Here is a 55,682-nt window from a genome sequence, read left to right as displayed (position 1 = left end):
CAGCGAGCGGGTCATGTGGTGCACGGCGGCCTTGGAGGCGTTGTAGTGAGCCTGGCCCTGGGGGCGGTTGACGATGAAGCCGCTCATCGAGCCGACGTTGACGATGCTGCCCTTGCCTTGCGCAAGCATGTGCCGGCCGAAGGCGCGGGCGCACCAGAAGCTGCCGTTCAGATTGACGTCGAGGACCTTGAGCCAGCGCTCGTCCTCCATGTCCTCGGCCGCGATCTCGCTCAGCGCGATGCCGGCGTTGTTGACGAGGATGTCGATGCGGCCGTGGCGGGCGACGAGGTCGTCGGCGACGCGGGTGACGGCGGCGGAGTCGGTGACGTCGAGGACCATGCCTTCGACGTTGTAGCCCTTCTCGGCCATGGCGTCGGTGGCGACGTCGACGGCTTCGCGGGTCAGGTCGCCGATGACGACGCGGGCGCCGGCCTCGGCCATCGCCTCGACGCAGGACAGGCCGATGCCGCTGGCCCCGCCGGTCACGAAGGCGACGCGGTCGGTCAGTTTCAAACGCTCGAGATACATGGGCTTCCTCAGGCCAGGACGGCGGCGCAGGGCATGGGGGGCTCGCGCTCGGCCTTGCCGGCCTCCAGCGCGAAGACCTGCGGATCGGCGGTGGTGTATTCACCCCACGGCAGGGCGCCGGTGCGGGCGTATTCGACCCAGATGGCGTGGATGCGATCCGCCAGAGCCTGGGGCGGGTTCTCGCCGGCCAACCCTTGCGGCCCCGTCACCGAGGCCAGGGTGTTGAAGACGAAGGGCAGCTCGATGCCGTGGCAGGCGCCCAGCTCGCCGCCGGTCTGGGGCGAGCGCCATTCCAGTTCGTAGACGTGGGTGCGGCCCTTGTGCGCGGCCGCGAACTGACGGGCGGGATAGCGGAAGACCAGGTCGCTGAGGCAGCGGGTGAAGACCCAGCCGGCCTTCTGACCGCGCTGGCCGAGACCGTAGGCCTTGAGCGCGGGAACGGCGCGCGGCTCGACCTTCTTGAGGATCAGCTTCGAGAGCCAGCCGCTGAGTTTCGGGCGCACGCCGGTGGGGACGAAGTAGAGGTTCATCTCCTCGCGATTGGTGCCGATCAGCATGTCGACGTCGGCGCCCTCGCCGGCCTTGAGCGCATCGAGCGGATGCTGCGGCAGGACCTCGTCACGGAAGACGGGCACGAATTTGCTGAGGCCGTAGACCGGCTCGCGGCCCTCGTCGTTGCGCAGGTCGACGCGGACGTTGGGCTGGGAAATACGTTCGGTCACGGCGACCGTCTCATCGAGACCGCGGCTGCGGAAGCCGTCGAGGGTCGGCTTGATGCGCAGCATCTGCGCCAGCTTGCGGACGAGGCGCTGGCCGGCCTCGGGCGTGCGGACCATGGAGCCGTGACCGCTCTGGATGATGGCGCGGCGGAACAGGCCTTTCGCCAGCGGCGAGGCGACGAGATTGGCGATGGACATGGCCCCGGCGGATTCGCCGAAGACGGTGACGTTGGCGGCGTCGCCGCCGAAGGCCGCGGCGTTCCGCTGGACCCACTGCAGGGCGAAGATCTGGTCGCGCAGGCCGAGGTTTGTGGGCACGCCCGGAATGGGGGCGAAGCCGTCGACGCCCATGCGGTAGGTGATCGACATGCAGATCACGCCCGAGCGCGCGAAGGCGGAACCGTCCTGCACGGCGGCGCTGTTGCCACCGAGCACGAAGGCGCCGCCGTGGATGAAGACCATGACCGGCAGCCCCTGCCCGCCCCCGGCCGGCGCCCAGACGTTGACGTTCAGATAGTCGTCGCCCCGCTGCCAGCCTTCGCCGACGAGGGGCGTGACATCCAGACCGGGAAACTCCTTGATCTTCTGCGGCGCACTGGCGCCTGGCCGGGTGGCGTCGCGGACGTCGTCCCAGGCCGGACAGGGCTGGGGCAACAGGAAGCGCCGCTCGCCGACCGGGGCCGCGGCATAGGGGACGCCCAGATACCGGACCACGGCTGCATCCCGCACGCCGCGGATGCGGCCGGTGTCGAGGGTGACGATCGGGTCGGTCATAGGCGCTCCATCGGTACTGATCCCTGTATAGGCAGTCGGCGGCGCGGCGCGCGCCCCGGGCGATATGCCGGTCGGCAGAAATCCCCTGCGCCAGCGCCGCCGAAGCGCTGTACGGGGCGGTCCCGGGACAGGTTTTGTGCCGCCCGGCACATCGCGACGCCTCAAAACCTCTTAACGGACCCGCCCGCGACCTGTCTGATAGGCGGCATAACAACAGGCGTCGTCAGTACGCTACGGGAGGATGAAAGCGATGCGTTTCGGTAAAGCCCTGCTTCTATGCGCGACCGCGCTGACGGCCCTGTCCGCCGCCGGAACCGTCTCGGCCCAGTCCGTGGATCCGCAGGCGGAAGACGCCACGACCATCGACGAAGTCATCGTCACCGCCCGCAAGCGCTCCGAGCGTCTGGCCGACGTGCCGGTCGCCGTGACCGCCGTGACCAGCGAAACCCTCGAGGAGCGCCAGTTCACCTCCATCCGCGACATCGCCGCCGTGACGCCGGGCCTGAACATCAACTCGGACGCCGCCGGTCGCGCCTTCATCTCGATCCGCGGCATCGGCACGACGCTGCTGGACAATGTGCAGCCGGGCGTCGGCATCTTCGTGGACGGCGTCTATCAGGCCAACACGTCCTACCTGAACAGCCCGACCCTGGCGGTGGAGCAGATCGAAGTGCTGCGCGGGCCGCAGTCGACCCTGTTCGGCCAGAACACCCTGGGCGGCGCGATCAACGTCACCACCAAACAACCGACCGACGACATCGAAGGCCGCGTCACCGCGACCTATGCCGATCCGGACGACTTCTACATCGTGGGCGGCACCGTTTCCGGCCCGATCATCCCGGGCGTGCTGCAGGGCCGCATCTCGGCCGGCACGCAGAGCCGCGACGGCTTCATCGTCAACAGCCTGCTGGGCTATGACGACGCCAACCGTCTGAAGCAGGACACGGTGCGCGGCTCGCTGCGCTGGATCGCGCCGGGCGATGCGATCGTGACGCTGAACGCCTATGCCGACAGCGTCGACGGCACCGGGCCGCTGTACGCCCTGACCACCGGCCCGCGCGATTACCGCAACGACGCCCAGACGAACTTCCGCAGCGAGGCCGAGTACGACTACACCGGCGTCAATGTGAAGCTGGACATGCCGGTCAGCACAAACACCGACATGACCGCGCTGCTGTCCTACGACAAGCGCGAGAACGTCGGATCGAGCGACGGCGACTTCCAGCCGATCAATCTGTTCTTCAGCACCAACTCCGGCGAGCTGGAGACGAAGAGCGCGGAGCTGCGCTTCGACACCGAGTGGAGCGACACCTTCTCGACCCTGATCGGCTTCTTCGGGTCCAACCAGACCAATGATCAGGTCTCGTCCAACACCCTGATGTTCGTGCCCGGCAACCCGACCGTTTCGGCCTTCGCCAACTCGGACGCCGACATCTGGGCCGTATTCGGCACCGCCTTCTGGGACATCCAGCCCGACCTCGAGCTGACGGTCGGCCTGCGCTACGACAGCCAGAAGGTCGACTTCCAGAGCGCCGTGAACTCGCAGTACGAGGCCGAGGAGTGGCAGCCGCGCGTCGCCCTGCGCAAGCGGATCGACGACAACACCATGATCTACGGCTCGATCGCCCGCGGCTTCCGCGGCGGCGGCACCAACGGGCCGGGCGCGCCGAACCCGACCTATGACGGCGACTCTGTCTGGACCTATGAGGTCGGCACCAAGCTGAGCTCGGGGGATCGCCGCTTCACCCTGCAGGCGGCGGCCTTCTACAACGACTATCGGGACTTCATCGGCCAGAACAGCCTGGCGCCGTCCACCGTCCCCGGCGGCGGCTTCGTCGGCATCAACCTGAACACCGGCGACGTCGAGACCTACGGCGTCGAGGCCGAGTTCAACCTCGAGATCACGGACGCCTGGTCGGTCCACGGCGGCGGCATGCTGCAACGGGCCCGCATCACCGACGACAGCCGCTATGTCGACGTCACCGGCCGCCAGCTGCCCAGCGACCGGATCCCGTTCCTGCCCGACTGGACCTTCAATCTCCAGACCGACTACGTCGTGCCGGTTGGCGACGGCGACCTGACCTTCAGCGGCGGCTTCGTCGGCAAGGGCAACCGTGTGGGATCAAGCCTGAGCGAGACCTTCTCGCCGCTGCTGGACGCCTACATCCTGACCAACGCCTCGATCACCTACCGCATCGACCAGGTCGAACTGGCGGTGTTCGCGAACAATCTGCTCGAGGAAGAATACTACGAATCCTACATCGACAGCTCGGTGCTGACGGTCGCCGGCCTGCCCGCCCTGGGCAGCCTGGGCCAGATCGGCGACGGGCGTCGCGTCGGGGTGCGGCTGGGCTACAGCTTCTGATCTGAAGCCCGATCCGATGGGGCCCGCCGTTCTCCGGAGCGGCGGGCTTTTTCGTGTCTGCATACGACCTATCAGATAGGTCTTGCATGACCTGTAATACAGGTTATGAATCCTCCCCGGGAGCCGAGGCGCGAAGAGTCGAACGACCGCCGCCTCGCCATGAAACGACGGGAGCCGGTCCATGCAGACCACCCACGACATGATCGACGACGCCGGCGTGCAGCTGGACCTCGAACCGGGCCTGCGGGTGCTGATCGGGCGCGACGGCAAGCCGCCGCTCATCGACGCCGCCGACGCCCGCGCCGTGCGCTGCGCCATCGAGTGGCAGGCGACCGGCCGGCGGGGGACAAACGCGACCCTGACGCTGGGCTCCGTCGCCGAACTGACGGCGCGTCCCCTGCCCTGTTCCGGAGACGGACCGGGCGTGCTGACCGTGACCTTCGTCGCCACCGGCGAGTTCCAGCACTTCTTCGCCGATCTGGGCGCGGGCGACTTCTATCTGCCGGACGCCCTGTCGGCGCTGGTGATGGCCGCCGCGACGCCCTCGATCACCGGCTTCGCCCGCACCCTGTACCAGCGCGCCAAATGCCAGGAGCTGATCTGCGAGGTCATCGACCGCGCCGGACGCGCCGACCTGGTGCCGCAGTCGTCGACCGCCAGCCTGAGCCTGCAGGAGATGGAGCGTCTGATGGCGGCGCGTCAGGTGATCGCCACCCGCTTCGACGAGAAGCTGACCCTGAGCACGATCGGCCGCATCGCCGGCCTGAACCGCGCCAAGCTGACCCAGGGCTTCCGCGAGGTGTTCGGCCAGACCGTCGCCGACTGCCTGGCCGAGCATCGCCTGTCGAAGGCCGCCGCCGATCTGACCGCGACCAGCCGTCCGGTGTCGGTGGTGGGATACGGCGCCGGCTATCTGAACAACGCCAGCTTCGCCCGCGCCTTCACCAAGCGATTCGGCCTGTGCCCGACGGAATTCCGCCGCGCCGGCGGCCGTGTGGCGGCGGCTGCGGCCTGAGTATCCATCCGCGAGAGCCGTGCTAGGCTCGACCTGTAACGCCTGACCGATACGACGTCCCCATGCCCAGCGACCTCCATCACGAAGAGACCCGCGTCCAGTACGTGATGCGTCAGGTGGCCGAGCATATCGGCCGCGAACGGCTGCGCGTGGGCGACGAACTGCCCAGCGAGAACAGCTTCACCGAACGGCTGGGCGTCAGCCGGCCGGTGGTGCGCGAGGCCTTCGGGGCGCTGGCCGCGCTGAACATCATCGACACGGCCAACGGCCGCCGCCCGCGCGTCAGCGCGCTGAGCAGCCAGACCCTGTCGATCTCGCTGGACCATGCGGTGCGCACGGAACAGATCAGCGTGCTGCAGATCTGGGAGACCCGGCGCTGCCTTGAGACCGAGACCATCGCCCTGGCCGCCGTCCGCCGCACCGATGAGGAGGCGGAGCGCATCCGCGCCATCGCCGAGGGCATGGCCCGGGCCGAGCGCGGCTCGCCGGAGCTGATCGGCCTGGACATCGCGCTGCACAAGAGCATCGCCGAGGCCAGCCGCAACACGCTGATGGCCAAGATCATCGCCTCGTTCGAGCCGCTGCTGGAGTCGGCTGTGCCCGCCGCCTGGCGCACGCGCCGGACCGGCGAGGAGCATGCGGCGATCATCCAGAAGCACCTGGAGCTCGCCGACACCATCATGCGCCGCGACGCCGATGCGGCGCGTCAGGCGATGGACGAGCATTTCGACCGCGCCGTCGGCGCCATGCTGGCCGAGGCCGCCCGCAACTGAGCGCCTCGCGGGGCAAAGGGCCCGTGCCGCCAGGCATACGCCCCGCCCCCGCGCCGCTCGCGCAACGCGATAGTGTCGGGCGTGCGAGGACCTGGAGCCTCGCCAGTTTTTCCGGGACGGCTGCGTTGCGAGACCTGATCCTCACCGTTCACAAGGCCATCGAGCTGGGCGACCACGACACGCTCGACAGCTGCCTGCACGACGACGTCACCTACCGGCGCCCCGGCACGGCGGTGATCGCCGGGCGTGAGGCGGTGGTCGACTGGTACCGCAAGCACCGCAAGGCGCTGACCTCGACCATCCACATCGACGAGATCGTCGTCGAGGGCGACCGGGCCGTGGCCATGGGCATGGTCGAGGGACGCTGCCGCGACGGCTCGCCGATCCACGAGCGCTTCGCCGACGCCTACCGCTTCGAGGCCGGGCTGGTCCGGGACCGCACCACCTATTTCTTCCGACACGGGTTCTGACGATGAACGCCCTCAAGACTTCCAACCCGGGCGCGCTCGAGGAGCTGGCGGAACGCTTCGGCGCGCAGCTGTCGACGGCCGAGGCGGTGCGCCGCAACCACGCGACGGTCGAGGGCTTCCACCCGGATCTGCCGCCGGACGCGGTGCTGATGGCGCGCTCGACCGACGAGGTTTCGGATGCGGTGCGCATCTGCGCGCGCCACGGCCTGCCGATCATTCCCTACGGCGCGGGGTCATCGGTCGAGGGGCATGTGCTGGCGCCGCAGGGCGGCCTGACCATCGACCTGTCCGAGATGAACGCCATCCTCGCCATCAACGCGCCCGATCTGGACGCGCGGGTGCAGGCGGGGGTGACGCGCAAGCAGCTGAACACGGCGCTGCGCGACCAGGGCCTGTTCTTCCCGGTCGATCCGGGCGCTGACGCCACCATCGGCGGGATGGTCTCCACCCGGGCGTCGGGCACCACCACCGTCCGCTACGGCGGCATGCGGGCCAATGTCATGGGCCTGACCGTGGTGCTGCCCAGCGGCGAGGTGATCACCACCGGCGGGCGGGCGCGGAAGTCGTCGGCCGGCTACGACCTGACCGGCCTGTTCACCGGCGCCGAGGGCACGCTGGGCGTCATCACCGAAATCCAGGTCCGGCTGCACGGCATTCCGGAAGAGGTCGCCTCGGCGGTCTGCACCTTCGAAACGCTGGAAGGCGCCGTGAACACGGTCATCGACGCGGTCCAGTACGGCCTGCCGATGGCGCGGATGGAGGTGCTGGACGCGCTGCAGATGAAGGCCGTCAACGCGTACAGCCACACCGACTATCCGGAGCAGCCGACCCTGTTCCTGGAGTTCCACGGCACGCCTGCAGGCGTGAAGGAGCAGGCTGAGATCTTCGGCGAGCTGGCCTCGGGCCACGGCGGCGGCGACTTCCAGTGGTCGACCGCGCAGGAGGATCGCGACCGGCTGTGGGACGCGCGGCACAAGGCCTATTTCGCGGCCCTGGCGCTGGCGCCGGGCAAGGTGGCCCTGACCACCGACGTGTGCGTGCCGGTGTCCCGTCTGGCGGAGTGCATCCTGGAGACGCGGGCGGACATCGACGCCTCGGGCCTGACCGGGCCGATCCTGGGCCACGTCGGCGACGGGAATTTCCACGCCATCCTGCTGGTCGATCCCAGCGATGCGGATGAGAGCGCGCGGGTGAAGGCAGCGGCGGACCGGCTGATCGAGCGCGCCCTGTCGGTCGGCGGCACATGTACCGGCGAACACGGCGTGGGCCTGGGCAAGAAGAAGCATCTGCTGGCCGAACAGGGCGCGGCGGTGGCGGTCATGGCGGCGGTCAAACGGGCCATGGACCCGCAAAACCTGATGAACCCCGGCAAGATCTTCTGAGGCGACGCCTCAGGGAATGACGGCGGTGGTCTCGATCTCGACCCGCGCCGCGTCCTCGACCAGGCCCTTCACCTCGACCACGGCCATGGCCGGATAGTTGCGGCCGATCAGTTCGCGCCACACCGCACCGATCTCGGCCAGGTTGGCGAGGTACTCGGCCTTGTCGACGACGTACCAGGTCATGCGCACGATGTGCTCGGGGCCGGCGCCCGCCTCTTTCAGCACGGCCAGGGTGTTCTCGATGGTCTGCCGGAACTGGGGCGCGAAGCCGCCTTCCGGGAAGACGCCGTCCGGACTCCAGCCGATCTGGCCGGCGACGAAGACCATGCGGCCCTCGGCGGCGACGCCGTTCGAATAGCCCTTGGGCCGGGGCCAGCCTTCCGGCAGCAGGACGCGGTTCATCGGGGGGACTCCACAAACGGCGCGATACGCTCGCGCAGGGGCTGCGGCCAGGGTTCGGGCTTGAGCGAGGCGCCGACGTGAACGATCGTCTGGGTCGCCTCGAAGCGCAGTTCGTCGCCGCATTCGATGCGGTGGCGCAGGCCGCAGGACGCGCCGCCCAGTTTCGTAACGGTCAGGGAGAAACGCAGGTCGTCCTCCAGCCGCGACGGCGCGGCGAAGCGGGCCTCGATCGCGGCGGTCGGCACGCTGGAATGGCGCTGCAGATGCAGTTCGCCGAAGGAGACGCCCAGCGCGTCGGCGAACCAGTCCTCGACCACGCCATTCAGCATCTCGAAATAGCGCGGGAAAAAGACGATCCCGGCCGCGTCGACGTCGGCGAAACGGACGCGGCGTTCGACGGTGAAGACCTGGCCGCTCATGCGTCCGCCTTCAGCCGGAAGCGTTGGAGCTTGCCGGTCTGGGTCTTGGGCAGGGCGTCCACGAAATCGAGCGCGCGAGGATATTTGTACGGGGCGATGGCGCCCTTCACGTGATCCTGCAGGGCGGTGCGGAGCGTGTCGGACGCGTCGTGGCCGGCGTTGAGGACCACGAAGGCCTTGACGATCTGGCCGCGCTCCTCGTCCGGCGCGCCGATGACCGCGGCCTCGGCGACGGCGGGGTGGCGCAGCAGGGCGTTCTCCACCTCGGGCGCGCCGATGTTGTAGCCGGAGGAGACGATCATGTCGTCGGCGCGGGCGACGAACCAGAAATAGCCGTCCTCATCGAGGCGGTAGACATCGCCGGTCAGGTTCCAGCCGTCGCGGACGTAGGCGGTCTGGCGGGGATCGTCGAGGTAGCGGCAGCCGGTCGGACCGCGCACCGCCAGGCGTCCGGTGCGACCCCGGGGCAGCGGATTGCCGACGTCATCGACGATGCGCGCCTCATAGCCCGGCACGGCCTTGCCGGTGGCGCCGGGGCGGATGTCGTCGCCGCGCGCCGAGATGAAGATGTGGATCATCTCCGTCGAGCCGATGCCGTCGATGATACGGACGCCGGTGGCCTCGCGCCAGGCGTCCGAGGTCGCGGCAGGAAGGGCCTCGCCCGCCGAGACGCAGGTAGCCAGGCTGGACAGGTCGTGCTGGCCGGCCAGCTTCAGCAGGGCGCGGTAGCCGGTCGGGGCGGTGAACAGGGCGGTGGCGTGGTGGCGCTCGATCGTCTCGGCGAGAGCGTCGAAACCGGGCCGGTCGGCGAAGGCGGTGGCGGCGCCGACCGCGGCCGGGAAGACGATCAGGCCGCCGAGGCCGAAGGTGAAGGCGATCGGCGGGGTGCCGACGACGACGTCGTTGCTTCCCAGTTGAACGATGTGCCGGGCGAAGGTGTCAGCCATGGCCAGCACGTCGCGATGGAAGTGGACGCAGCCCTTGGGCTGGCCTGTGGTGCCGGAGGTGAAGGCGATCAGCGCCGGGTCCTCGGCAGCCGTGGCGACGGCTTCGAACTGCGCGTCCTTGCCGTCGGCGGCCGAGCGCAGGGCGTCGGCGTCCAGCAGGGTCGTCAGCGCCGGCGCTTCGGCCTGGGCCTCGACGACGGCGGCCTTCAGGGCCGGATCGAACAGGGCGTGGCTGACCTGGGCCTTGTTGCAGACGACAGCCAATTCGCCCGCGCGCAGCATGGGCATGGTGGCGACGACGACGCCGCCGGCCTTGAGGATGGCGAACCAGGCGATGGTGACCCAGGCGCAGTTGGGTCCGTGCAGCAGCACGCGGGCGCCGGGGACCAGGCCCATGTCCTCGACCAGCACCCGGGCCATGCGGTTCGAGGCGGCGTCGACCTGACCCCAGGTCCATGCGGCGTCGGCCTGCAGCAGGGCGCGGGCGTCGGGACCGGCGGCGGCGATGGCGCGCTCGACCAGTTCGGCGCCGGCGTTCAGCTGGTCCGGATATTCCAGCTCGGGCAGGTCGAAGATGAGATCCGGCCGCTGATCCTGCGGCGGCAGGTGGTCGATGACGAACCGGTCGAGATGCCCGCTGACCCCCATCAGCGCCCTCCCTGGAACGCGCCCAGCGCCTGGCGGGCGATGACGATCTTCTGCACCTCGGAGGCGCCCTCATAGATGCGCAGGGCGCGGATCTCGCGGTACAGGCGCTCGACCGGGTTGCCCGAAACGACGCCGAGCCCGCCGAAGATCTGCACCGCCGCGTCGATGACGGCCTGGGCCTCGTCGGTGGCGTAGAGCTTGGCCATGGCGGCTTCGCGGGTGACCCGCGGCGCGCCCTGATCCTTCAGCCAGGCGGCGCGGTAGATCAGCAGGGCCGAGGCGTCGATCTTCAGCGCCATGTCGGCCAGCGAGGCCTGGACCAGCTGCAGGTCGGCCATCGGCGCGCCGAACAGTTTGCGGTTCACGGACCGGTTGGCGGCCTCGTCGAAGGCGCGACGCGAGAAGCCGAGGGCCGCGGCGGCCACGGTCGAGCGGAACACGTCCAGCGTCGCCATGGCGATGCGGAAGCCTTCGCCGGGCTGGCCGAGGATGCGGTCGCCGTCGATGCGGCAGTTGCTGAACTTCAGGGTGGCCAGCGGGTGGGCTGCCATCAGGGGGATGCGCTCGACGACCTCGAACCCGGGCGTGTCGGCATCGACGACGAAGCAGCTGATGCCCTTGGCCCCCTCCCCTTCGCCCGTGCGGGCGAAGACGGTGTAGCGGTCGGCGAGGCCGCCGTTGGAGATGAAGGTCTTCACGCCGTCCAGCACCCAGCCCCCGTCCTTGGCGTCCCCGTCGCGGCGGGCGGTCATGGCCATGGCGGCGACATCCGATCCGGCCTCGGGCTCAGACAGGGCGAAGGCGGCGATGGTCTCGCCGGCGGCGACGCCGGGCAGCCAGCGGCCCTTCTGGTCGGGCGTGCCGAACAGGCTGATGGGACCGGAGCCCAACCCCTGCATGGCGAAGACGAAGTCGGCCAGGCCCGAGCGGCGGGCCAGGGTCTCGCGCGTCAGGCACAGGGTGCGGACGTCGAGTTTGCCGTCCGCGTCGGGCACGGCGTTCTTCAGCCAGCCGCCGCCGGCCAGCGCCTTCAGGATCGTGCGGCAGTCGCCGTCCAGATCATGGTCGCCGTGCAGGTGCAGGGCGTGGTGGTTCGCCTCGGCCCAGGCCTCGATATCGGCGGCGAAGGCGCGGTGGCGATCGTCGAAGAAGGGCCAGTCGAGGAAGCTGCGGTCAGCCATGGCTCAGTTCCCCTCGAACACCGGCTCGCGCTTGGCCGCGAAGGCCTCGTAGGCGCGGCGGAAGTCATGCGTCTTCATGCAGATGGCCTGGGCCTGGGCCTCGGATTCGATGGCGGCGTCCAGGCTCATGTCCCACTCGATGTTGAGCTGGTTCTTGGTCATGCCGTGGGCGAAGGTCGGTCCCTTCGCCAGGGCGCGGGCCATCTCCAGCGCCGTGTCCATCAGGGCGTCCGTCTCGACGAGCCGGTTGTGGAAGCCCCAGCGCTCGCCCTCGTCGGCGGTCATGACGCGGCCGGTGAACAGCAGTTCCGAGGCGCGGCCCTGGCCGATCTGGCGGGGCAGGATGGCGCAGGCGCCCATGTCGCAGCCGGCCAGGCCGACGCGGGTGAACAGGAAGGCGGTCTTCGTCTTCGGCGTGGCGATGCGAATGTCCGAGGCCATGGCCATGATGGCTCCGGCGCCGACGCAGACGCCGTCCAGCGCCGCGATGACCGGCTGGGGACAGCCGCGCATGGCCTTGACCAGATCGCCCGTCATGCGCGTAAAGCGCAGCAGGGCCGGCATCTCCATTTCGGTCAGCGGGCCGATGATCTCATGCACGTCGCCGCCCGAGGAGAAGTTGCCGCCGGCGCCGGTGACGACCACGACCTTGCAGTCGTCGGCGTGTACCAGGTCGCGGAACAGGTCGCGCATCTCGGCGTAGGACTCGAAGGTCAGCGGGTTTTTCCGCTCGGGCCGGTTCAGCGTCAGGGTGGCGACTCCGTCGTCGTCCACCGACCACAGGAAATGCTCAGCCCGGTATTCGCGCGCCTTCATCGGTTGCTCTCCTCGTGAGCGGCGGAGTGGATCGAGCGCTTGGCGCCGTCCAGCAGTGTCGTGAGTTCCTCGGCGTCGCCGTCGGTCAGACCGGCGAACAGCCCCTCGATCCAGTGTTCGTGCGCCCGCGCCATGGCGGTGAAGCGGGTCTGGCCTTCAGCGGTCAGGCGGACGCGCTGCACGCGGCGGTCGGCGCCGGGCAGGTGTTCGATCAGGCCGTCGGCCTTCAGCCGCTGGGCCAGGCCCGTGACGTTGCCGTTGGAGACCATCAGCATACGCGAGACCTCGCCCATGGTCAGACCGGCCTCGCCCGCGCGGTCCAGCGCCGACAGCATGTCGAAGCGCGGCAGGGTGGAGCCGAACTCGTCGCGCAGACGCGCGGAGATGCGCTGCTCGATGGCGGTGGAGCAGGTCAGCAGACGCAGCCAAAGGCGCAGCGAACGCTTGCCGTCCGGGGCGCCCCCGAGCCGGTCCGGCATCGCCGCGCCGGGGGTCACAGCTCGCCCCCGGCGACGGTGATGGCGGCGCCGTTGACGCCCGAGGCGCCGTCGCCGCACAGCCAGACGATGGTCTCGGCGACCTCGTCGGCGGTGATCAGCCGGCCCTGTGGATTGCCGCTGGCCAGGGCCGCGCGGGCCTCGTCCTCGCTGCGGCCGGTCTTGCCGACGATGGTCTCGACCGAGCGGGCGACCATGTCGGTGTCGGTGAAGCCGGGGCAGACGGCGTTGACGGTGACGCCCTTCGACGCGACCTCCAGCGCCAGGGCCCGGGTCAGGCCGACGAGGCCATGCTTGGCCGCGACATAGCTGGAGACATAGCCGTAGCCCTTGAGGCCGGCGGTCGAGGCGACGTTGACGATACGGCCCTGTCGGCGGGTGATCATGCCGTCCAGCACCAGCCGGATGGCCTCGGCGGGGGCTTCGAGGTTGAGCGCCAGCATGGCGCGCAGGTCGCCGGCGCCGGCCTTCAGGAAGGGCGCGGAGCTGGCGCCGCCGGCGTTGTTGACCAGGATGTCGATCGGCCCGAACCGGTCGCGCCCGGCATCGATGGCAGCGGCGAGGGAGTCGGGATCGGTGACATCGCCGGGGGCGGCGAAGGCGTCGTCGCCGATGCGGTCGGCCGTTTCGGACAGGCGACCGACGTGACGGCCGATCAAGGTCACCCGCGCACCCGACAGGGCCAGCAGCTCGGCGGTTGCGCGGCCGATGCCGGACCCGGCGCCGGTGACCACGGCATGGCGTCCGTCGAGCGTCTTCATACCGGTCCCGCCTGCTGCTGCTTTTCGAGATTGCGCGCCAGCTGGGCGAAGCCGGCGCGGTACTGGACCGGCGGCTGGATGCCGCGCCAGCCGAGCTCGGCCGCGGCGCGCAGGCTCCAGTTCGGATCCGCGAGGTGCGGGCGGGCCAGGGCGCACAGATCGGCGCGGCCGGCGGCCAGGATGCTGTTGACGTGGTCGGTCTCGTAGATGTTGCCGACCGCCATGGTCACCACGCCCGCCTCGTTGCGGATGCGGTCGCTGAGCGGGGTCTGGAACATGCGGCCGTAGACCGGCGTGCCGTTGGGCGTGGTCTGGCCGGCGGAGACGTCGATCAGATCGCAGCCGGCGTCGGCGAAGGCGCGGGCGATGACGACGGACTCGTCGGGGCTCAGCCCTTCGTCGACCCAGTCGGTCGCCGACAGGCGCACGGACATGGGTTTGTCGTCGGGCCAGACGGCCCGCATGGCGCGGAAGACCTCAAGCGGGAAGCGCAGGCGGTTCTCGATCGGGCCGCCGTACTCGTCCATGCGGTGGTTGGAGACCGGGGTCAGGAAGGACGACAGCAGATAGCCGTGGGCGCAGTGCAGTTCGACCATGTCGAAGCCCGCCTCGTCGGCCCAGCGGGTCGCCTGGACGAAGTCGGCGGTGACGCGGTCCATATCGGCGCGGGTCATCTCGCGCGGGACCTGATCGCCCTCGTCCCAGGCGATGGCGGAGGGGGCGATGAGCTCCCAGCCGCCCTGAATCAATGATTGATCGGCGCGCTCGCCCCACGGACGTTCGACCGATCCCTTGCGGCCGGCGTGGGCCAACTGCATGGCGATCCGCGAGCCCTGGGCGTGGACGAAGTCGACGATGCGCGCCCAGGCGTCGCGGTGCTCCGGCCGGTACATGCCGGCGCAGCCGTGGGTGATGCGGCCGTCGGCCGAGACGTCGGTCATCTCGGTGAAGACCAGACCGGCTCCACCCATGGCGCGGCCGCCCAGGTGGACCAGATGGAAGTCGCCGACCGTGCCGTCCTCGGCCGAATACATGCACATGGGCGAGACGACGACGCGGTTCGGAATGGTCAAACCACGCAGGCGAAGCGGGGCGAACATCGGCGGCGGCGGGGTCTTCGACGGCGGCGCGCCGGCGGCCTCGGCGAACCATTTCTCGACGCCCGTGAGGAAGGCGTTGTCGCGCAGACGCAGGTTCTCGTGGCTGACGCGCTGGCTGCGGGTCAGCAGGCTGTAGGCGAACTGGCGCGGGTCCAGGTCGACGTAACGTTCAAGATTTTCAAACCACTCGGTCGAATTTCTCGCAGCGCTTTGCAGCTTCAGAACCTCGACGCGGCGCTCTGTTTCGTAGGTTTCAAGATCGCCGTCGCCGGTCAGGGCCTCGGCCAGGCGAATGGCGTCCTCGAAGGCCAGCTTGGTGCCGGAGCCGATGGAGAAGTGGGCGGTGTGGGCGGCGTCGCCCAACAACACGACCTTGCCGTCACGCCAGTTGGCGCAGGCGACGCGTGGGAAGTTCAGCCAGGCCGAGCCGCGCAGGTGGCGCGCATTGCTCATCAGCGCATGGCCGCCCAGCCAGTCGGCGAACAGGGCCTCGGCCGTGCGGCAGGTCTGGTCGGTGTCCATCGTATCGAAGCCGAGGCCGCGCCAGGTGGCCTCGGTGCATTCGACGATGAAGGTCGAGGCGCCCGGTTCGAACTGGTAGGCGTGGGCCCAGATCCAGCCGTGCGGGGTCTCGACGAAGGCGAAGGTGAAGGCGCCGAACGACTGCGCCGTGCCCAGCCAGATGTATTTGTTCGAGCGCACGTCGACGTCGACGCCGAAGGTTTCCGGATCGGCGTTGCGGACGCGGCTGTTCAGGCCGTCGGCGGCGACGATGACATCGGCCGGCAGGGCGTGGATGTCCTCGACCTCATGCTCGAACACCAGTTCGACACCGAGAGAGCGGGCGCGCTCCTGCAGGATGTTCAGCAGCCGCTTGCGGCCGATGCCGGCGAAGCCGTGGCCGCCGGAGCGGATGGTCTGGCCGTGGATGTGGACGTCGATGTCGTCCCAGTGGACGAAGGCGGCCTCGATGATCGCCGCCGTCTCCGGGTCGTTGGCCTTCAGATTGGCCAGGGTCTGATCGGAGAAGACCACGCCCCAGCCGAAGGTGTCGTCCGGCTTGTTGCGCTCGTACACCGTCACCGACAGGGACGGATCGCGCAGCTTCAGGGAAATGGCGAGGTAGAGGCCGCCGGGTCCGGCGCCTGTGACGGCGATGCTCTGAACGGCTTTTCGCGACGACATATTTCAAGCCTAAAATATATTCGGGCGGTCGTCCAGCGGGCATGGACGACCCGCACGGGCGGGACTAGCGTCGCCGCCATGACGCCGATGACGATCACCGGGTTCGGGAGCTATTCGCCGGTCGAACAGCGCCCCTCCTCCGCCCTCGATGCGATCTTCGGACAGGCCGAAGGCTGGACGGAATCGCAGTTCGGCATCGCCATCCGCGGCGTCGCCGGCCCGGACGAAACCACGTCGATGATGGGCGCCGAGGCCGCCCGGCGCGCGTTGGAGTCGGCCGGATGGGGGCCCGGCGACTTCGACGTGCTGATCGGTGCCTGCGGGGTGATGGAGCAGCCGATCCCGGGAACCTCGGTGTTGATCCAGGAGGCGCTGGGGCTGGGCCGGTCGGGCATCTGGGCGTTCGACGTGAACCAGACCTGCCTGTCGTTCGTCACCGCCCTGGACGTCGCGGCCATGGGGTTCGAGACCGGCCGCTTCCGAAGGGCGCTGATCGTGTCGAGCGACATCGCCTCGGCGGGGCTGGACTGGGACACGCCCGCGTCGGCGGCGATCTTCGGCGACGGGGCCGCCGCCGTTTGCGTCGAGGCCGGAACCGATCCGTCGGGGCCCGGGCTGCTGGCGCGAGGGTTCGAGACCTATGGCGAGGGCAAGGATCTGGCGACGCTGCGGTCCGGCGGCACGCGCATTCGCGTCGAACAGGGCCTGAAGGCGCTGTCGGAAGGCGCGCGCTTCCACATGGACGCGTTCGGCATCTTCAAGGCCGCGGCCCGCTGCCTGCCGGCGCTGATCGACCGGGTGCTGGGCGAGGCCGGGCTGACGCGCGAGAGCGTCGATGTGATCGTCGGTCATCAGGCCAGCAGTCCGGGCCTCGAGCATGTGCGGCGACTGATGGGCGGCGACCCTGCGCGGGTGATCGACATCTTCCCCACCCACGGCAACCAGATCGCCGCCTCCCTGCCCACGGCGCTGGTCGAGGCGCAGGCGCGAGGTCTGCTGACGCCCGGACGGACCGTGCTGCTGCTCGGCACGGCGGCGGGGATCAGCGCCGCGGCGATGGTGCTGCGCACATGACCCGCCGGGCCCTCGTCACCGGTGCGACGGGCGGACTGGGCCTGGCGGTGACCGCCGGACTGCTGGAGGCCGGCTACAAGGTGCGCGCCTCGGGGCGGCGGCCGGAGGCGCTGGAGCGGCTGCGGTCCATGGGCGCCGAGGTGTTCGCCGGCGACCTGCTGGACGGCAGCCTGGGCGCGGCATGCGAGGGCATGGACGTCATCTTCCACGCCGCCGCCCTGTCCAGCCCATGGGGCTCCGACGAGGCCTTCCAGCGCGCCAATGTGGACCTGACGCGAAAGCTGCTGCGCGCATCGCAGGGAGCCGGCGCCGACAGCTTCGTCTTCGTCTCATCCCCGTCGGTCTATGCCCGATGGCGCGACCAGACCGGCATCACCGAGGCGACGCCCCTGCCCGCCCGGCCGCTGAACGCCTATGCGCGGACCAAGCGCGAGGCGGAGTTGCTGGTGCTGGCCGCCGATGAGGCGGGCTTCCGGACCGTGGCCGTCCGCCCCCGGGCGATCGTGGGGCCGGACGACGCCGTGCTGCTGCCGCGCATCCTGCGGCTGGTGAAGAGCGGCCGGTTCCCGCTGTTCCGCGAAGGCAAGGCGCTGGTCGAACTGACCGACGCCCGCGATGCGGCGCGGGCGCTGATGCTGGCGGACTCTCACCGCGAACGGGCGGGCGGTCATGCGGTCAACGTCACCTCGGGGCGTCCGCTGCCGGTGGCGGAATTGGTCCAAAGGCTGGGTGAGGCGTTGGGCGTGGATGTGCGCGCCGTTCCCGTCCCCCTGCCGCTGGGCCAGGCCCTGTCGGTGGCGTCCGAAGCCATCAGCCGCGCCCTGCCCGGAAAGCCCGAACCCGTGCTGACGCCCTACACCCTGTCGACGTTGGCCTGGTCGCAGACGTTCGACCTGACCGGCGCCCGCGCCCTGCTGGACTACCAGCCGGCCCATGATGCGGTGGAGACCGCGATGGCGGTGGCGCCGGGGCTGGCGAACGGATGAAGCGCTGCCGCGTCCACATTCTGCGGGCCGGAAGCTGTTCCCACCCGGAAATCATGACGCGACGGGACGGCCGCCTGGGTTCGGCGGTGTTTCCGGCGCTGGTCGCGCTGATCATCCATCCGGATGAGGGGGCGATCCTGTTCGACACAGGGTATGATCCGGCTTTCTTCGAGGCCACGCGGACCTGGCCCGAAATCCTCTACCGCTGGATGACGCCGGTGGATCTGCCGCCTGGAGAGACGATCGTCGAGCAGTTGCCCCGGTTCGGGGTCGCGCCGGATGACGTGCGGGCAGTCGTCATTTCGCATTTCCACGGAGACCACGTCGCGGGCCTCGGACGCTTTCCCGGCGCGCGCATCTTCTGCGCCCGGGCGGGGCTGGCGCAGGTGCGCCGGCCGGGGCGGTTCACCCGCGTACGGAACGGGGTGCTGGCCGATCTGGCCCCGGCCGATATCGATGCGCGCGCGCTGTTCTTCGAGGACCTGCCGCAGCTTCCGCTCGGCCCGGAGCTGACGCCGTTCGAGAGCGGGGCCGATCTGCTCGGCGACGGGTCGCTGCTGGCGGTGCATCTGCCCGGCCATTGCCCTGGGCACTGGGGGCTGGTGGTGCGCGAGGCGGACGACCGGATGCGCTTCCTGATCGCCGACGCCGCCTGGTCCAGCGGGGCGGTGCGCGACAACGCCCCGCCGCCGCGGCTGACCACCGCCCTGCTGGGCGAGACCGGGCCGTGGCGCGACACGCTGACGGCCTTGCATCGGCTGTGGGACCGCAATCCCGAACTGCTTCTGACCCCATCGCACTGCGGCGAGATCGCCGTGGAGACGCCCCGTGCCGACGGTTGATCGCCCCGCCGTGGTGCGCGCCTGGCTGGCGGCGCGCTGGAACGGCTCGCGCCTCAAGTCGACGGCCGACGTCCAGGCGCGGCAGGCGCGGCTGTGGCGGGCGATGGCGCCGGTGGTGGCGCGCACGCCGGCGATCGCTCATCTGGCCGGCCATCCGCTGGCGGACTTCCCCGTCGTGTCGCCGCAGCAGGTTCGCGCCGATTTCCAGCAGTGGAACACCCTCGGCCTGGACCGCGCCACCGCCGAGGCGGCCGCACGGGACGCCGAGACCGGCGGCCCCGGCAAGGTGGCGCTGGGCGTCGCGGCGGGCTTCTCGTCCGGTTCGTCGGGTCCGCCGGGGATATTCCTCAACAACCGGGCCGAACGCGCCGCCTATCTGGGGCACCTCATCGCGCGTCTGCTGCCCAAGTCGGCGATGGTGCGGCGCAAGCGGGTGGCTCTGTGCCTGCGCGCGCGCGCCAGCCTGTATAGCGACGTGACCGGCGCGGGGCGGTTCCGGTTCCTGTTCATCGACCTGGCTTCGCCGGGGGAGGACAAGCTGGCGAAACTGGAGGCCTTCCGCCCCCATGTGTTCATCGCCCCACCGCATGTGCTGGCCGACATGGCGCGGCGGGTCGAGGACGGCGCGGCCTGGCCGCCCGCGCGCCTGTTCTGGGGCGCCGAGCCGATGGGAGAGCTGGAGCGCGACTGGATCGACGCGGTGCTCGAATCCCGACCGGCCCCGATCTACCAGGCGACGGAGGGGTTCATCGGCGCGCCGTGCCGGGACGGCACGCTGCACCTTAACGAGGACGTTCTGATCGTTGAGCGCGAGCCGGTGCCCGGCACGAACCGCTTCGTGCCGATCATCACCGACCTGCGCCGCACGACCCAGCCGATGATCCGGATGCGTCTGCCCGATCTTCTGGAGATCCTGCCGAACCAGTGCTCGTGCGGATCGCCTCTGACGGCGATCTGGCCGGTTGAGGGGCGGCTGGAGGATCTGTGGCGCTGGGGCGATGTCGCCATCCCGCCGCGCGCCGTCGACGAAGCCGTCAGCGGGGCCCTGGGTCCGGAGGAAGAGTGGCGCGCCGTCGCCAGTCCGTCCGGGGTCGTCGTGGAGGCGGCGGCGGACCTGATGGACGAGGCGGTGCTGGCGGTGAAGGACCTGCTGCGCGAACGCGGCGTGACGGTCCCCGTCACAGCCGGAGGCCGCCCGCCGCCGATCGTCGTCAAGCGCCGCCGCGTGCGCTGGATCGATGGCTGAGCGGGTCCTGGTCACCGGCGCCCGCGCGGCCGCCGCGCTGGACATCGCCCGCAGCCTGAGGGCGGCCGGCTACGAACCGCATCTGGCCGACTGCAGCCCTGCCCGGCTGGCGCGGTGGTCGAACAGCGCCGGACCGGTGCATCGCCATGCATCTCCGGTCGACCGACCCGCCGACTTCGCCGCCGACATGCGCGGCCTGGTCGATCGGCTGGAGCCGGTGGCGATCGTGCCGACCTGCGAGGAGATCTTCCACGTCGCGGCCCTGGCGGAGGCCGACGGCTTCGCCTCGCGGATCATGGCGCCGAGGACCGCGGTCCTGGCGGAGCTGCATGCCAAGGATTCCTTCGCCGCCCTATGCGGACGCCTGGGCCTGCCCGCCCCTCCGACCCGCACGGCCGACGACAACGACACGCTGATGGAGGCGGCGGCGGAGCTCGGCGAGGTGGTGTTGAAGCCGGTGTGGTCGCGCTTTGGCGTGCAGACCCTGACGACGCCCGGAGCCGCGGCGTTCGCCGCCCTGCGGCCGACGCGTGACAATCCATGGATCGTCCAGAAGCGGGTGCGGGGCCGCGACGCCAGCTTCCACGCCCTGTGCCACGAGGGCCGAGTCGTCGCCTTCGCCGCCTATGGCTCGGCCTGGCGGGCGCCCGGCGGGGCGGCCTGCGCCTTCCGCGCGCTCGAACCAGCGACGGCCGCAGAGCTGCGCGCCATGGCCGACGCCCTCGCCGCCCATGTCGGACGGGGTCAGTTCGCCTGTGATGTGATCCTCGACGAGGCGAACCGGCCGTGGCTGATCGAGTGCAATCCGCGCGCAACCAGCGGGATCCACCTGTTCGGCCGCACGGCGGCGTTCGGACGAGCCCTGATGGGACAGGGCGTGGCAGAGCCGGTCGTCGACGGCTGCCATCTGGCGCCGGCCCTGTGGCGCTATGGCCTGCCCGACGCCGTGGGCGGGGGGCGGCTGATGGAATGGTGGCGGCAGCGGCGCGACGGCAATGACGTGCTGTCGGCGCCGGGCGACCCATGGCCCGCGCTCGGCGCCCTGGTCGACGCCGCCGTGTTCGGCATGCGCGCCCGCCGCGAGGGTCTGACCCTGGCCCAGGCCATGACCGCGGACATCGAATGGAACGGCACGCCGCTGGAGCCCGAACGCTGGGCGCGCGCGTGACTCCGCTACCCGACAGCCTGCAGCGCAGCTGGCAGATGGCTGCCCTGTCGCGGGACCTGCGCGACAAGCCGCTGGCGCGGACGGTGGCGGGGACGCCGCTGGTGCTGTTCCGGGATGCGACGGGCACGGCGGCGGCCCTGACCGACCGTTGCCCGCATCGCAACTATCCGCTGTCGGAGGGCCGGGTCAGCGAGGGCGTGCTCCAGTGCGCGTACCACGGCTGGCGGTTCAGGGCGGACGGAGCCTGCGTCGAGGTTCCGGGCTGCGAGCTGGAGCCCGGCGAGGATCGGCGACTGGCCGCGTCGCCGGTCGCCGTGCGCGAACTGAACGGTGCGGTGCTGGTGCGGTTGTCGCCCGACGAGGTCGACCTGCCTGACCTGGGCCCGTGGGGCGCCGATGACCACGATCATTTCTGGTGGTCGCAAGGGGTCTGGCGCGGGCGCGTGCTGGACGCGCTGGAGAATGTGCTGGACCCGTTCCACACCAACTTCATCCACGACGGCATCATCCGCCGCAGCGGCCGGCGCATGCCGGTGGGGCTGTCGGTGCTGGCGGGCGAGGACTGGATCGAGTCGATCATTGACCAGCCGCAGCCGGACCTGGGCTGGATGTCGCGCCTGCTGGAGCCGCCGCGCGAGCGCAGCCGGACGCGGCTGTATGCGCCGACCCTGGTGCAGGCGCGGTGGGAGGGGCCGAACGGGCTGACGCTGTGCGTGACGGTCTTCTTCACGCCGGTGACGGAGACGACGCTGGCGCCCTACGCCTGTTTCACCACGCCGAAGGGGCGCGGGCCCGGCTGGCTGAAGGAGGCGGCGATCCGGATGTTCCTCGAACCCGTGGTGGCGCAGGACCGGCGCGCGCTGGCGGCGCAGCTGGACAATATCGAACGCTTCGGCGCGCCGCGCTTCCTGCAGGGGCCGGGCGACCTGCTGGGCGCGCGGGTGGCGCAGCTTTACCAGGGGCAGCGGATCGAACCGGCCAGCGAAGGGCCGTTCGAACACCGGCTCTAGGTCAGACGCCGGCCTTGGCCGCCGGACGGGCGCGGCTGGCCTCGAGCCAGCGGGCCAGGTGGGTGAACTCCTCGGGCGGCCGGTATTTGATCAGGCGCGCGAAGTCGAGACCGACCACCGCCACGACGTCGGCGATGGTGAAGCGGTCCGAGGCGATGAACTCATGCTCGGCCAGACGGCGGTCGAGCGTCCGCATGAATTTCTCGGCGCCCAGCTTGTTGTACTGGGCCACCTGCGGAACCTGGGTCGCCTCCAGCGCCGCCAGCGCCGGGTGCGAGTGGCGCACGTTCAGCATGATCGGATTGGCCAGGTAGAACTCGCAGCGGCGGGTCCACATCTCGATCACCGCCTGCTCGCGCGCGTCGTGGCCGAACAGGTTGGGCTCCGGATAGATCGACTCGAGGAACCGGCAGATGGCGATCGACTCGGAGAAGGTCGTGCCTTCATCGAGCTCCAGCGCCGGCACGTGCGGGACGCCGACGCGGGCGCGGTACTCCGGCGTGCGGTGCTCGCCGGCCATGATGTCGACCTCGATCAGCTCGACGTCCTCGACGCCCTTCTCGGCCATGACCCAGCGGACGCGGCGCGGATTGGGAGCGCGGTACGAGGTGTAGAGCTTCATGTCCGGCCTCCGGTTCAGCTGAATATGGTCGCCGGCATCGCGCCGACAACGCAGGCGGTCATCAGGGTGGCCAGGAAGCCGGCGAACAGCCCCTTCCAGACCAGGCCCAGCACCTCTTCACGGCGCTCGGGCATCAGCACGCTGAGACCGGTGACGGTGATGCCGACCGAACCGATGTTGGCGAAGCCGCACAGGGCGTAGGTCATCAGCATCCGGGTGCGCTCGCTCATTTCGCCGGCTGGCACCTTGCCCAGCTCGATGAAGGCGACGAACTCGGTCAGGGTCAGCTTCACGCCCAGCAGCCAGCCGGCCTTGCCGGCCTCGGACCATTCGACACCCGTCAGCCAGGCGACCGGCATGAACGCCCAGCCCAGCAGGCGCTCGACGGTGACGTGATCACCGAACAGCCAGAAGCCGCCCAGCATGACGTTGACCAGGGCGACCAGGGCCACGAATACGATCAACACGGCCGAGATGTTGAGCACGACCATCAGACCGTCCGAGGTGCCCTTCACGATGGCGTCGATGGCGCTGTCGTATTTGAGGGCCGAGTTGTAGTCGGCGACCGCGCCGCCCTCGCCCGGCTTCTCGGGAATGATGATGCGGGCCAGCAGGACGCCGGCGGGCGCCGAGACGATCGAGGCCACCAGCACGTGGCCGGCGGCGTTGGCCAGCACGGGCGACAGGATGGCGGCGTAGGCGACCATGGTCGACCCGGCGACGGTGGCCAGGCCCACGACCATCATCAGGAACAGCTCGGACCGGGTCAGCTTGTCGAGATAGGCGCGGATCACGATCGGACTTTCGATCATGCCGAGGAAGATGTTGGCCGCCACGGCCAGGGCCGAGGCGCCGCCCAGGCCCATGGTGCGCTGGAACAGCAGGCCGAAACCGTAGGTGATCCACTTCAGCACCTTCCAGTGCCACAGCAGGGCCGACAGGGCCGAGATCACCAGGATCAGCGGCAGAACCTGGAAGGCGAAGGTGAACAGGGCGCGCTCATTGCCGACGACATAGGGCTGGTCGCCGCCGGCGAGGTAGCCGAACACGAACTGCGTGCCGCGGTTGGTCGCCGCCGCCAGGCCGTCGACCGCGCCGGTGATCGCCGCCAGCACGCCCTGCGAGCCGGGGATGGCGAACAGGGCCAGCACCAGACCGGCCTGAACCGCGATCGCGCCCAGCGTCAGCCGCCACGGGAAGGCGCGCTTGTTCTCGGACAGCCCCCAGCAAGCCGCGACGATGACGACGAGCCCCAGCAGGCTCTGCAGATTCAGCAGGCTGAACATCAATGCTTCCCCATCCGGCTCCCCGCCGGACCTGTCCCGTTGAACGCCACGCCGCCGCGTCTGGCAAGCCGCGAATACGACCTCATAAGGCCACGCTTCGGCTTTCTCCCGGTCCGGAATTCGCCCCGATCCGGGCGCGCCATCACGAAACCGTGATCGGCACGGGACAGGGAGAATAGACCATGCGCAAGGCTCTGATGCTGGCTGCCGCCAGCGCGATCGTGTTGTCCGCCTGCCAACCGGCGAGCGAGGAAAAGGCCGCCGACGCCGCCGCCACCGATGCGGCCGCGGCTGCAGATGCCGCAACGGATGCATCCGCAGCGGCGGATGCGGCCCCGGCCCATCCGGGAGAGGCTTCGTCGCCCTCGCTCCGATCGGTCCCGATCGCTCCGCCTGCGCCGATCGCGCAGATCGCTTACGCCTTCAACTATGTGATGTCGGTGCCGAAGGATCGCGGCGCCGAACTGATGAGCCGGCACGAGTACGCCTGCATCTCCGCAGGTCCCGGCTATTGCCAGGTGGTGACGGCCCAGGCCGACTGGACCTCACGTGATCCCGGCGGGCGGCTGGAGCTGCGCGGTCAGCCGGAGTGGATCAATCGCTTCCGCTCCACCCTCGCGCTGGATGCGAGCAATGCGGGCGGACGGCTGGAGGAGGCAGCGACCAACGGCGAGGACGTCACGCGCGAGATCGACCACGCCGAGACCGGCGCCAAGACCACCGCGTCGCTGGCCGAGCGCATGCGCGAACTCCAGGCCCGGCGCGGCGGCACGATGAAACAGCGGCTGGAGGTCGAGCGCGAACTGGCCGACCTGCGCCGACAGCTGGACGCACAGCAGGTCCAGCTGCGGGAACTGAACGACCGGGTGCAGACCGCGCTCCTGACGCTGGACTATCGCGAGGGCGGGGTCATGGGCGCAGACAGTCCGACGCGCCCGGTGGCGCGCGCCCTGTCGGACGCGTTCGGCCTGTCGATGGGCATGCTGGCCCTGCTGATCACCGCGGGCTCGGTGATGCTGCCGGTCGCCGTCATCGGCGGAGCGGTGTGGTGGGCCACGATCCGGCGGCGGCGGAAGCCCGCCGCGACCTGATCAGAGCTGGCCGCGGACCAGTCTGCCGTAGTCTTCCATCAGGCCGAGGCTGAGGGCGCCGGGGGTGAATCGGTATTCGCCGATCTCGCTCACCGGCGTCACCTCGGCGGCGGTGCCGGTGACGAAGCATTCGCTGAAGCCGGCCAGTTCTTCCGGCAGGATGTTGCGAACCACGACCTCGATGCCCTTCGCCTTGGCCATCTCGATGACGGTCTGGCGGGTGATGCCGTCCAGAATGGCGTCGACCGGCGGGGTGTGCAGGACGCCATCCTGGACGAAGAAGACGTTGGCGCCGGTCGCCTCGGCGACGTAGCCGCGCCAGTCCAGCATCATCGCGTCGGCATAGCCGCGCTTCTCGGCGGCCATCTTGGACATGGTGCAGATCATGTAGAGGCCGGCGGCCTTGGCGGCCGAGGGGGCGGTCATCGGATCCGGTCGGCGCCACTTGGCCCACTCCAGACGGATGCCCTTCGCCTTGGTCTCGGGATCGAAATAGCTGGGCCACTCCCACACGGCGATGGCGACGTGGGTTTTGTTGTGCTGGGCCGAGACGCTGACCTGTTCCGGCCCGCGATAGGCCACCGGACGCACATAGCAGTCCGAAAGCCCCATCTTTTCGCAGGTTTCCTCACAGGCGGCATCGATCTCGGCCACGCTATAAGGTAGGTCGAAATCAAGCAGGTTCGCCGACCGCTTGAGGCGTTCCGTATGGGGCGTCAGCTTGAAGATTTCGCCGCCATACATACGCTCACCCTCGAAGACCGACGAGCCGTAGTGCAGGGCATGGGTCAAAACATGCGTTTTCGCTTCCCTCCAGGGTACGAAATCGCCGTCCATCCAGATCCAGCCGTCACGATCGTCGAAAGGAACGAAGGCCATTGAAGAACGTCTCCCGCGCAGTCCCACGGGTTAGACCCGCCGGAATCGCTCAGGTCAACGCCTGTCGCGCTCGCCTGGTCGCATCCACATGAGCGACGTTCGCGCTTACGGCCGTTCCGGCCCCGTCGCCGGCCCCGGCGCAGGCCGCCACCTGCTGGTCGTCGATGACGACGACCGGATCCGCGAACTGCTGAAAGAATTCCTGACCCGCGAGGGTTATCGCGTCACCGGCGCGGCCCACGCGGCCGCCGCCCGGCGTCTGGTCGAGCTGATCGAGTTCGACCTGATCGTGCTGGACGTGATGATGCCGGGCGAGAGCGGCTTCGACCTGACGACCTGGATCCGGTCCAAGGCGGAGACCTCGAAGACGCCGGTGCTGCTGTTGACCGCCAAGGGCGATCCCGACGATCGCATCGAGGGCCTGTCGCGGGGCGCAGACGACTATATGTCCAAGCCGTTCGACCCGCGTGAGCTGGCGCTGCGCATCGACGCCATCCTGCGGCGCACCGGCGGCAAGCCGCTGACGCCGCGCGAGATCAAGCTGGGGCCGGCGGTGTTCGACATGGAGCGGCTGGAGCTGTCGCGCGACGGCAAGCCCCAGCGCCTGACGGAGGCCGAGGCCCAGCTTCTGAAGACGCTGGCGATCCACGCCCATGCCCCGGTCGAGCGCATGAGCCTGTCGCCCGACACCGCCGACATCACCGGCCGGGCGGTCGACGTGCAGGTCACCCGCCTGCGACGCAAGCTGGAAGCCGATCCGAAGAACCCGCGCTACCTGCAGACGGTGCGCGGCATCGGCTACATGCTGGCTCCGGACTGAGGACGCGATGAGGCTGCTGCCCGCAAGCCTCTGGCCGCGTTTCCTGAAGCGGCGGCTGCCGACCTCGCTGTGGGGCCGGTCGCTGCTGATCATCGTGCTGCCCGTGCTGGTGATGCAGGTCGCCGTCACCTGGGCCTTCTTCGACATGCACTGGCAGACGGTGACCGCCCGTCTGTCCGACGGCCTGGCCGGCGACATCGCCTGGGCGGCCGAGAGCTATGCCGACGATCCGACGCCGCAGAACCTGTCGGTCATCGCCGAGCGGGCGCAGCGTTCGATGTCGCTGTCGATCGTGCTTCAGGACGGCGCCGTCCTGCCCCGCGAGAACCGGCGGGGCGCCATCGGGGTCGTCGACCGGACGCTGGAGAAGGCGCTGGCGTCCCGGCTGGACCAGCCGTTCTGGTTCGACACCACGCGCTATCCGGCCCACGTCGACATACGCGTGCAGCAGCCGCAGGGCGTGCTGCGGATCATCGCGCCGCGGGAACGCGCCGTGGCCACGCAGGCGCATATCTTCGTGCTGTGGCTGTTGATCGCGACCGTCCTGCTGATGGGCGTGGCGATCCTGTTCATCCGCAATCAGGTGCGCGCCATCGAGCGACTGGCGGAGGCCGCCGAGGCGTTCGGCCGGGGCGAGGCGCGCGAGCGCTTCAAGCCGTCCGGCGCGCGTGAGGTGCGGGCCGCGGCCAGCGCCTTCCTCGACATGCGCGACCGCATCCAGCGCCACATCGACCAGCGAACGGCGCTGCTGGCCTCGGTCAGCCACGACCTGCGCACGCCCCTGACGCGCCTGCGTCTGGAGCTGGCGCTGGCTCCGCCGTTCAAGCGCGCCGACGCCATGCGCGGCGACCTGGACGAGATGGAGCATATGATCGACGAATACCTCGCCTTCGCCCGCGGCGAATCCGGCGAGGCGGCGCAGGAGGTGTCGATCACCGACCTGCTGGGCGCCGCCGGCGACGACGCCCGCCGGGCCGGGGCCGAGGTGGAGATCGCCGCGCCGGAAGGGCTGACCGCCTCGCTGCGTCCGTTGGCGTTCAAGCGCGCCCTGACCAATCTGGCCGGCAACGCCGCCGCCCACGGCGACCACGTCCGGCTGAGCGCCCGCGCCCTGCCCTCCGGCGGGTTCGAGGTGGCGGTCGAGGACGACGGGCCCGGGATTCCGGACGACATGCACGAGGAAGCCTTCCGCCCGTTCTCGCGGCTGGACGACTCGCGCAACCAGAACCGCAAGGGCGTCGGCCTGGGCCTGGCCATCGCCCGGGACGTGGCCCGCGGCCATGGCGGCGACATCACCCTGAGCCGCAGCGAACTGGGCGGTCTGCGGGCCCTGATCCGCCTGCCCGGCTGAGCCGATCAAATTTTGACGATTCCCTCTGGCGAAGCGGAGCCGTGCGGAACATGTTGTCCGCGACAGGGGGAGTAACGGAGGACACCATGCGTACTCTCGCCTTCTTCGCCCCGCTGGCTGCGGCCGTCGCGCTTGCCGCGCCCTCATTCGCCGAGCCGGCCTCGATCACCGTGACCCTCAGCCCCGAGGTGCAGGAACAGGCTCGCGACCTCGGCGCAGACGAGGTCCAGCAACAGGCCGACCGCCTGACGGAACTGGTCACCCGCGCCGTCGCCGACACGCCGGCGCTGAGCGGCGCCCGGATCGAACTGGTGCTGGCCGATGTGAAGCCCAACCGGCCGACCCGCGAACAGTCGATGCGGAACCCCTCGCTCGATCCGATCCGCAGCATTTCGCTGGGCGGCGCGACGATCGAGGGTCAGATCACCATGGCCGACGGCAGCACCCGGCCGGTGCGGTACGACTGGTACTCGAACAATCTGAGGGACGTGCGGGGCTATACGACCTGGGGCGACGCCGACACGGCGTTCCGCCGCCTCGCCAGCAACCTGGCCGACGGCCGCTACGAGTCGCGCTAGAGCGTTTTCGCCCGTTGCACGGCGGCTTCGACGGCGGCTTCGGCCGCGCGGTCGAGGTCGCCGGCTGCGGCCATCGCATCCAGCCCGGCGCGCGTGGTGCCGCCCGGCGAGGCGATGCGGCCGATGAGGGCGTCGAGGTCTTCCCCCGTTTCCAGACCGGCCCCGGCTGACCGCAGGGCGCCGCGCGCCAGGCGGACGGCGGCGTCGGGAGCCAGTCCCTGGGTCGCGCCGGCCCGGGCGAGGGCCTTCACGAACGCATAGACGAAGGCGGGCGCCGATCCGGCCACGGCGGTGGCGGGATCCATCTGGTCCTCGGCATCCAGCCCGACGACGTCGGCGATGGGCATGAACAGCGCCTTCGCTGCAGCGCGGGCCCGCACATCGAGCGACCACAGGGCGGCGACGCCCCTCGCCTGGGCCACGGCGGTCGTCGGCATGACGCGGGCGACCGGTCTTCCCAGCACCGAGGCGATGTCGTCCGCCAGGACGCCGGCCATGACCGAGACGACGACGGCGTCCGGCCCCAGATGTCCTTCAAGCGGGGCGGCGGCCGCGCGCCACATGGCCGGCTTCACGGCCAGCACCACGGCATGGACGCCGGCGAGCGCGTCGAGCGGCGGATTGATCCGCGCGCCTTTCGCCCGCGCCGCATCGGCGGCCGGCTTGTCGGACGGGGTCAGGACTATGATGTCGCGCGCGGCGACCGCCCCGGTCGCCAGCCAGCCTTCGAGGATGGCCGAGCCCAGCCGGCCGCAGCCCACAAGGACGACGGGGCCGGAGCGTGCGGTCAAGGGCATGGAATCAGGCGGTGCCGACGGTCTCGAACAGGCAGGCGTCAATCGCCTCCTGCGGCTTCTTCGACCCGCGGATCATGAAGTCGAAGGCCGGATAGTAGCGGTCCGCGGCCTCGACCGCGGCGTCGATCATGGACGCGGCCTGGGCCAGGGTCGGGCGCTCGCCCATCGGCAGGGCCAGGGAGTGGCGGAAGACGATCTCGCCGTCCTCGGCCCAGACCTCGAAATGGCCCATCCAGGTGCGCTGGTTGATCAGGCCGACCAGTTCATAGGCGGCGGTGCGCTTGCTCTTGCTGGCCTGCAGATCCAGGGCGCAGCACAGTTGCAGGCAGTCGCCCTCGGGGCGCCAGGCGAACCACAGCTCGTAATCCTTCCAGTCGCCGGCGAGCGAGAAGGCCAGATCGCCTTCGTCGGTCCGGTCGAACGGGAGATTTTCCGCCACCAGCACATGCTCGACTACGTCCAGGGGATCATAGGGCGTGTCGATTTCTTCGGGCCGTACGGCGTCCATTAATCAGTCTCCGGGCGCGACTCACGCCCTCTGCTGAAACGGTAGGCGGGTTCGCAGATTCGGCTCAACCGGCTGCGTCCTGGGGGGGAACGGACGCTGTGGACGTTCCCTTTCGAGGCGTCTTGGTCGCCTTAAGCGATGCAATTTCGGTCCGCAGGGCGGCGATCTCGGACTTCAGCGCATCGAACTCGTCGCGGCGGACCAGGTCCATTTCGGCGACGAAGCGGTCGGCCTGGGCGCGGAAGGCGGTCTTCGCCTCCTCGCTGGCGGCCTGGGCCAGGCCCATGGCGCCGGTCGTCAGCTTGGCGAATTCGTCAAGGATGGGGTTTCGCGTCTGCATCTGGGGGGCTCCGACTCGGACAGGTCAGCTTGGTTAACGATGGTTGCCGGATATGGTGAACGAAACCTTGCCGTCGATGTGACAAAGACGCGAGACCCGGGTTACCGAAATTTCGGGGACGCGCCCGGCGACGCTTGCTAAACCGGGCATGACGAACCGCCTTCAGGAGCGCACGTGCAATTTCCCGAGTTCGATCCGGTGCTGGTCAGCATCGGCCCGCTGGATATCCGCTGGTACGCCCTCGCCTACGTGGCGGGCATTGTTCTGGGCTGGTGGTACGCCTCGAAACTGGCGCGCGCCAACGCCCTGTGGGAGCCCGCCAAACCGCCCGTGAACAGCGTGCAGCTGGACGATCTGGTGCTGTGGATCACGCTCGGCATCATCCTGGGCGGCCGCCTGGGCTATGCGCTGTTCTACCAGCCGTCGCTGTACGGCAACATTTTCACCGGCGCCGATTGGGGCGAGCGGCTGGCGCTGTTCCGCCTTTGGGACGGCGGCATGTCGTTCCACGGGGGCCTGATCGGCGTGACGCTGGCGATCGTCTGGTTCGCCTGGAAGAACAAGATCCGCCTGCTCAGCCTCGGCGACCTGGTCGCGCCGGTCGTGCCGATCGGACTGGGCTTCGGCCGCATGGCCAACTTCATCAACGGCGAGCTGTGGGGCCGCGAGACGACCGTTCCGTGGGCGATCCGGTTCTGCAACGACCGCATCCAGCAGATGTACGGCTTCTGCCCGGCCGGCGACGTGCCGCGTCACCCCAGCCAGCTGTATGAGGCCGGCCTTGAGGGCATCGTGCTGTTCGGCGTGCTGTGGTTCGCCGTGCACAAGGCGAAGCTGCTGTCCAAGCCCGGCTATGTCACGGGCATCTTCCTGCTGGGCTACGGCCTGATCCGCGCCCTGCTGGAGAACGTGCGTCAGCCGGACGCCGGCAAGCTGTCGGAACTACCGATGGGCCTGACCATGGGCATGATCCTGTCGGTGCCGATGATGCTCATCGGGGCATGGCTGATCTGGCGCGCGTGGAAGGACCCGCCCGCCGCCGCAGCCGCTGCGTGATCCATGAGCCTGAGAGACCGTCTGGCGCGTGAGATCGCCCTGACGGGACCGATGACGGTCGCCGACTATGTGACGCGCTGCCTGCACGATCCCGAGGGCGGTTATTACGCCACCCGGCCCGCCATCGGCGCGACCGGCGACTTCATCACCGCGCCGATGGTCAGCCAGATGTTCGGCGAGTTGATCGGCCTGTGGGCGGTCGAGCTGTGGCAGCGGCTGGGTGCGCCCGAGCGGGTGCGGCTGGTCGAGGTCGGGCCCGGCGACGGCACCCTGATGGCCGACGCCCTGCGCGCCGCGCGACTGGCTCCGGCCTTCCTGGAAGCCGTCGACCTGATCCTGATCGAGCCCAGCGCCCCGCTGCGCGCCGCCCAGGCCCGCATGCTGGCGGACAGCGACGTGCATCCGCGGTGGGTGTCCTCGCTGGACCGGATCGAGACTGATGCGCCCGTCATCCTGGTGGCCAACGAGGTGCTGGACTGCCTGCCGGCGCGGCAGTTCGTGCGCACGGAAGACGGCTGGGCCGAGCGGCGGATCGGCGTCACCGACGACGGCGCCCTCACCTTCGGCCTGGTGAAGATCACCGGCGGCTTCAAGCGCCCGGCTTTCGAGGTCGAACCGGGCCAGACGATCGAGATTTCGGAACAGCAGGCCGCGTTCGGTCGTGATCTCGCGACGCTGGTGAAGGCGACGTCCGGCGCGGCCCTGCTGATCGACTACGGCCGCGCCCGGGCCGAGGCCGGCGACACGCTGCAGGCGCTGCGCCGCCACCAGAAGGTCGATCCGCTGGCTGAGCCCGGCGACGCCGACCTGACGCAATGGGCCGACTTCCCGACCGTGCTGGAGGCCGCGGTGCATGCCGGAGCCGACGTCACCGGCTGCTTCGGTCAGGGCGACTTCCTGCGCCTGCTGGGCATCGAGCATCGCGCGGAGCGGCTGAAGGCGAGCCGTCCGGATGCCGCGCCTGTCATCGACCGCCAACTGGCGCGTCTGACCGCCGACGACCACATGGGAGTCCTGTTCAAGGCCTGCGCGATCTTCTCGCCGCGCACGCTCGTGGTTCCGGGTTTCGAGGAATAGCCATGGCGCTCGATCCCATCACTCATCCGCTGCTGGTCCGGGCGGGCGTCCGGCACGGCTTCTTCACGCGCCAGGGCGGCGTCTCGGCCGGCATCTACGACAGCCTGAACACGGGCCTGGGATCGACCGACGATCTCGACGCCGTGACGGAGAACCGCCGTCGGGTGGCGGAGCATCTGGGCGGCGTGCCCGACGACTTCGCCGCCTGCTATCAAATCCATTCCGCTGTCGCCCGCGTCGCCGAGGCCGGCTGGAAGGGTGAACGCCCCGAGGGCGACGCCACCGTCACCGCGGCCCCGGGCGTCATCTGCGGCGTGCTGACGGCCGATTGCGCCCCGGTGCTGCTGGCGGACGCGGAAGCCGGCGTGGTCGGCGCGGCGCATGCGGGATGGAAGGGTGCGCTGGGCGGCATCATCCACTCGACCGTCACCGCCATGGAGGCGCTGGGCGCCCGGCCGGAGCGGATGGTCGCGGTAGTCGGGCCCTGCATCGGCATGGAAAGCTACGAGGTCGGCGCCGACTTCCAGGAGCGGTTCGATCACCACGACCCGGGCAGCCGCCGCTTCTTCGCGCCTGGCCAGGCCGACGACAAACGTCTGTTCGACCTGCCCGCCTTCGTGCTGTGGCGGCTGGAGGAAGCCGGCGTCGCCGACGCGGCATGGACGGGTCACGACACGCGCACGGACGAGGCGCGGTTCTTCTCGAACCGGCGAGCTTATCTGAACGGGGAAGCCAATTTCGGCAGGATGATGAGCGCGATCAGCCTGGGCTGACCGGAGGGCTGGTCAGCCCGCCATCGCCAGTTCAGGCGTGCGCACCACTTCGCGCCACGCTTCGGGACGCGACAGCAGCTCACGGACCAGCAGGTTGTTGATCGCGTGGCCGGCCTTCACGCCTTCGTAGCGGCCGAGCAGCGGCGCGCCGAGGACGTACAGGTCGCCGATGGCGTCCAGCGCCTTGTGCTTCACGAACTCTCGCTCCATGCGCAGGCCGCCGGGGTTCAGGATCTGGTCGCCGTCGATGACCACGGCGTTTTCCAGGGAGCCGCCGCGGGCCAGACCGGCGCGGCGCAGGGCCTCGACCTCATGGGCGAAGCCGAAGGTGCGGGCGGCCATGATCTCGGCGCGGAAGGTGTCTTCGTCGACGACGAAGTCCACGACCTGGTTGCCGATAACCGGCGTCGGGAAGTCGATCTCGAAGCGCATCTCGTAGCGGTCGCACGGCAGCAGGGCCGCCGACTTGTCGCCGTCCTGGACGACGATCGGCTCGAGGATTTCGATGTAACGAACCGGGGCTTCCTGACGGCGGAAACCGGCGCGGTCCAGCAGTTGGACGAACGGCAGGGCCGAACCGTCGAGGATCGGCAGTTCCGGGCCATCGACCTCGATCACGGCGTTCGACACGCCCAGGGCGGCGAAGGCGGCCATCAGATGTTCGATGGTCGACAGGCGAACGCCGTCGGCGTTCTCGATCATGGTGTTCAGGCGCGCGTCGACGACAGCCTCGCCCGAGACCGGAATGCGGTTGTCACGGTCGGTGATGTCCGTACGCACGAAGACGATGCCGGTGCCGACCGGCGCCGGGCGCACGGCCAGACGCACGCGGTCGCCCGTGTGCACGCCCACGCCGGCGATGATCGCCGGTGCGACGGTGGTCTTCTGCTGATGGTCGTTCCGGACCGCCAAAACTCAAACTCTCTATTGCTGCGTCCCGCCTCTACGTGCGGAGTTCGCCCCACGAACCGTCTACCGGCCCCTGCGCCAGCGGAAAATGAAAGTCGGGTTTCGGATTGTTTCGATACGGCACAATCGCCCGCGCCAAAGAAAACCGCCCCGGAGCTGGGCTCCGGGGCGGGCGGGCTTGCAGGAAGAAGGGTCGTTAGTTGGCCAGGCGGCGCAGGAACGACGGGATTTCGAGGTCGTCCTCGGCTTCGCCCAGTTCCGGCTCGCTGACCGGCTGGGTCTGGGTGGTGGCGCGCATTTCGGTCTGACGCGAGCCCGGCGCCGGATAGGTCGGCTGGGACTGGCGCTTCTTGCCGAACAGGCTCCAGCCGCTCTTGCGGTGATCGCGATCCTCATAGTCGTCGTAGGCCGGCTCCTGACGCGGGGCCGGTTCCTGACGCTGGGTCGACTCCGACGCGGCGCGGTCCAGATACAGCTCGCCCTGGGCCAGCGGCGCGGTCGCCTCGGCGGCGGTGCGCGGCGACGACTCATACTCCTCGACCCACGGATCGATGATCGGCTCGAGGGTGCGTTCCTCGGCGACGTGGATCACCGGCTCGGGCTTCGGCTCAGGGGCCCGGGCTACAGCGCCGAAAGTCTGCTGCGCGGATTGAAAGGTCGGGACGATGGGGGCTTCCTCGCGGGCGGCCGGGCGCGAGGCCTCGGCGCGGACCGGCTCGGAAACGCGCGGCTCGCTGCGGATCGGATCCGACGGACGAACGTACGACGGGGCCGGGCGACGGGTTTCGAAGACCGAGGTCGAGGTCGTCGGGGTCGCCTTAACGGCCGACATGTCTTCCATGCCGGTGGCCACGACCGAGACGCGGATCTTGCCGTCCAGAGCCGGGTCGAAGGCGGCGCCGAAGATGATGTTGGCGTCCGAGTCGACTTCGCCGGCGATGGCGTTGGCGGCCTCGTCAACTTCCAGCAGGGTCATGTCCATGCCGCCGGTGATGTTCACCAGCACGGCCTTGGCGCCCTTCAGCGAGGTTTCGTCCAGCAGCGGGTTGGCGATGGCGTTCTGGGCCGCCATCAGCGCGCGGTCGTCGCCCGAGGCCTCGCCCGTGCCCATCATCGCCTTGCCCATTTCGGACATGACGGCGCGGACGTCGGCGAAGTCGAGGTTGATCAGACCCGGCAGGATCATCAGATCGGTGATCGAGCGGACGCCCGAGTGCAGGACCTGGTCGGCCATGTTGAACGCGTCGGCGAAGGTCGTGCGTTCGTTGGCGACGCGGAACAGGTTCTGGTTCGGAATGACGATCAGGGTGTCGACGTAGCGCTGCAGCTCGGCGATGCCGGCTTCGGCCAGACGCATGCGGTGACGGCCTTCGAAGGTGAAGGGCTTGGTCACGACGCCGACGGTCAGGATGCCGCGGTCGCGCGCGCATTTGGCGATGACCGGCGCGGCGCCGGTGCCGGTGCCGCCGCCCATGCCGGCGGTGATGAAGACCATGTGGGCGCCGTCGAGGTGCCCGTAAATTTCTTCGGCCGATTCCTCGGCGGCGTTCATGCCGACCTCGGGGTGGGCGCCCGCGCCCAGACCCTGGGTGATGGTCTCGCCGAGCTGTACGCGGCGGTCGGTTTTGGCGAACGACAGATGCTGCGCGTCGGTATTGGCTACGACGAACTCTACGCCCTCAAGCCCGGCGTCGATCATGTTATTGACCGCGTTGCCGCCGGCTCCGCCTACGCCGAACACGACGATACGGGGTTTCAGTTCCGTGGCTTGCGGACGCACCAGCGAGAGAGACATTTTTGTTCCGACCTTTTCCGACCCAGCTCCAGCCTGCGAAAGCCCCGCCGCTTCGCATTGGTTAGAGACGCGTTAAGGATTGCCCCTTTGGCGTTAACGCGAGGTTACCGAATAACTTGAGTCGCGCCCGTGGCCACCGATTCCATCAAGCGTTACCGCGAATTACAGGGGATTACCGCGTCAAAGGAGCATTGCGGCCTCCCTCCCGATTTGGTTGAGTAGGCGGGTAGCGGCGCCCGGGGGCGCCCCGGGGGTTTGATTATGATCAAGGTATCCATTCTGGCGCTCGCCGGCGCCCTGGCCGTGAGCACCGCAGCGGTCGCCCAGCCCGCGCCGTCCGCGCCCGCCGACGCATCCGCCGCCGCGGTGACGGCGCCCACCATCGAGCAGATGTCCGCCCTGCCCGCCATCTCCAGCCTGGCGGTTTCGCCCGACGGCAAGCACATCGCGGGCGTAGAGGCCCGGGGCGATTCCAGCGTCATTCTGGTGTGGGACCTGGAACGCCCGGGCTCCGCGCCAACCGCGATCGGTTCGGCCCAGATGAAGATTCAGGGCGTGACCTTCGTGAAGGACAACGTCCTGGGCGTCAGCCTGTGGCAGCCATTCGACCAGGACAACTACAAGACCTTCATCGGCAAGTTCATGCTGACCGATCTTGAGGGCAAGGAATGGCACGACCCGATGTCGGTGCTGCGCGCCCGATCGGAAGGCGAGGAACGGTTCGCACGGCTCTCTAGCGCCGATCTGCTGGACCGGCTGCCGAACGATCCGGACAACATCCTGCTGTCTATCGGAGCAGAGGTTTATCGTCTCAATGTGCGGACCAACCGCTCGGAGCGCATCCAGCGCGCCGGCGAACGCACCATCGGCTACGTCACCGACCTGACCGGCGCCCTGCGCACCCGGGCGGTCGCCGATCGCGACGGGGAAGGCCTGTATATCTCCACCCAGCTCCGCAATGACTCCGGCGGCTGGGACGAGCATATCCGCAACCACATCAAGGACCGCGAGGTCTTCGCGATCGCCGGTTTCACCGCGGACCCGAACATCGCCTACGTCATCTCGAACCGCGGCCGGGACAAGGCGGCGATCTTTGAATACGACGTCCGCAGCCGCCAGCTGGGCGAAGTCGCCTTCGAACACCCGCTGTTCGAGGCCACCGGCGTGGCCGTCGACAACCGGGAGGGACCTACCTTCGGCCAGGTGATCAGCTTCCACTACGCCGGGCCGCGCGACGACGAATATGTCGTCGACCCGGAATACGCCGCCCTGAACGACGCGCTGAAGAGCGCACTCAACATCCAGGAAACCCCGCTGCGTTTCACCGATCCGGCCACCGGCCAGACGCGGATGATCCGTTATCCGCAGGACCGCTACTTCAATATCGTCTCGATCTCCGAGGACATGAATGTCGCCGTCGTGTGGGCCGGCGGCGTCAACGATCCGGGCCAGTACTACCTCCTGAAGAACAAGACTGAACTGACGCCCCTGTCGCGGCCCTATCCCGGGGTAAATCCCGCAGCGCTCGGAACGACGCAGATGGTCTCGTACAAGGCGCGTGACGGCCTGGACGTCCCGGCCTTCCTGAGCCGCCCGCCGGCGTCGTTCGGCCCGGGCCCCTTCCCTACCGTGATCATGCCGCACGGCGGCCCGTGGTCGCGGGACAATCTGGAATGGGACTACTCGTGGTGGCGCGTGCTGCTGACGTCGCGCGGCTACGCCGTGCTGCAGCCCCAGTTCCGCGGCTCGGACGGCTGGGGCCGCCGCCTCTGGACCGCAGGCGACAACGAATGGGGCCAGAAGATGCAGGACGATCTCGACGACGGCGCCAAATGGCTCGTCGAACAGGGTGTCGCCCAACAGGATCGCGTGGCCATGTTCGGCTTCTCGTACGGCGGCTACGCGGCCATGGCCGCCGCCGTGCGTCCGAACGGAAACTACAAGTGCGCCATCGCCGGGGCCGGCGTGTCGGACCTGAGCCGCATCCGCTCGGGCCTGTTCCGCAACCCCTACACCCGTGAAGCCCAGCGCGACACGGTGAATGGCTTGAGCCCGGTCACCCAAGCCAACCGGATCCAGATCCCGATCATGCTGTTCCACGGCGACCGGGATACGACCGTCGAGCTGGAGCAGTCGGCGGCCTTCGTCGGCGCCGCGCGCGGCAGCGGTCAGGACGTGCAGTACCACGTGGTCCAGGACTATGCCCACGGCCCGGCCTGGACGCCGGCGGTCGAGGCCCAGCAACTGCGGCTAATCGAAGACTACCTCCGCACCGGTTGCGGCGGCAACGGCCTCTAGGCCGACACTCGCTTCATACAATGCGGAAAGGCCGCTCCCTTCGGGGGGCGGCCTTTTTCGTTGCCGGCCAGCCCTCCGGCGACGGCGCTCGCAGATGGGGAGCCAAAAGCTGCCGGGGCCCACACCGGCTGACTCCGCTGCTTTGGGCGGTAGCGGGAGTCGCGGCTGCGCCGACGCGGATCACGCGGCGCTGTACTTTGAGGTTCATCAGGCGCCTTGGCCTCCGGGACAGGGACCGAAGCCCGGCTGGCCATCGCTGTAGCCGGAACGACGTCGGGATGTGCGGGGGCCGATCTGCGAGCCCGGAACCGGGCGCGGCCGCCGCACTGACGACGCGAGACAGATATCCCTGTCGCCGGAGGCCAGGGACGCCCACGGCCCTGTCTGAGGGCCGACGTTGGGACGCGAGCCGCAGAACCGGCTCCGCCGTTGCTCCGGACAAACGAAAAGAGGCGGCGGACCGAAGTCCGCCGCCCCCATTCGTGTCGCTCAGAAAGCCCTGGTTTAGAAGGACTTCGAGAGGTTGATGAACACGCTGCGGCCCACGAAGTCGTAGCCCGAGTACAGCGGCGAGTTGCCCACGCCACCAACCCAGTAACCCGTCGCCGTCGGCGGACGCTCGTTGAAGAGGTTCCGCACGCCGGCCGTGACCGTCAGGTCATCCGACGACCACTGCGCCGAGACGCCGTGCAGGAAGTACTCGTCGACCGAGGCGTCGATGCCGTTGGCCGCCAGGCTGACGCCGCCGTTTTGTTCGGCGTACAGCTCTTCGTCCGACATGGCGTCGATCCATTCCACGCCGTAACGAACGCGCCAGGCATCCCACGAGTAGCTGACGCTGGCCGTGGCCGACCATTCCGGATCGTTCAGGCTGCCGACCGAGTTGTAGACCGGGTCGGTCGGGAACAGGATCGACTCGCGGCGGATGTAGTTCGTCGCCGAGGCGTTGAACAGCATCGAGCCCGGACCGACGTCCACGCTGTAGCGCAGGTTGTAGTCAACGCCGGTCAGGAGGTCCGAAGCGATGTTGACGTAGCCGTTGGTCACGGTCAGGGCGCGGGTGGCCGAGTTACGCGAGACGAGGGCGCAATAGCCGTTGTCCGCGGCGAACTCGGCGGTAGCCGAACCGTAGCACTGCGACAGGATGAAGCTCGTGCCGACCTGATCGACGCCATTGCTGACTTCGATCTCGTAGTAGTCGACCGCGAACGAGAAATCACCCCAGCCGGTCGGCAGTTCGGGCTGAAGGATCAGGCCCGTGGTGAAGTTCGTCGAGGTTTCAGCCGAGAGACCGGCAGCGGCGCCACCAGCTTGCAGAACCTGGACGCTGCTGGTGGCGGTGAAGCCGGCCGGCAGGCCTTCAGAGCCGCAGTTCGCGACAATGTTGAGGTTCGGGCTGTTGGTGTAGTCGTTACAGATGTCGTTCGTGCTGCTGATGAAGCCAGCGGTGGCGCCGAGGAACTGCTCGAACAGCGCCGGGGCGCGGTACGAGGTGCCGTAGGTGGCGCGGAACGTCAGGAAGTCGACCGGGGTGTAGACCAGGCCGACCTTGTAGGTCGTGTCGTCACCGTAGGACTCGTAGTCCGTGTAACGACCCGAAGCCGTCAGCGTCAGCTCCTGGGCGAACGGCATGTTCGCCAGCAGCGGCACTTCAACTTCGCCGAAGACTTCAACCACCGAATCCGAACCGCGGGTGATGGCGGCGGTCGAGAAGTTGTAGGTGTTGCCGTTCTGCGAATCCAGGCCCGGCGTGTCGTCGATCTCGGCTTCACGGTACTCGGCGCCGATATAGGCCTGCACCTCGCCCGCGGGCAGGGTGAACAGCGGGCCGCTGAGGCCGCCCGAGAAGACCAGCTCGTTGTACTTGGTGATGCCGGTGACCGGACGGAACACGTAGTTCACGAAGTCGGCCGGCAGGTCGCCGCCGATCGTGGCGTTGTTCAGGGCCGGAGCCGTGATGCACATTTCAGCCGGGTTGCCGACGTTGGCGCGGCAGGTCAGGCCGTTGCGGACGAGGTACGAAGGCGTACCGCCCGGAGCGGCGACGACGTCCAGCGACTTGATCAGACGGTCCGTGAGGAACTGTTCCGACGTGTAGGTCGATTCCGAAGTCGTGTAGCTGACGTAGGCGTCGTATTCCCAGTTCTGCAGGAAGAAGTCGCCACGGATGCCGACCAGGTTCTTGAAGAAGTCGACTTCCTGGGTCGAGTCGTAGTTGCCGAAGCCGATGAAGGCGCGGGCTTGCACGTTACGACCCGGGTTCAGGCCCTGGTTGCCCGACATCGGCGCGAGAGCGGCGATGTTGGCGGGGACCAGCGGGCTGCCCTGGGCGTAGTCGAGGGTCAGCTGACGGAAGCCGACCTGGCTCGATTCACGACGGTTGAACAGCGACTCTGCGTAGATCTCGGCGTCGCCGAGAGCGCCGAGGTCGTAACCGCCGGCCAGGTACAGGGTGCTGACTTCAACCGGCGAGAACAGCGAGTTGTTCAGCACACGCGGGTCGAAGGTGTCGCGAACGCTGGTGCCGTAGCCGCTGTTGCCGCCGCCGACGCCTTCGAAGCCGGTCAGGCCCGTGGTGACGGCCGAGTTCGGACGCCAGCGGTTGAAGGTGGCCGAGCCGCCCAGAGCGCCCTGACCGGCAACGGTGGCCGTGCCGAGGGTGTTGATGGTGACGCCGCCGTTGTCGAGCGAGAAGCACTTCGACTTGCCGGTCATCGGATCGATGTAGTCGGTGCCGTCCGTGAAGCCTTGCGTCGGGCAGCGAGCCCAGTCGCGGGCACCGAGGGTCAGCTCTTCGCGGTTGTAGTACTCGGCCGAACCGAGGACGTGCCAACGGTCGCCGTTCAGGCCGCCCGCGATCGAGATACGCGATTGGTCACCTTCGCCGGCGGCGTCGGTGGTCGCGTTGTACTGGCCCTCGATGATCAGGCCTTCGAGGTTGTTGCGGGTCACGATGTTGATGACGCCGGCGACGGCGTCCGAACCGTAGATCGACGAAGCGCCGTCACGCAGCACTTCGACGCGCTCGATCAGAGCCGACGGCAGGACGTTCAGGTCGGCCGAGCCGACCGAACCGCGCGAACCGGCCGGAGCGACGCGACGGCCGTTCAGCAGGACCAGGGTACGCGTCGGGCCAAGGCCGCGCAGCGAGACGGTGTTGACGCCGGGACCGCCGTCGACGACGAAGCCGCCGAACAGGTTGTTGATCTGGGCGCTGCCGCCCGTGATCGCGGTGCCTTGCAGGATTTCCGTGGTCGAAGCCAGACCAGCGAGGGTCGCTTCATCACGGGTGATCACCTGGATGGGCGACGGCGAGTTGTAGGTGTCGCGACGGATGCGCGAACCAACGACGACGACTTCTTCGATTTCGGTCGCGTCCTGGTCGGCCTCATCCTGGCCGTCCTGGGCCAGAACTGCGGTCGGGACGAAGGTCACGGCGCCGAAGGCGGCGAGACCGGCCACGATGGTGGAAGTCAGAAGGCGTTCTTTTGACAAATTGATCACTCGGAAAAGTCCCCCGATTGGAAGGTTAATGCGGCAATAGCTGAAAGCTGCGCCCCGCCCGTGCCACACCTAAGTCACACGCGTGCCCAATCCCTAACGAGGCTGACACGTTGGTGGCAAGGGCAACGCTTTCGTCGACTTCAAGTTGACGAGCAACCGTCACAGGTAAGCCACACTTCACCTGATTGGAGTATCAGAGGTTCTCGCGAAGCCAGCCAGCGGCGCGCGCAACGAGCCCACCAGTGTGTTGCCGGGGCGCATCGGCAGCGGTGATCTGACGTGACATCAGCTTTCTGGCCGATACGGCTTCACGCGGACCATAGGCTGCACGAAGCAGGACGCCGGCCGCCGAGCAGAAGGCCGGTCCGGAGGCTGCGTCGGCCAGGTGAGGAGCCCGCTGGGGCTTGCCGAGCCGGACCGGACGATCGAACACACGCACCGCGAGTTCGCGCACGCCGTTCAGCTGGCTGGCGCCGCCGGTGAGGACCAGGCCCGCGCCCGGCTCGAGGCCGACGCCGGCGTTGCGCAGACGGTCGCGCAGCAGTTCGAGGGTTTCCTCGACGCGCGGGGCGATGACGGTCTTCAGCATGGCGCGGGGCACCACGACGGGGCCGGCGGACGGGTCCTCGCCGCGCGGCGGGGCCTCCAGCATCTCGCGGTCCTCGTTGGCCGAGGCCATGGCCGAGCCGTGCAGGGTCTTGAGTCGCTCGGCGCCGGCGCGGGAGGTCGACAGGCCGCGGGCGATGTCAGCGGTGACATGATCGCCGCCGACGTTGAGCGATTCGATATGCAGCAGGGAGCGTCCGCCCCAGACGGCCGCCGAGGTGGCGCCGCCGCCCATATCGATGCAGACGCAGCCGAGATCCATCTCGTCGTCTTCCAGCGCTGCCAGCGACGAGGCGACCGGCGCGGCGACGACGCCCTGCAGGTCCAGGTGCGCCAGCTCGAGGCAGTGGCTGAGCGCATTGAAGGCGCTCTCGGCCATGGAGACGACCAGCAGGTCGAGGCCGAGCGAGTGGCCGCGCATGGCGCGCGGATCGTGCACGCCGCGCGCGCCGTCGACCGACCAGGCGATCGGCAGGACGTGGATGGGGCGGCGGTTGGGCAGGCGGATCTGCGCCAGGGCCATGCCGATGGCGCGCGCCAGATCGGCGTCGCCGACAGGGTTCTGGCCCAGCGAGACGCGAGCCTGGACGCGATGACTGGCCATCTGGCCGATGGCGGTCGTGACGACGACGCCCGAGACCGGCGAGCCGGCGGCCCGTTCGGCGCGCTCGACGGCGTGGCCGATGGCCTGGGCGGCCTCGTCCATGCTGACGATGCCGCCGCCGCGGATGCCGCGCGACTGCACGTGCCCTGCCCCGGCCACACGGATGGTGCGGTCGGCGTGGCGCACGCCCTCGGGCTTCATGATGAAACAGCCGACCTTGGATTGACCCAGGTCAAGCGCGGCGACGACCGGCGCGCGCCCTGCGGCGCCCTTGCCCTCTACCGATCTGTCCATCGAACGTCCGGCCATGCGCAGTCCCTAACCCGTTACGTCGCCGGCGGAGGGCCGGACGGCGACCTCCTCGGGCGTTCTCAAATCGATGCGGGCGAAGCCCAATTCCAGCAGCCGCTCGCGTTGATCCAGCGCGTCCAGCTGGATCAGGGCCGCGTCCTGATCGGTGGCGGGCAGCTGGATGAGGCTGCCGTCCTTCAGGCGCAGGTCCCAGCGGCGTTCGTCGACGCGAACCAGCGCCTCCAGACGCGACATCAGCCGCGGCCGTTGCGCGATCAGCGGCAACACTTCTGAAGCAGCCTGCTCCGCGCCCTTGCCGACAACCAGCGGCAGGTTCGGATAGCGGCCGGCATCGGCGCCCTGGATGACCTGGCCGTGGCCGTCGATGACGAAGGCGCGGCCGCCGGTCTGCCAGACGGCGAGACGGTCGTGTTCGGTGACGTCGACGATCAGGGTGTTCGGCAGCAGACGCACGACGCGCGCCGACTTGACCCAGCCGACCTGCTCGACCCGCTCGCGCACGGCGTCGAGGTCGATGGAGGTCATCGGCTGGTCAGCCTGCAGCTGGACAGCGTGCTGGATGGCGGCGGTCGCCTCGGGGCTCTCGCCCTCGATGAAGACCTTCTCCAGCTTCAGGCCCATGCCGGCGGTCAGGCCGTCGACGCCGTGGCCGATCGAGGCGCTGATGCGCTCGGCGCGCGCGCCGGTCGCCAGCACGCCGGCGAGGACCAGCACGCCGGCCGCAATCGAAATCATCACCGCGCGCGGCGACAGGTCGAGCCTGCCGATCGCCGCCATCTTCCCCGGCACAGCCGGAGCGTTACGCGGCGCGCGACCGCGCCCTCCCCCTTTGGAAGCCGCAGGCCGCTTGGCAGGCTGGTTCGAATTCTGTCGCCGACCGCCGCGAACTACCGCGGGCATGAGGCGTCCTCCACCATCCACCGGACCAGGTCTTTGTAATCCATCCCGACATAGGCGGCCTGCTCAGGGCTGAGCGAAGTCGGCGTCATGCCGGGCTGGGTGTTGACCTCCAGAAGAACGAGAACGTCGTTAAGATCGTCATAACGAAAGTCCGATCGTGAAACCCCTCGGCAACCCATCGCCGTATGCGCCAGCTCGGATTCGCGCAGCGCTCGCTCGAAAATGTGTGGCGGCAGTTCGGCCGGAAGCACGTGGCTGGAGCCGCCGGGGGCGTATTTGGCCTCGTAGTCGTAGAAGCCCTTCTTCGGGGTGATGTCCGTCACCGTCAGGGCACGCGGCCCCGACTTCTCCCCAAGAACCGTCACGGCCAGTTCCTTGCCGGCCACGAAGGGCTCGACCATCACCAGCTCGCCATAGGTCCAACTGCCCTCGCCGGTCGCCGCGCAGGGGGCGTCGCCGGGCATGACCACATAGACGCCGACCGAGGAGCCCTCGGCGTTCGGCTTGACCACATAGGGGGGCGGAATGACGTGGCTGCGCGCCACCGCCATGCGGTCGAACAGACCGCCGCCGGGCACGACCACGCCCGCGGCCTTCAGCACGGCCTTGGACTTGTCCTTGTCCATGGCCAGGGCCGACGAGAGAACGCCGGAGTGGGTGTATGGAATGGCGAGGGTCTCCAGCACGCCCTGAACGCAGCCGTCCTCGCCCCATTCGCCGTGCAGGGCGTTGAAGACGACGTCGGGCTTCAGCTCGGCGAGGACCTGGGCCAGATCGCGGCCGGCGTCGACGCGGCTGACCCGGGCCACCTGCCCTTCCAGCGCATCGGCGCAACCCTTGCCTGAGGACAGCGAGACCTCCCGTTCCGACGACAGACCACCCATCAGGACGGCGACGTGCAGGTCGGAAAACGGGCGGGTCATGACGGGCTCCACAGACACTCACCGCAATGCGGCGAATGTCCTTAACAAGGCATCAACCATCGCGCGCCCAGCGGCGGATGAAATCGTGGTGATCGGACCAGTCGGCCCAGGTCGCCTCGGCCCAGCGGCGTACGGCGGCGCGGTGGGCGTCGGGCTCCACGGCGTCGACGACGTCAGCGACGGTGACGGCGTAACGGTCACGCTGGGGTAGTTCGGGCAGGCTCGCCTTGCGGGCGGCGAAGCCGAGCATGGCGGTGTTGGCGGCCTCGCCCGTAAGCCCACCCTCGATCTGGACCCACAGGCGCGCCAGATGCAGGCCGACGGACTGGATCGCCCGACGCGAACCGTCCCCGGGATGCTGGATCGCCCAGACGTCGACCGTCAGCCGGTGGACCGGCATCAGGGACGGGTCCTCGAACTCGCGCGCGATGACTGTGTTGAACGCGCCCCAGCAGGCGGGCGACGAGGTCATGTAGGCGTGGACCGGCCCGTCGACGGCCGCGAGCCGCGAACCGCAGCCCGGGCAGACGGACGTGTCAGCCGGGGCGGCCAATGCGCCGGATCTCCCAGTGCAGATCGATGCCGGTCTTCGCCAGCACGTCCGCCCGCACGGTGTCACCCAGGCTTTCGATGTCGGCGGCGGTGGCCTCGCCCGGGTTGATCATGAAGTTGGAGTGAAGCTCGCTGAACATGGCGCCGCCGCCGGTGACGGCGTGCAGCTTGCCGCGCCAGCCGGCCTCGTCGACCAGCTTCCAGCTGGAGTGGCCGTCCGGGTTCTTGAAGGTCGAGCCGCCGGTCTTTTCGCGGATCGGCTGGGTCTGTTCGCGGCGCGAGGTGATCTCGTTGATCTTGGCCTTGCTGACCGCAGGATCGCCCGCCTCTGTTTCAAACAGGGCTGACAGCACAACAAGGTCTGCATCCTGCAGGGCGCTGTGCCGATACGTGTACTGGAGATCGGCCTCACTCATCAGGAAGACAGACCCCTTGCGGTCCATCACAGTCGCCGTGACGAGCACATCCTTGGTCTCACTACCGTAGCAGCCAGCGTTCATGAATGCGGCGCCGCCGACGGTGCCGGGTATGCCTGCGAGAAACTCCAACCCCGCGATCCCCGCCTCTGCAGCCTTCCGGGCAAGGATGGCGTCCGGAACCGCAGCACCTGCCGATATGCTGACGGAATCGAGGACCTGAACCTTGTTGAAGCCGCGCCCAAGGCGGATCACAACGCCTTCAACGCCGCCATCGCGGATGATGACGTTCGACCCGACCCCCAGCGTCGTGACGGGCACGTTCCGATCCAGAGCCTTCAGGAACTCGGACAGGTCCGTCTCGTCTTCCGGCAGGAACAGCACATCGGCGGAGCCCCCGACCCGGAACCAGGTGAAAGGCGCGAGGGGTTCATCACGCAAAAGCTTGCCGCGCACGGCGGGGAGAGAGTCGCGCCAGGTCATGCGTGTCCTTGATCAAGTTCGGACCAGAGCGGCGCGGCGGGGACGCCTTCGCCGGTGTTACGTTGCGGCAGGCCGTCGTTGAGGCGCAGCCAGCGCACCTTCGACTGAATCCCGCAGTGGCCGCCCAGCGGCACGAGGTTAGGGTCGTCGAGGCTCCCGATGCTGACCGCCATGGTCGGCTCGGCGAAGGCGTCGAAGGTCAGGGGCGTGCCGCACTTCGGGCAGAAGCCGCGCTGCGCCTTGTCCGAGGAACGATAGTTGGCGCACGGCTCGCCCAGCCAGCTGAAGGCGGCGCGGTCCACGTCGAGGAAGCCGGCGGCGACCTGACCGGTGGCGCGCTGGCACATGCGGCAGTGGCAGAACTCGGCCGTGCGCGGCCGGGCGTCCAGCGCGTAGCGGACGGCGCCGCACTGGCAGCCGCCGGTGGCGAAGGGTTCGCGAACGCTCATCAGGAGGCACGTCCTGAGCCGTCTAACTTTCTTTGAGCGGCTTCATTCTTCAAAGCATAGCGGTCGGCGGCGTCCCAGAAGCCTCCGGCCTCGGTTTCCAACAGGTCCGCAAAGCGGTCTTCGATCTCGGTCGAGGGCGTGACACCTCCGCGAGCGGCACGCTCTCTCGGATAGGCCTCACCGAAGGCCCGCATGGCCAGCGCAAGTTGCGCAGACGTTTCCGGCATCCCGAGCGCTTGGAAGCCCACAACAGCTTCGGGAGCCAGTATGCCCGTGTGGTTGCTAAAGAACTGGCCAAGTCCGCCATTCTGGATTTCGGACTGGGTCCAGTGGGTCACAAACAGGTGCCGGGACGGTTCGGGCAATCTCGCGAGCTGAGCGGTGAAGACCCCCGGCTCGTCATATATGCGGACGTCGTCCCAATAGGGTTCGACCAGGTCCCAATAGCTCACCCCAGCGCCTCCAGCTGCGCCGGCAGGGCGTAGGCCCAGCTAGTGATGTCGCCGGCGCCGAGCAGGACGACCAGGTCGCCGGATTTGGCCTCTTCGCGGATCATGCGCGGCAGGACGGCGGCGTTCTCCAGCGGCTGGACAGAGCGGTGGCCGAAGCGGCGGACGCCGTCGACCAGGGCGTGCTTGTCCACGCCCTCGATCGGGCTTTCGCCGGCCGGATAGACGTCGGCGACGATGACGGCGTCGGCGTCGGAGAAGCAGGTCGAGAACTCGCCCATCAGATCGCGCAGGCGGGTGAAGCGGTGCGGCTGGACCACGGCGATGACGCGGCCCTCGGCCACCTGACGGGCGGCCTTGAGGACGGCGGCGATCTCGACCGGGTGGTGGCCGTAGTCGTCGATGATGCGGACGCCGTTCGCGACGCCGGTGGTGGTGAAGCGGCGCTTGACCCCGCCGAAGCCGGCCAGACCCTTGCGCAGGGCCTCGTCCGAGACGTCCAGTTCGCGCGCCACGGCGATGGCGGCCAGGGCGTTGGAGACGTTGTGCCAGCCGGCCATGGGCAGATAGAGGCCCTCGATGCGGATCGGCTCCTCCAGCGCGGCCATGCCCTGCTGCTGGATGACCACGTCGAAGCGGCAGCCGTCGGGGCCCATGTCGCAGTTGTCGGCGCGGACCATGGCCTGGGGGTTCAGGCCGTAGGTGACCAGGCGGCGGTTATCGATCGAGGCGACGAGGCGCTGGACCTCGGGGTGATCGAGGCAGACGGCGGCGAAGCCGTAGAAGGGGATGTTCTCGACGAAGTCGATGAACGCCTTCCGCACTCCATCGAAGTCGCCGTAGTGGTCGAGGTGTTCCGGGTCGATGTTGGTGACAATGGCCACGGTCGACTTGAGGCGCAGGAAGCTGCCGTCGCTCTCGTCGGCCTCGACCACGATCCAGTCGCCGTCGCCGACTTTCGCATTGGTGCCGTAGGCGTTGATGATGCCGCCGTTGACCACCGTCGGGTCCAGACCGGCGGCGTCCAGCAGGGCCGCGACCATGGAGGTCGTGGTGGTCTTGCCGTGGGTGCCGCCGACGGCGATCGAGAACTGCAGGCGCATCAGTTCGGCCAACATCTCGGCGCGGCGAACCAGCGGGATGCGGCGTTCGCGGGCCGCGACCATCTCGGGGTTCGAGGCCTTCACGGCGGTCGAATAGACCACCGCCGACACGCCCTCGGCGACATTGGCGGCGTCGTGGCCGATGAAAACCTTCGCGCCCAGCTTCTCCAGCCGCTCGGTGTTGGCGCTGGCTTTAGCGTCCGAGCCCTGCACCGAATAGCCGATCTTGAGCATGATCTCGGCGATGCCGCTCATGCCGATGCCGCCGATCCCCACGAAATGGACGGGACCGAGGTCGAACGGGACGGGGCGAAGGCGAGCGATCATCGAAGCCGATTAGCAAGGGCCGTGCAGGAATGCACGACCCCGATCAGTCGTCGCTGACGAAGTCCTGTGCGAACTCGGGCGAGTCCTCCATGCCTTCCAGCAGCGGGGCGTCGTCCTCGTCTGACGTGCGGGTCGGATCCGGGACCTCGAAGCCGACCGGGATAGACAGGTCCAGCAGGCCCGCGGCCTTCATCTCCTGGATGCCCGGCAGGTCGTAGAGGCTGGCCAGGCTGAAGTGTTCGAGGAATTTGTCGGCGGTGCCGTAGGTCACCGGGCGGCCCGGCGTGCGGCGGCGACCCTTCAGCTTCACGAAGCCCATCTCGAGCAGCAGGTCGAGCGTGCCCTTGGACAGGGAGACGCCGCGCACGCTCTCGATCTCGGCCCGGGTGCAGGGCTGGTGGTAGGCGATGATGGCCAGAGTTTCGAGCGCGGCCTTCGACAGGCGGCGCGGCTCCTCGCGCTCCTCGGTCATCATGAAGCTGAGGTCGGCGGCGGTGCGGAAGCGCCAGCGGTCGGCGACGCATTCCAGCTCGACCCCGCGGCCCTGGTAGCGTTCGCGCAAGCCGGAGATGGCTCCGCCCACGTCGGCGCCCTCGGGCAGGCGGCGCGCGATCTCGGCGGCCGACAGCGGACCGGCGGCGGCGAACAGCAGCGCTTCGACGCGACGTTCGATCTCGTCATGGTCGGGGGCGAACTGGATCACGGGGTCAACTCCAGCGGCTGGCCCATCCCGGGCCCCTGCCCGCGCCGCTTCAGGAAGACCTCGGCGAACGCCTCGGCCTGTTTCACATCCATGGCCCCTTCCTTCACCAGCTCGAGGCTGGCCGACAGGGTGGACGCCGTATAACTGGCCTGGGATGGGCCTTCGTCGCCGTCCTTCTCGGGGGCGATGCGCTCCAGCGGCGTCCACTGGTTCAGGCGGGGCAGGATGTCGCGCAACCAGTCGCGGGCGGCCTCCAGCTGGAAGGCCTCGACGCGCTGGCCGGGATTGTAGCGACGCAGCTCCTCGCGACGTCGCTGGGTCACATAGGCGGCCATCAGCTCGTACAGGCTGGCGTCGATGCGGTCGGACGGCACGATGACCAGCGCCTCGGGATCGCCGCGGGTGAAGACGTCGCGCTTGAGCCTCGGACGGGCGGTGATCGCCTCCACCGCCTTGCGCATGGCTTCCAGCTTCTGGAGGCGGAAAGCCAGGGCGGCGGCCATCTCCTCGGCCGGCATCTCGTCGCCCTTGCCCTTCTCGTTGCGGGGCAGGAGCAGGCGGGACTTCAGATAGGCCAGCCACGACGCCATCACGAGGTAGTCGGCGGCGAGTGAGAAATTGCGACGGCGGGCCTCGTGCACGAAGGCGAGATACTGCTCGGCCAGTTTGGTGATCGACAGCTTCAGCAGATCGACCTTCTGCGTTCGCGCCAGCGCCAGCAGCACGTGCAGGGGCCCTTCGTAGCCTTCCAGATCGACGACGAAGGCGTCGCGGGCGTCAGCCTGTTCGACCGCCGTGAAGTCCAGATTGGGCTGGAAGGCGTCGGTCATTTGAGTGACCTACCGCGCTTCGCGCTACTTGAGGTCATGCCTGCGCCTCTCCGACGTCAGGCCCCTTTGCGGCGTTCAGGCGGCCCGACAGCATGGCGTCAAAGCGGTCGCGGGCCTCGCGGACGTCCAGCGGTTCGGGTGAGCGGACAATGCGGGCCATGGCGGCGTCGGCCCGTCTGGCGGCCTTGCTCTGGAGGGCGCCGACGGCTTCGGCGACCTGACGCATCTCGGCGAGGTCGCCGTTGCAGTGCAGGACCACGTCGCAGCCGGCCTTGAGCGAGGCTTCGGCCCGCTCGGTCAGGGAGCCGGACAGGGCCTTCATCGACAGGTCGTCGGTCATGATCAGACCGCCGAAGCCGAGGTGGCCGCGCATCAGCCTGATGGCCTTCTTCGAGGTCGTGGCGGGGCGCTTGCCGTCGATGGCGGTGAAGACGACGTGGGCGGTCATGGCCATCGGCATGTCCGACAGGCCCTTGAAGGGCGCGAAGTCCCAGCCGTCGAGCGCCGCGAAGTCGGCGTGCACCACCGGCAGGTCGTGGTGGCTGTCGGCGAATGCGCGGCCGTGGCCGGGCATGTGTTTGATCACCGGCAGGACGCCGCCGGCCATCATGCCCTCGGCGGCGGCGCGGCCCAGCTGGGCGACGGTGGCCGGGTCGCGGGCGTAGGCGCGGTCGCCGATGATGTCGTGGGCGCCCGGCACCGGCACGTCCAGCACCGGCAGGCAGTCGACGTTGATCCCGACCGACTTCAGATCGTGCGCCATCAGGCGTGAGCCGAGCCGGACCAGTTCCCGCGCGCCGAGCAGGTCGTTGGTGGCCTTCAGATAGGCGTCGCCCGGCGGATATTTCGGCCAGTGCGGCGGGCCCATTCGCTGCACCCGACCGCCCTCCTGGTCGATCAGGACCGGGGCGTCGGCGTCGCCGATGCAGTCGCGCAGTTCGGACGTCAGCGCCCTGAGCTGGTCCGGGCTGTCGACGTTGCGACGGAACAGGATGAAGCCCCACGGGCGGACGTCGGAGAAGAAGGCCTTCTCCTCCTCCGTCAGCCTGTGGCCGCTACAGCCCAGGATCATGGCCGCCCTCAAAGGCTCACCCTCTTCCGCTCATCCCCGCGAAAGCGGGGACCCAGTCCTTTCGTTGAGGCGCCGGCGGCCTGGATTGCAAGGCCAGCCTTCCCGGCGGGACCGTCCATCCACAGCACTGGGTCCCCGCTTTCGCGGGGATGAGCGGGACGGAGAGTCATCGGGACCGTCAGCGCTGCCTCAGCGGACGATGCAGTCGCCGCCGGACGCCTTGATGGCGCTGCACAGGCCGGTCGCCTGTTCGCGGCTGAGGCCCGAGACGGTGGTGCGGTAGACCGTGGAGCCGTTGGCGGCGGTGACTTCCTGCACCCGACGGCTGGCGCCGGCGGTGAACTGCGGATAGCGGCCGACCGTGGCGTTGTACTCGCGCTCGGCCAGGGCCGGGGTCGAGAAGGCGCCGATCTGGACGCCGGCGTTTCCGCCGGCGGGCGCGGCCGGGCGCGGCTCGACCTTGGCGGGCGGCGGCACCGTCGCGGCCGGGGGCGGCGCGGGGCGGGTCGCCGGCGGCGCGACCGGAGCCGGCAGAGGCGCGGCGTCGACGGGCTGCGGCAGCGGACGCGGCTGGACGGCTTCCGGCGGCGGGGTGAAGGTCGGGGCCGTCGTGGGGGCCTCGACATCGGAATAGACGTCGATGCCGGCTTCCGGATCGACCGGCTGGGCGTCGATGGGGGCCTGGGCCTTCATCTGGCCCACGGGCGTGCCGACGGCGGGCGGTGCATCGTTCGAGGTGCGCGGACCGGCGCGGTAGTAGACCACCACGGCGACGATCAGCAGGATCAGGACCACGGCCGAGATGATCAGGGTCAGCGGCGGGGCCTTGCCGCCGCCACCGCCGCCACCGGCCCCGCGCCGCGCGTCGTAGCCGCCGCGATCGAACGGCAGGTCGTCATCGGTCGGCGGCGTATAGGCGCCGCGGTCACGGCCATGGTTCGGGCGATAGGGATCTTCGTGGGACATGGCCGGCCTTTTTGGGTCCGCGCGCGAATCGACGCGCGGACGTTCACTCTAACCCGCCCTGCCGGCCTTTCGAATCACAGATCGAGAGCGAGGTCGAGGCTGAACAGTTTCTTGTGTTCCTCGATGGCGTAGCGGTCGGTCATGCCGGCGATGTAGTCGCACACCGCCCGGGCCCGTTTGGCGTCGTCGCCGGTGCGCGCCTTGCCCGACCATTCGGGGGGCATGGTCTCCGGCTCGGCCATGAACAACTGGAACATCTCGGCGAGGATGCGCCGCGCCTGGCTGCGGGTGCGATTGACCCGGTAGTGCCGGTACATCCGCTCGAAGAGGAATTTCCGCAGCACGCCGAGGTCGGCGAGCATGCCATGGGAGAAGGCCACCAGTGTCCGCTTGCCCATGCGCACGTCTTCGGTGGAGCGGATGTTGTCGGCGTCCAGACGCATTTCGGTCTCGGCCAGCACGTCCTCGATCATGGCCCCGATCATTCGGCGAACCGCCTCGATGCGGATCATGCGGTCGTTGACGTCCGGCCAGTCCTTGCGCACGCCGTGCAGGACGGGGCCGATCAGGGGCACATCGGCGAGATCGTCGAGGGTGAACAGCCCGGCCTGTACGCCGTCGTCCACGTCGTGATTGTTGTAGGCGATGTCGTCGGCGATGGCGGCCGCCTGGGCTTCCAGCGAGGCGAAGGTGCCGAGGCGCAGGTCCCAGCCGGGGGCGTAGTCGGCGATGGCCTTCCAGGCGGGTTCGTCGAGGCGGTGATTGACCGGGCCGTTGTGCTTGACCACACCCTCGACGGTCTCCCAGCTCAGATTCAGGCCGTCGAACTGGGGATAGCGCTCCTCAAGCTTGGTGACGACGCGAAAGGTCTGGACGTTGTGGTCGAAGCCGCCCCAAGGCTTCATCTGCACCTGCAGTTCGTCCTCGCCGGCGTGGCCGAAGGGCGGGTGGCCGAGGTCGTGGGCCAGGGCGACGGTCTCGGCCAGGTCGGTGTCGAGGCGCAGGGCGTGGGCCAGCGAGCGGGCGATCTGGGCCACTTCCAGCGAATGGGTCAGGCGGGTGCGATAATGGTCGCCCTCGTGCGCCACGAAGACCTGGGTCTTCTCCTTCAGGCGCCGGAAAGCGGTCGCGTGGATGATCCGGTCGCGGTCGCGGGCGAAGGCATTGCGCGTGCGGCTGATCGGCTCAGGAACCAGCCGTCCCCGGCTGTGCTCGGGATATTCCGCATAGGGCGCGTGGTCAGGGATCAACGTCGGCGGCTCTGCTTTGGCCGCGGGCCTTTGCGAACGCCCGCCTGCGCCTCATATAGACCCACGTGAGCACCGTCCAATCCGCCCCCGCCTTCCAGGTTTCCGCCCCCACCGGCGGCCATGGCCTGACCCTGTCCGAAAGCGCCGCGCGCCGCCTGGCGAAGCTGGGCGAGGCCGAAGGACGGCCCGTCCTGCTGCGTGTCGCGGTCGACGGCGGCGGCTGTTCAGGCTTCCAGTACCGGTTCGAGCTGATCGAGGCGGGCGACGCCGACGACATCCGCATCGAGGCCGATGGTCAGGCGGCGGTGGTCGACTCCATCTCCCTGCCCTTCCTCAAGGGCTCCGAGATCGCGTTCGTCGATGATCTGGCAGGGGCCCAGTTCGTCGTGCGCAACCCGAACGCCGCCTCCAGCTGCGGCTGCGGGGTCAGCTTCTCCATCTGATCTGACGAGCCGATGAACAGCCGGGACTGATGTCGGGGCTTGAATTTAGGAATATTCCTAATTAGTCTTTTGCCTATGAACGCACTGTTCAAGGCCCTGTCGCACCCGGTCCGGCGTCGCATCATCGAGATGCTGCGCAAGGGCCCGATGGCGTCCGGCGATATCGCCGCGGCCTTCGACATGAGCTGGCCGACCATCACCGGCCATCTGAACGCACTCAAGGAGGCCGGCCTCGTCTCGCCCGAGCGGGACGGCGCCTCGATCCGCTACCGGCTGGAGATTTCGGCCGTCGAGGAAGCGCTCGCCTTCCTGATGGCCATGACCGGGACGGGACAACGCGAGGACGACAGGGAGGATCGATCATGAGCCGCAACCGCATCGCCGCCGCCGACATCGCCACCATCGCGGTCGGCCTGATGGTCGTCGCCGCCGGGGTCGCCGTGATCGTGGCCGGGCCGATCGAGCTGATGCCGGTCCACTACGGCCTCGACGGCCAGGCGGACCGGTGGGGCGGCCGCGCCGAGGTCGGCGGCCTGATCACCGGCCTGGGCGTGTTGATCACCCTCGTCGCGGGCGGCATCGGCCTGGCGGCGGGCCAGACCGAGGACCCGTCGCGCCGTCGCGGACTGCGGATGGCCCAACTGGTTGCGCTGATGGCCCTGCTGGGGGTCGTCCTGTTCGCCGGCGGGGCCAGCCTGAGCGGCGCAACCTCCATCGCCGGCGGGCTGCCGATGGCGGGCCTGAGCGTCGTCCTGCTGGCGAGCGGCGCCTTCCTGGGCCGGGTGGCGCCCAATCCATTCGTCGGCGTGCGCACGCCCTGGGCCTACAAGAGCCGTCTGGCCTGGGACCGCAGCAACCGGCTGGCGGGGCGGCTGATGTTCGTGCTGGGTCTGTTCGGCCTGGCCGCCTCGGCCGTGGCGCCGCAACCGGCGGGCATCATCGCCCTGTGCGTGGGCCTGCTGATCGCCGTGCTGTGGGCGGCGGTCGAGAGCTGGCGCGTGTGGCGCACCGACCCTGACCGCCAACCCTTCTAACCCGGAGTCCGACATGCTGAGCCTGATCCTCGCCGCCGCCCTGGCCGGCCCGATCGAAACGCCGGTGACGGTGCCGTCGGAACCCGCCGGCCTGCACGGAACGCTGCTGGCGCCCGAGGGCGAGACGCGGGCGGTCGCCGTCATCATCGCCGGCTCCGGGCCGACCGACCGCAACGGCAACGCCGCGGCGCTGGGCCTGAGCAGCAACAGCTATCGCCTGCTGGCCGAGGGTCTGGCCGCGCATGGCGTCGCGACGGTGCGGTACGAC

At 69.2% G+C, this 55,682-nt stretch carries 55 protein-coding genes (2 of these 55 cut by a window edge); 23 read left to right on the top strand and 32 right to left on the bottom strand.

Annotation, left to right across the window (positions count from 1 at the left end; all coding sequences use genetic code 11):
- Both GGR12_RS06550 and GGR12_RS06545 read right to left on the bottom strand, forming a co-directional pair.
- A protein-coding gene (locus tag GGR12_RS06550) for an SDR family NAD(P)-dependent oxidoreductase (RefSeq protein WP_183203535.1) crosses the window boundary here: on the bottom strand, positions 1–528 show its 5' portion. Its footprint begins 246 nt before the window's first position; the window shows 528 of its 774 coding nt (coding positions 1–528); it begins with the start codon at positions 526–528; its stop codon lies beyond the left edge, outside the window.
- An 8-nt stretch (positions 529–536) separates the two neighbouring features.
- Complete coding sequence (locus tag GGR12_RS06545; RefSeq protein ID WP_183203534.1) at positions 537–2,021, bottom strand: carboxylesterase/lipase family protein; 1,485 nt, start codon at positions 2,019–2,021, stop codon at positions 537–539.
- Positions 2,022–2,271: 250 nt separating this feature from the next.
- Here GGR12_RS06545 and GGR12_RS06540 point away from each other — a divergent pair, with 250 nt between their 5' ends.
- From GGR12_RS06540 to GGR12_RS06520, 5 genes are all read left to right on the top strand, one after another.
- The gene (locus GGR12_RS06540) at positions 2,272–4,386 is read left to right on the top strand and encodes a TonB-dependent receptor (protein WP_183203533.1); all 2,115 of its coding nucleotides are present in this window, start codon (positions 2,272–2,274) and stop codon (positions 4,384–4,386) included.
- A 181-nt stretch (positions 4,387–4,567) separates the two neighbouring features.
- Positions 4,568–5,401, top strand: a complete 834-nt coding sequence (locus GGR12_RS06535; RefSeq protein ID WP_183203532.1) for a helix-turn-helix domain-containing protein — start codon at positions 4,568–4,570, stop codon at positions 5,399–5,401.
- A 62-nt stretch (positions 5,402–5,463) separates the two neighbouring features.
- The gene (locus GGR12_RS06530; protein ID WP_183203531.1) at positions 5,464–6,174 is read left to right on the top strand and encodes a FadR/GntR family transcriptional regulator; all 711 of its coding nucleotides are present in this window, start codon (positions 5,464–5,466) and stop codon (positions 6,172–6,174) included.
- 125 nt (positions 6,175–6,299) lie between these two features.
- On the top strand, positions 6,300–6,644 hold the full coding sequence (locus tag GGR12_RS06525) for a nuclear transport factor 2 family protein (RefSeq protein ID WP_183203530.1): 345 nt from the start codon (positions 6,300–6,302) through the stop codon (positions 6,642–6,644).
- Between the two features lie 2 nt (positions 6,645–6,646).
- Entirely contained in the window at positions 6,647–8,026 is a 1,380-nt protein-coding gene (locus GGR12_RS06520) for an FAD-binding oxidoreductase (RefSeq protein ID WP_183203529.1), read from the top strand.
- 9 nt (positions 8,027–8,035) lie between these two features.
- On the opposite strand, the gene GGR12_RS06515 is transcribed toward GGR12_RS06520, so the two are convergent.
- Genes GGR12_RS06515 through GGR12_RS06480 form a run of 8 tightly spaced genes read right to left on the bottom strand, consistent with a single transcriptional unit; the run spans position 8,036 to position 15,982 of the window.
- Entirely contained in the window at positions 8,036–8,428 is a 393-nt protein-coding gene (locus tag GGR12_RS06515; RefSeq protein ID WP_183203528.1) for a RidA family protein, read from the bottom strand.
- Positions 8,425–8,847, bottom strand: coding sequence for an acyl-CoA thioesterase (locus GGR12_RS06510; protein ID WP_183203527.1), 423 nt, complete (start codon positions 8,845–8,847; stop codon positions 8,425–8,427). The genes GGR12_RS06515 and GGR12_RS06510 overlap by 4 nt, the downstream gene beginning before the upstream one ends.
- Positions 8,844–10,442 (bottom strand): AMP-binding protein, encoded by a 1,599-nt coding sequence (locus GGR12_RS06505; protein WP_183203526.1) that lies wholly within the window; start codon positions 10,440–10,442, stop codon positions 8,844–8,846. The genes GGR12_RS06510 and GGR12_RS06505 overlap by 4 nt, the downstream gene beginning before the upstream one ends.
- Positions 10,442–11,623 carry an acyl-CoA dehydrogenase family protein gene (locus GGR12_RS06500; RefSeq protein ID WP_183203525.1) on the bottom strand — a complete coding sequence of 394 codons (1,182 nt, stop codon included), beginning with the start codon at positions 11,621–11,623 and terminating at the stop codon, positions 10,442–10,444. The genes GGR12_RS06505 and GGR12_RS06500 overlap by 1 nt, the downstream gene beginning before the upstream one ends.
- 3 nt (positions 11,624–11,626) lie before the next feature.
- Positions 11,627–12,439 (bottom strand): enoyl-CoA hydratase family protein, encoded by an 813-nt coding sequence (locus tag GGR12_RS06495; RefSeq protein ID WP_183203524.1) that lies wholly within the window; start codon positions 12,437–12,439, stop codon positions 11,627–11,629.
- The gene (locus tag GGR12_RS16710; protein WP_221212212.1) at positions 12,436–12,936 is read right to left on the bottom strand and encodes a MarR family transcriptional regulator; all 501 of its coding nucleotides are present in this window, start codon (positions 12,934–12,936) and stop codon (positions 12,436–12,438) included. Before GGR12_RS16710 ends, GGR12_RS06495 begins: the two co-directional genes overlap by 4 nt.
- A complete protein-coding gene (locus GGR12_RS06485; RefSeq protein ID WP_183203523.1) occupies positions 12,933–13,697 on the bottom strand; it encodes an SDR family NAD(P)-dependent oxidoreductase in 765 nt (254 codons plus the stop codon). Before GGR12_RS06485 ends, GGR12_RS16710 begins: the two co-directional genes overlap by 4 nt.
- Positions 13,694–15,982, bottom strand: a complete 2,289-nt coding sequence (locus tag GGR12_RS06480) for a bifunctional salicylyl-CoA 5-hydroxylase/oxidoreductase (protein WP_183203522.1) — start codon at positions 15,980–15,982, stop codon at positions 13,694–13,696. The genes GGR12_RS06485 and GGR12_RS06480 overlap by 4 nt, the downstream gene beginning before the upstream one ends.
- A 78-nt stretch (positions 15,983–16,060) precedes the next feature.
- On the opposite strand from GGR12_RS06480, the gene GGR12_RS06475 reads away from it, so the two are divergent.
- The 6 genes from GGR12_RS06475 to GGR12_RS06450 are packed head-to-tail and all read left to right on the top strand — an operon-like array spanning position 16,061 to position 22,308.
- Positions 16,061–17,056 carry a 3-oxoacyl-[acyl-carrier-protein] synthase III C-terminal domain-containing protein gene (locus GGR12_RS06475; protein WP_183203521.1) on the top strand — a complete coding sequence of 332 codons (996 nt, stop codon included), beginning with the start codon at positions 16,061–16,063 and terminating at the stop codon, positions 17,054–17,056.
- Positions 17,053–18,042 (top strand): NAD-dependent epimerase/dehydratase family protein, encoded by a 990-nt coding sequence (locus GGR12_RS06470; RefSeq protein WP_183203520.1) that lies wholly within the window; start codon positions 17,053–17,055, stop codon positions 18,040–18,042. The genes GGR12_RS06475 and GGR12_RS06470 overlap by 4 nt, the downstream gene beginning before the upstream one ends.
- A gap of 53 nt (positions 18,043–18,095) precedes the next feature.
- Complete coding sequence (locus GGR12_RS06465) at positions 18,096–18,884, top strand: MBL fold metallo-hydrolase (RefSeq protein ID WP_246328742.1); 789 nt, start codon at positions 18,096–18,098, stop codon at positions 18,882–18,884.
- The gene (locus GGR12_RS06460) at positions 18,871–20,130 is read left to right on the top strand and encodes a cell division protein FtsA (protein ID WP_183203518.1); all 1,260 of its coding nucleotides are present in this window, start codon (positions 18,871–18,873) and stop codon (positions 20,128–20,130) included. Before GGR12_RS06465 ends, GGR12_RS06460 begins: the two co-directional genes overlap by 14 nt.
- Positions 20,123–21,298 (top strand): ATP-grasp domain-containing protein, encoded by a 1,176-nt coding sequence (locus tag GGR12_RS06455; RefSeq protein ID WP_183203517.1) that lies wholly within the window; start codon positions 20,123–20,125, stop codon positions 21,296–21,298. The genes GGR12_RS06460 and GGR12_RS06455 overlap by 8 nt, the downstream gene beginning before the upstream one ends.
- Positions 21,295–22,308: a Rieske 2Fe-2S domain-containing protein gene (locus GGR12_RS06450; protein WP_343053124.1), complete on the top strand. Its 1,014-nt coding sequence runs from the start codon at positions 21,295–21,297 to the stop codon at positions 22,306–22,308. The genes GGR12_RS06455 and GGR12_RS06450 overlap by 4 nt, the downstream gene beginning before the upstream one ends.
- 1 nt (position 22,309) lies before the next feature.
- Here the strand turns inward: GGR12_RS06450 and GGR12_RS06445 are convergent, their stop codons facing one another.
- Positions 22,310–22,930: a glutathione S-transferase family protein gene (locus tag GGR12_RS06445; protein ID WP_183203516.1), complete on the bottom strand. Its 621-nt coding sequence runs from the start codon at positions 22,928–22,930 to the stop codon at positions 22,310–22,312.
- A 14-nt stretch (positions 22,931–22,944) separates the two neighbouring features.
- Positions 22,945–24,216, bottom strand: a complete 1,272-nt coding sequence (locus tag GGR12_RS06440; protein ID WP_183203515.1) for a NupC/NupG family nucleoside CNT transporter — start codon at positions 24,214–24,216, stop codon at positions 22,945–22,947.
- Between the two features lie 182 nt (positions 24,217–24,398).
- On the opposite strand from GGR12_RS06440, the gene GGR12_RS06435 reads away from it, so the two are divergent.
- A complete protein-coding gene (locus tag GGR12_RS06435) occupies positions 24,399–25,307 on the top strand; it encodes a DUF4349 domain-containing protein (RefSeq protein WP_183203514.1) in 909 nt (302 codons plus the stop codon).
- Here the strand turns inward: GGR12_RS06435 and GGR12_RS06430 are convergent, their stop codons facing one another.
- Positions 25,308–26,186 carry a branched-chain amino acid aminotransferase gene (locus GGR12_RS06430; protein WP_183203513.1) on the bottom strand — a complete coding sequence of 293 codons (879 nt, stop codon included), beginning with the start codon at positions 26,184–26,186 and terminating at the stop codon, positions 25,308–25,310.
- Positions 26,187–26,274: 88 nt separating this feature from the next.
- On the opposite strand from GGR12_RS06430, the gene GGR12_RS06425 reads away from it, so the two are divergent.
- The 3 genes from GGR12_RS06425 to GGR12_RS06415 all read left to right on the top strand — a co-directional run bounded on the left by GGR12_RS06425 (position 26,275) and on the right by GGR12_RS06415 (position 28,935).
- Entirely contained in the window at positions 26,275–27,006 is a 732-nt protein-coding gene (locus GGR12_RS06425; RefSeq protein ID WP_183203512.1) for a response regulator, read from the top strand.
- 7 nt (positions 27,007–27,013) lie between these two features.
- Positions 27,014–28,357, top strand: a complete 1,344-nt coding sequence (locus GGR12_RS06420) for an ATP-binding protein (protein WP_183203511.1) — start codon at positions 27,014–27,016, stop codon at positions 28,355–28,357.
- An 86-nt stretch (positions 28,358–28,443) separates the two neighbouring features.
- Entirely contained in the window at positions 28,444–28,935 is a 492-nt protein-coding gene (locus GGR12_RS06415) for a hypothetical protein (protein WP_183203510.1), read from the top strand.
- On the opposite strand, the gene GGR12_RS06410 is transcribed toward GGR12_RS06415, so the two are convergent.
- The 3 genes from GGR12_RS06410 to GGR12_RS06400 form a co-directional block, all read right to left on the bottom strand.
- Positions 28,932–29,726 carry a pyrroline-5-carboxylate reductase family protein gene (locus tag GGR12_RS06410; RefSeq protein ID WP_425486208.1) on the bottom strand — a complete coding sequence of 265 codons (795 nt, stop codon included), beginning with the start codon at positions 29,724–29,726 and terminating at the stop codon, positions 28,932–28,934. The two genes, GGR12_RS06415 and GGR12_RS06410, sit on opposite strands and share 4 nt — an antisense overlap.
- Before the next feature lie 10 nt (positions 29,727–29,736).
- Entirely contained in the window at positions 29,737–30,240 is a 504-nt protein-coding gene (locus GGR12_RS06405; RefSeq protein WP_183203508.1) for a type III secretion system chaperone family protein, read from the bottom strand.
- A gap of 64 nt (positions 30,241–30,304) precedes the next feature.
- Positions 30,305–30,580, bottom strand: coding sequence for an accessory factor UbiK family protein (locus GGR12_RS06400; RefSeq protein ID WP_183203507.1), 276 nt, complete (start codon positions 30,578–30,580; stop codon positions 30,305–30,307).
- A 174-nt stretch (positions 30,581–30,754) separates the two neighbouring features.
- Between GGR12_RS06400 and lgt the strand changes: the two genes are divergently transcribed.
- Genes lgt through pgeF form a run of 3 tightly spaced genes read left to right on the top strand, consistent with a single transcriptional unit; the run spans position 30,755 to position 33,486 of the window.
- Positions 30,755–31,636 carry a prolipoprotein diacylglyceryl transferase gene (gene lgt / locus GGR12_RS06395; RefSeq protein WP_183203506.1) on the top strand — a complete coding sequence of 294 codons (882 nt, stop codon included), beginning with the start codon at positions 30,755–30,757 and terminating at the stop codon, positions 31,634–31,636.
- A 3-nt stretch (positions 31,637–31,639) separates the two neighbouring features.
- Positions 31,640–32,713, top strand: a complete 1,074-nt coding sequence (locus tag GGR12_RS06390) for a class I SAM-dependent methyltransferase (protein ID WP_183203505.1) — start codon at positions 31,640–31,642, stop codon at positions 32,711–32,713.
- Positions 32,714–32,715: 2 nt separating this feature from the next.
- Positions 32,716–33,486 (top strand): peptidoglycan editing factor PgeF, encoded by a 771-nt coding sequence (gene pgeF, locus GGR12_RS06385; protein WP_183203504.1) that lies wholly within the window; start codon positions 32,716–32,718, stop codon positions 33,484–33,486.
- Positions 33,487–33,498: 12 nt separating this feature from the next.
- On the opposite strand, the gene lpxC is transcribed toward pgeF, so the two are convergent.
- Positions 33,499–34,398, bottom strand: coding sequence for a UDP-3-O-acyl-N-acetylglucosamine deacetylase (gene lpxC / locus GGR12_RS06380; RefSeq protein WP_183203503.1), 900 nt, complete (start codon positions 34,396–34,398; stop codon positions 33,499–33,501).
- A 193-nt stretch (positions 34,399–34,591) separates the two neighbouring features.
- Positions 34,592–36,190: a cell division protein FtsZ gene (gene ftsZ / locus GGR12_RS06375; protein WP_183203502.1), complete on the bottom strand. Its 1,599-nt coding sequence runs from the start codon at positions 36,188–36,190 to the stop codon at positions 34,592–34,594.
- Positions 36,191–36,451: 261 nt separating this feature from the next.
- Here ftsZ and GGR12_RS06370 point away from each other — a divergent pair, with 261 nt between their 5' ends.
- A complete protein-coding gene (locus GGR12_RS06370) occupies positions 36,452–38,488 on the top strand; it encodes an alpha/beta hydrolase family protein (protein WP_183203501.1) in 2,037 nt (678 codons plus the stop codon).
- A gap of 504 nt (positions 38,489–38,992) precedes the next feature.
- Here GGR12_RS06370 and GGR12_RS06365 read toward each other — a convergent pair.
- The 14 genes from GGR12_RS06365 to GGR12_RS06300 form a co-directional block, all read right to left on the bottom strand.
- Entirely contained in the window at positions 38,993–41,983 is a 2,991-nt protein-coding gene (locus tag GGR12_RS06365; RefSeq protein ID WP_221212211.1) for a TonB-dependent receptor domain-containing protein, read from the bottom strand.
- Positions 41,984–42,185: 202 nt separating this feature from the next.
- Positions 42,186–43,496 (bottom strand): cell division protein FtsA, encoded by a 1,311-nt coding sequence (ftsA, locus tag GGR12_RS06360; RefSeq protein ID WP_183203500.1) that lies wholly within the window; start codon positions 43,494–43,496, stop codon positions 42,186–42,188.
- Positions 43,497–43,520: 24 nt separating this feature from the next.
- Complete coding sequence (locus tag GGR12_RS06355) at positions 43,521–44,414, bottom strand: cell division protein FtsQ/DivIB (RefSeq protein ID WP_183203499.1); 894 nt, start codon at positions 44,412–44,414, stop codon at positions 43,521–43,523.
- Positions 44,402–45,337 carry a D-alanine--D-alanine ligase gene (locus GGR12_RS06350; protein ID WP_183203498.1) on the bottom strand — a complete coding sequence of 312 codons (936 nt, stop codon included), beginning with the start codon at positions 45,335–45,337 and terminating at the stop codon, positions 44,402–44,404. The genes GGR12_RS06355 and GGR12_RS06350 overlap by 13 nt, the downstream gene beginning before the upstream one ends.
- A gap of 52 nt (positions 45,338–45,389) precedes the next feature.
- The gene (locus tag GGR12_RS06345; protein WP_183203497.1) at positions 45,390–45,890 is read right to left on the bottom strand and encodes a DUF5946 family protein; all 501 of its coding nucleotides are present in this window, start codon (positions 45,888–45,890) and stop codon (positions 45,390–45,392) included.
- The gene (murB, locus tag GGR12_RS06340) at positions 45,874–46,788 is read right to left on the bottom strand and encodes a UDP-N-acetylmuramate dehydrogenase (RefSeq protein ID WP_183203496.1); all 915 of its coding nucleotides are present in this window, start codon (positions 46,786–46,788) and stop codon (positions 45,874–45,876) included. The genes GGR12_RS06345 and murB overlap by 17 nt, the downstream gene beginning before the upstream one ends.
- Positions 46,785–47,237 carry a GFA family protein gene (locus GGR12_RS06335; RefSeq protein WP_183203495.1) on the bottom strand — a complete coding sequence of 151 codons (453 nt, stop codon included), beginning with the start codon at positions 47,235–47,237 and terminating at the stop codon, positions 46,785–46,787. Before GGR12_RS06335 ends, murB begins: the two co-directional genes overlap by 4 nt.
- Entirely contained in the window at positions 47,237–47,689 is a 453-nt protein-coding gene (locus GGR12_RS06330; RefSeq protein ID WP_183203494.1) for a DMP19 family protein, read from the bottom strand. Before GGR12_RS06330 ends, GGR12_RS06335 begins: the two co-directional genes overlap by 1 nt.
- A complete protein-coding gene (gene murC, locus GGR12_RS06325) occupies positions 47,686–49,116 on the bottom strand; it encodes a UDP-N-acetylmuramate--L-alanine ligase (protein WP_183203493.1) in 1,431 nt (476 codons plus the stop codon). The genes GGR12_RS06330 and murC overlap by 4 nt, the downstream gene beginning before the upstream one ends.
- 43 nt (positions 49,117–49,159) lie before the next feature.
- Positions 49,160–49,819 (bottom strand): SMC-Scp complex subunit ScpB, encoded by a 660-nt coding sequence (scpB, locus tag GGR12_RS06320; RefSeq protein ID WP_343053117.1) that lies wholly within the window; start codon positions 49,817–49,819, stop codon positions 49,160–49,162.
- Positions 49,816–50,649, bottom strand: coding sequence for a segregation and condensation protein A (locus GGR12_RS06315; RefSeq protein WP_183203492.1), 834 nt, complete (start codon positions 50,647–50,649; stop codon positions 49,816–49,818). The genes scpB and GGR12_RS06315 overlap by 4 nt, the downstream gene beginning before the upstream one ends.
- Before the next feature lie 34 nt (positions 50,650–50,683).
- The gene (nagZ, locus tag GGR12_RS06310; protein WP_183203491.1) at positions 50,684–51,721 is read right to left on the bottom strand and encodes a beta-N-acetylhexosaminidase; all 1,038 of its coding nucleotides are present in this window, start codon (positions 51,719–51,721) and stop codon (positions 50,684–50,686) included.
- A 189-nt stretch (positions 51,722–51,910) separates the two neighbouring features.
- Positions 51,911–52,687, bottom strand: a complete 777-nt coding sequence (locus tag GGR12_RS06305; RefSeq protein ID WP_183203490.1) for an SPOR domain-containing protein — start codon at positions 52,685–52,687, stop codon at positions 51,911–51,913.
- Positions 52,688–52,761: 74 nt separating this feature from the next.
- On the bottom strand, positions 52,762–53,937 hold the full coding sequence (locus GGR12_RS06300; protein ID WP_183203489.1) for a deoxyguanosinetriphosphate triphosphohydrolase: 1,176 nt from the start codon (positions 53,935–53,937) through the stop codon (positions 52,762–52,764).
- Positions 53,938–54,002: 65 nt separating this feature from the next.
- On the opposite strand from GGR12_RS06300, the gene erpA reads away from it, so the two are divergent.
- The 4 genes from erpA to GGR12_RS06280 all read left to right on the top strand — a co-directional run.
- Positions 54,003–54,380 carry an iron-sulfur cluster insertion protein ErpA gene (gene erpA, locus GGR12_RS06295; protein WP_183203488.1) on the top strand — a complete coding sequence of 126 codons (378 nt, stop codon included), beginning with the start codon at positions 54,003–54,005 and terminating at the stop codon, positions 54,378–54,380.
- A gap of 75 nt (positions 54,381–54,455) precedes the next feature.
- On the top strand, positions 54,456–54,746 hold the full coding sequence (locus tag GGR12_RS06290; protein ID WP_183203487.1) for a metalloregulator ArsR/SmtB family transcription factor: 291 nt from the start codon (positions 54,456–54,458) through the stop codon (positions 54,744–54,746).
- On the top strand, positions 54,743–55,414 hold the full coding sequence (locus GGR12_RS06285; RefSeq protein ID WP_183203486.1) for an SdpI family protein: 672 nt from the start codon (positions 54,743–54,745) through the stop codon (positions 55,412–55,414). Before GGR12_RS06290 ends, GGR12_RS06285 begins: the two co-directional genes overlap by 4 nt.
- A gap of 13 nt (positions 55,415–55,427) precedes the next feature.
- A protein-coding gene (locus tag GGR12_RS06280; RefSeq protein WP_183203485.1) for an alpha/beta hydrolase crosses the window boundary here: on the top strand, positions 55,428–55,682 show its beginning. It continues 675 nt past the right edge of the window; 255 of the gene's 930 nt are visible here — the first part of the coding sequence; it begins with the start codon at positions 55,428–55,430; the stop codon falls past the right edge of the window.

The sequence above is a fragment of the Brevundimonas lenta genome (assembly GCF_014196335.1).
Lineage (GTDB): Bacteria > Pseudomonadota > Alphaproteobacteria > Caulobacterales > Caulobacteraceae > Brevundimonas > Brevundimonas lenta.
This window is presented reverse-complemented; position numbering and strand designations above follow the sequence as displayed.

Coding starts and splice junctions, on each gene's coding strand:
- GGR12_RS06545 (WP_183203534.1), bottom strand. CDS start 2,021: ATGACCGACCCGATCGTCACCCTCGACACCGGCCGCATCCGCGGCGTG.
- GGR12_RS06540 (WP_183203533.1), top strand. CDS start 2,272: ATGCGTTTCGGTAAAGCCCTGCTTCTATGCGCGACCGCGCTGACGGCC.
- GGR12_RS06535 (WP_183203532.1), top strand. CDS start 4,568: ATGCAGACCACCCACGACATGATCGACGACGCCGGCGTGCAGCTGGAC.
- GGR12_RS06530 (WP_183203531.1), top strand. CDS start 5,464: ATGCCCAGCGACCTCCATCACGAAGAGACCCGCGTCCAGTACGTGATG.
- GGR12_RS06520 (WP_183203529.1), top strand. CDS start 6,647: ATGAACGCCCTCAAGACTTCCAACCCGGGCGCGCTCGAGGAGCTGGCG.
- GGR12_RS06515 (WP_183203528.1), bottom strand. CDS start 8,428: ATGAACCGCGTCCTGCTGCCGGAAGGCTGGCCCCGGCCCAAGGGCTAT.
- GGR12_RS06510 (WP_183203527.1), bottom strand. CDS start 8,847: ATGAGCGGCCAGGTCTTCACCGTCGAACGCCGCGTCCGTTTCGCCGAC.
- GGR12_RS06505 (WP_183203526.1), bottom strand. CDS start 10,442: ATGGGGGTCAGCGGGCATCTCGACCGGTTCGTCATCGACCACCTGCCG.
- GGR12_RS06500 (WP_183203525.1), bottom strand. CDS start 11,623: ATGGCTGACCGCAGCTTCCTCGACTGGCCCTTCTTCGACGATCGCCAC.
- GGR12_RS06495 (WP_183203524.1), bottom strand. CDS start 12,439: ATGAAGGCGCGCGAATACCGGGCTGAGCATTTCCTGTGGTCGGTGGAC.
- GGR12_RS06485 (WP_183203523.1), bottom strand. CDS start 13,697: ATGAAGACGCTCGACGGACGCCATGCCGTGGTCACCGGCGCCGGGTCC.
- GGR12_RS06480 (WP_183203522.1), bottom strand. CDS start 15,982: ATGTCGTCGCGAAAAGCCGTTCAGAGCATCGCCGTCACAGGCGCCGGA.
- GGR12_RS06475 (WP_183203521.1), top strand. CDS start 16,061: ATGACGCCGATGACGATCACCGGGTTCGGGAGCTATTCGCCGGTCGAA.
- GGR12_RS06470 (WP_183203520.1), top strand. CDS start 17,053: ATGACCCGCCGGGCCCTCGTCACCGGTGCGACGGGCGGACTGGGCCTG.
- GGR12_RS06465 (WP_246328742.1), top strand. CDS start 18,096: ATGACGCGACGGGACGGCCGCCTGGGTTCGGCGGTGTTTCCGGCGCTG.
- GGR12_RS06455 (WP_183203517.1), top strand. CDS start 20,123: ATGGCTGAGCGGGTCCTGGTCACCGGCGCCCGCGCGGCCGCCGCGCTG.
- GGR12_RS06445 (WP_183203516.1), bottom strand. CDS start 22,930: ATGAAGCTCTACACCTCGTACCGCGCTCCCAATCCGCGCCGCGTCCGC.
- GGR12_RS06440 (WP_183203515.1), bottom strand. CDS start 24,216: ATGTTCAGCCTGCTGAATCTGCAGAGCCTGCTGGGGCTCGTCGTCATC.
- GGR12_RS06435 (WP_183203514.1), top strand. CDS start 24,399: ATGCGCAAGGCTCTGATGCTGGCTGCCGCCAGCGCGATCGTGTTGTCC.
- GGR12_RS06430 (WP_183203513.1), bottom strand. CDS start 26,186: ATGGCCTTCGTTCCTTTCGACGATCGTGACGGCTGGATCTGGATGGAC.
- GGR12_RS06425 (WP_183203512.1), top strand. CDS start 26,275: ATGAGCGACGTTCGCGCTTACGGCCGTTCCGGCCCCGTCGCCGGCCCC.
- GGR12_RS06420 (WP_183203511.1), top strand. CDS start 27,014: ATGAGGCTGCTGCCCGCAAGCCTCTGGCCGCGTTTCCTGAAGCGGCGG.
- GGR12_RS06415 (WP_183203510.1), top strand. CDS start 28,444: ATGCGTACTCTCGCCTTCTTCGCCCCGCTGGCTGCGGCCGTCGCGCTT.
- GGR12_RS06405 (WP_183203508.1), bottom strand. CDS start 30,240: ATGGACGCCGTACGGCCCGAAGAAATCGACACGCCCTATGATCCCCTG.
- GGR12_RS06400 (WP_183203507.1), bottom strand. CDS start 30,580: ATGCAGACGCGAAACCCCATCCTTGACGAATTCGCCAAGCTGACGACC.
- GGR12_RS06390 (WP_183203505.1), top strand. CDS start 31,640: ATGAGCCTGAGAGACCGTCTGGCGCGTGAGATCGCCCTGACGGGACCG.
- pgeF (WP_183203504.1), top strand. CDS start 32,716: ATGGCGCTCGATCCCATCACTCATCCGCTGCTGGTCCGGGCGGGCGTC.
- ftsZ (WP_183203502.1), bottom strand. CDS start 36,190: ATGTCTCTCTCGCTGGTGCGTCCGCAAGCCACGGAACTGAAACCCCGT.
- GGR12_RS06370 (WP_183203501.1), top strand. CDS start 36,452: ATGATCAAGGTATCCATTCTGGCGCTCGCCGGCGCCCTGGCCGTGAGC.
- ftsA (WP_183203500.1), bottom strand. CDS start 43,496: ATGGACAGATCGGTAGAGGGCAAGGGCGCCGCAGGGCGCGCGCCGGTC.
- GGR12_RS06355 (WP_183203499.1), bottom strand. CDS start 44,414: ATGCCCGCGGTAGTTCGCGGCGGTCGGCGACAGAATTCGAACCAGCCT.
- GGR12_RS06350 (WP_183203498.1), bottom strand. CDS start 45,337: ATGACCCGCCCGTTTTCCGACCTGCACGTCGCCGTCCTGATGGGTGGT.
- murB (WP_183203496.1), bottom strand. CDS start 46,788: ATGACCTGGCGCGACTCTCTCCCCGCCGTGCGCGGCAAGCTTTTGCGT.
- GGR12_RS06335 (WP_183203495.1), bottom strand. CDS start 47,237: ATGAGCGTTCGCGAACCCTTCGCCACCGGCGGCTGCCAGTGCGGCGCC.
- murC (WP_183203493.1), bottom strand. CDS start 49,116: ATGATCGCTCGCCTTCGCCCCGTCCCGTTCGACCTCGGTCCCGTCCAT.
- GGR12_RS06315 (WP_183203492.1), bottom strand. CDS start 50,649: ATGACCGACGCCTTCCAGCCCAATCTGGACTTCACGGCGGTCGAACAG.
- nagZ (WP_183203491.1), bottom strand. CDS start 51,721: ATGATCCTGGGCTGTAGCGGCCACAGGCTGACGGAGGAGGAGAAGGCC.
- GGR12_RS06305 (WP_183203490.1), bottom strand. CDS start 52,687: ATGTCCCACGAAGATCCCTATCGCCCGAACCATGGCCGTGACCGCGGC.
- GGR12_RS06290 (WP_183203487.1), top strand. CDS start 54,456: ATGAACGCACTGTTCAAGGCCCTGTCGCACCCGGTCCGGCGTCGCATC.
- GGR12_RS06285 (WP_183203486.1), top strand. CDS start 54,743: ATGAGCCGCAACCGCATCGCCGCCGCCGACATCGCCACCATCGCGGTC.